The organism is Ornithinimicrobium kibberense, from assembly GCF_006519705.1.
In the GTDB taxonomy this organism is placed as follows: Bacteria; Actinomycetota; Actinomycetes; order Actinomycetales; family Dermatophilaceae; genus Ornithinicoccus; species Ornithinicoccus kibberensis.
Genome location: NZ_VFXM01000005.1, coordinates 172,581 through 227,322 on the forward strand (window position 1 = coordinate 172,581; position 54,742 = coordinate 227,322).

A 54,742-nucleotide genomic window follows, 5' to 3' on the forward strand; every position below is an offset into this window, starting at 1 on the left:
TCGGCGACCGGGCGACGTCGTGACCACCTGGTGCTCCGGCTAGGCTCGACCTCGAACCCTGTCCCCGAGCAAGGAGGATCGCCCGTGGAGGTCCGCATCGGCATCCGCAACGTGGCCCGCGAGGTCGCGTTCGAGTCCGCCCACACCCCTGAGCAGGTCCGCGGCGTCGTCAGCGACGCGCTGTCGTCCGGGCAGCAGCTCATCGAGCTCGAGGACGACAAGGGGGGCACCGTGCTGGTCCCCACGGACGCCCTCGCCTACGTCGAGATCGGCGCCCAGGACAAGGGTCGCGTCGGCTTCGGACGGTAGGCAGGCAGGTTCGGTCCCCGTCCGCCCCGCACCCCGGGGCGGGCCTGCCCCAGCCTGCCTGAGTGGACCCTGGGAGAAGGATTGACTACCGTGGTCGCCGGTCTGCACGGGTATGCCCTGTGACCACCACCGCGGGGGTATCCCCGTGGTGGACGTCTGTTGGAAGGCCTACACCATGTTCTCCACCATCATCGCCGCGCTCGTCGCGGGCCTCATCGTGGGGCCGCTGGCCCGTCTCGTCCTGCCGGGCAAGCAGAACCTGTCCGTCCCGATGACCATCCTGCTGGGTGCCGTCGGTGCCCTGCTGGGTTCCTTCCTCGGGTCGTTGATCTTCGACTACGAGGGTGGCCTGCTGAACTTCTGGGGCCTCGTCCTGGGCGTCATCGGCGCCGTCATCGTCGTGCTGGCCTACGGCGCCATCACCGGTCGCGACACCACCCACGACCGCGTGGGTCGCTGACCACGACCCTCGGGCGGACATCTCGCCCACACCCGCGGCTCCGTCCGCGGCAGACGGCGCCCCTCCTCGGAGGGGCGCCGTCCTGCGTCCGGGGCCCGGCCCGGTCCGCTACCCTGGGGACGTTGGACCGGTGACCGGTCGGCCGTGCCTGGCACGGTTGCTCTCGTCGGGCGCGTCGCCCGACCCCCAAGGACAGACCCGATCGGCTCCGTACGACCCGCCCACGGCATACCCCCGTGTCCGGACCGCACCCACCGATCGGAAGAGACCCTTGCAGGACGACCGCACCTTCGCCGACTTCGGCATCCACCCCGACATCGTGGCCGCGCTGGCCGACGGCGGGATCACCCACCCCTTCCCCATCCAGTCGATGACCCTGCCCGTGGCGCTCGCCCGGCACGACATCATCGGGCAGGCCAAGACCGGGACCGGCAAGACCCTCGGGTTCGGCCTGCCGATCCTGCACCACGTGCTCGCCCCGGGGGACCCGGGCGCGGACGAGCTCCCCGGGGCCGGTGCACCGCAGGCCCTCGTGGTCGCACCCACGCGGGAGCTGGCCGTCCAGGTCTCCGGGGACCTCGCCAAGGCCGGCCACCGACGGGGGATCCGCGTGCTGACCATCTACGGCGGTCGTGCCTACGAGCCGCAGATCGAGGCGCTCCAGAAGGGTGTCGAGGTCGTCGTCGGCACCCCGGGCCGGCTCCTCGACCTGGCCGCCAAGGGCCACCTGAACCTCGGCCACGCCCGGACGGTCGTGCTGGACGAGGCCGACGAGATGCTCGACCTGGGCTTCCTGCCGGACGTGGAGAAGCTGCTCGCCCTGACGCCGGCCGGTCGGCACACGATGCTCTTCAGCGCCACCATGCCGGGGGCCGTGGTGTCGTTGGCCCGCAGCTACATGACCCAGCCGACGCACATCCGGGCGATGAGCGACGACGGGGCGGACGACCGCCAGACCGTCGCGGCCGTGGAGCAGTTCGCCTACCGGGCGCACGCCATGGACAAGATCGAGATGGTCGCCCGCATCCTGCAGGCCGAGGGCCGCGGACGCACGATCATCTTCACGCGCACGAAGCGGACCGCCGCCAAGGTGGCCGACGAGCTCATGGACCGCGGCTTCGCCGCGGCGGCCATCCACGGCGACCTCGGGCAGGGCGCGCGTGAGCAGGCCATGCGGGCCTTCCGCAGCGACAAGGTCGACGTCCTCGTCGCGACGGACGTCGCCGCCCGAGGCATCGACGTGGAGGCGGTCACGCACGTGATCAACTACCAGTGCCCCGAGGACGAGAAGACCTACCTGCACCGGATCGGACGGACCGGCCGGGCCGGCGCCACCGGCGTGGCCATCACGTTCGTGGACTGGGACGACATGCCCCGGTGGAGCCTCATCGACAAGGCCCTGGACCTGGGCTACCCGGAGCCGGAGGAGACCTACTCCTCCAGCCCGCACCTGTTCGAGCAGCTGGGCATCCCCGAGGGGACGCGTGGCACCCTGCCGCGGTCGCAGCGGACCAGGGAGGGCCTGGGCGCCGAGAAGCTCGAAGACCTGGGTGAGCCGGGACGCGGCAGCCGCGGCGGCGGTCGGGGCGACGGTGGCCGCGGAGCCGGACGCAGCGGTGGCGGTGGTGGTCGCCGTCAGGGTGGACGCGGCCACGGTGAGGGCCGGTCCGAGGGCGGCCGCGGGCGGTCCTCCGAGGGCAGGGAGCGTCCGGCCCGGACGGGCGAGGGCGAACGCTCCGCCGGGGGTGGGGGACGCCGCCGTCGTCGGCGCACCACCCGCGTCGACGGCGGCGCGGCCGGCACCGACTGAGCCGGCCGGCCGACCGCTTCCACCGGGGGCCGCGGCCCACGCAGGTGCGCCACGGGCCCGCGCCGGTCGCGGCCGCGTCCGGTCAGATCCGGGCCCCGAGCATCGGAGTGCCGTCGGCGAGGTCCAGGATCCGGTCCAGCACGCCGGGGTCGGTGGTGTGCTCACCGAGGCGGTTCTGCTTGCCCGCCCCGTGGTAGTCGCTGGAACCGGTCCGGAGCAGCCCGAGCCGCCCGGCCAGCTCCGCCGCGTGGGCCCGCTCCTGCGGGCCGTGGTCGCGGTGGTCGACCTCCACCCCGACCATCCCGGCCTCGGCCATGTCGGCCACGACCCGGTCGTCGACGACCCGGCCCCGCCGCCCCGCGAACGGGTGCGCGACGACGGCCGCGCCACCGGCCGCCACCACGAGCTCGGTGGCCGTCACCGGGTCCGGTGCCGCGTGCGTGACGTAGTAGGGGCCCGAGGAGGACAGGATCTCCTCGAACGCCTCGTCGCGGGTCCGGACGACACCGTGCCGCACCAGCACGTCCGCCACGTGCGGGCGGCCGAGCGAACCGGCGTCGCCGGCGAGCGCCCGCACCTCCTCCTCGCGCACCGGGTACCCGTCGGCCCGGAGGCGCTCGATCATCACCTGCAGCCGGGTGTCCCGGCTGCGCCGGCTCGCCTCGAGCTCGGCGGTCAGGGCCTCGTCGTCGGGATCCGGCAGGTAGGCCAGCAGGTGCACGGAGATGCCGCGCCAGCTGCAGGACACCTCGATCCCCGGGACGACCGCGACCCCGGTCCGGCGACCCGCCTCGTCGGCCTCGGCCCAGCCGCTGACGACGTCGTGGTCGGTCAGCGCCACCACGTCGATGCCCGCCCGGCGTGCCCGCTCGACGACGGCACGGGGCGGCTCGGTGCCGTCGCTGTGGTCCGAGTGGACGTGCAGGTCGACGACGGCGTCGGGAGGGGTGCGGTGCATGCGGCCACGGTACGCCGGGCCCCGCGTCATACTGGAGGTCGACCACAGCCCGCTGCGCGGGCCGGACCCACCCCCAAGGAGCACCATGACCCTGCCGCAGCACCGCCGCGCCGCCGGCACGACGGCCGCCGCGCTGCTCGCCCTGACCCTGGTGGCCGGGTGCGCGGACGAGGCCCCCACCAACGACGAGAGGCCGACGGCCACCGAGGAGGTCACGGACGGGACCGACGAGGAGCAGGACACCTCCGCCCCCACCGACGACGCTGCGGCGACGACGGCGTCGGCCGACACCGCGACGGCCACGGGCGACGACCAGGACGGCGCAACCGCCGACGCGGCCGACACCACGGAGACACCCACCGAGGAGGAGCCGACCACGGCGGCCGCCGCGGACGAAGGCTTCGAGGTGGACGTGCCCGACGGGTGGGAGGACGCCATGGACCTCGTCGACCCGGGCGAGCTGGCCGAGGACGACGCACCCGGCATCGTCCTCGCCCTCAAGGACACCCAGCAGGTCGACGACTTCTACACCAACGTGGTCATCACGCGCGAGGAGTACATCAGCAACCTGACCTCGGCCGTGGAGCAGACCGCCGAGGACCTGGCCGGGGAGGACGGCGAGTACGAGCTGCTGGAGCCGGCCGAGGTCGACGGCAACCGGGCCCCCGGCTACGTGCTCACCCGCGAGGTGGACGGCTTGCCCGTGCGCCAGACCCAGCGGTGGGTCAGCCACGACGGCACGCTCTACGTGGTCACGCTGTCCGCGGTCCAGGCTCAGGACGAAGAGGCGGCCGCGGCGCTGGAGGACCTGCTCTCGTCCTGGACCTGGACGGACTGACCGCAGCCAGGTCGCTCGTCGCCAGGTCGCCCGCCGCCGGGCGGGCCCGCAGGAGCCCGTTCCGCGGAGGCTGGGCTCAGTCGCCGACGTAGCGGCCGCGCGAGCGCCGACGGGCACGCTGGGCGGCCCGGTCCAGGCCGAGCCGACGCCGTGCCAGGAAGCCACCGATGGACAGCCCGGCGGCCAGCGCCATGCCGGTCGAGACGGCGGTGACGAAGTGCAGCACCGCGTTGCCGACGACGGCCGCGGAGTCGCTGAGGATGAGGTAGATCGCCCGGTAGACCGCCAGGCCGGGCAGCATCGAGACGATGCCCGCCGTGCCCACCGCCAGCTCGGGCATGCGCAGCCTGCGGTGGACGGCATAGGCCGCCACGCCCACCGGTGCCGAGGCGACCGCCGTGGCCTCGGGACCTCCCAGGCCGAGCGCGAGCCCCACCTCGAAGACCACCCATCCCCCGGCCGCGACCGCCATGGACACCAGGGTCGTCCGCGGGCCGGTGTAGGTGGACAGGCAGAAGCCGAGGGCCACGAGCATCGCCCCGACGACACCGAGCAGCGGGTTGCCCCCGAGGGCCACGAACGGGGAGACCTCCATGTCGACGCCGAAGCGGTTGGCCGTGCCGATGACGACCGCGACGCCGACCGCGATGCCCGCGGTCATCAGCAGCACCTCCATCCCCCGGGCCCCGGCGGTGACGAAGTAGCCGTCGAGGGCGTCCTGGGCGGCTCCCATGACCCCCAGCCCGGCCAGCAGGACGACGATCCCGGAGATGACGACCAGGGAGGGCGAGCGCACGCCGGGGACGGGCATGTCGACGGAGGCCAGCCAGTGCAGTCCGAGGGCGATGGTCGTGGGGACCGCGGCGCTGACCGCCTGGGTGAAGAAGGCGGCCACCCCGGTGGTGTAGAGCACCCGCTGCACCCGGTCGACGAGCGCGGCCGAGAGGGCGGCCGCCACCCACATCCCGGGGGCGGCGCCGAAGAGCATGACGACCCCGACGGCGAGGAGGGCAAAACCGACCGTGACCACCCAGCGCTGGTAGGGGTGCGGGGACTCCAGCACCCGGGTCAGCCGGGCCCGGGCCACGTCGATCGGCATCGCCTCGTCCCCGTCCTCGGCGGAGGCGACGATGTCGTCCAGCAGACCCTGGACCCCCTCCAGCCTCGAGTAGTCGGGCGCCCGGCCCGGGATGACGCGCATCACCGACAGCGGGTCCTCGTGCAGGCCCCGGTGGATCGAGACCGTGATCGAGGTGAAGGTGACGTCGATGTGGGCCGACCGCACGCCGTAGGCGGTCATCAGCCGCAGGACCGAGGCCACGCAGTCGGCGGCGGAGGCACCCGTGGAGAGCATCGCCTCGCCCACGCGCAGCGCCAGGTCGATGACGGCGCGCGCCTGCCGCTGGCTGACCGCCTCGTCGCCGCCCAGCCTGGTGCCCAGGGCCAGGGTCGGGGGCGAGGCGCTGCGGACGACCTCGGAGGCCCGTTGCCGCCAGACCCGTCCGACCCGGCCGGCGGGTCGGACGGCATGGGGGTTCACCTGCTGCGGGCCGGTCACCCCGCCGACGACCTCGGGCACCACCTTCTCGCTCACGGTCCCAGGGTAGGGGCCGTGGCACGGGCGCCGGTCCACCCGCGCCTACCATGGCCGGGTGAGCGAGAAGCAGCATCAGGCCGAGCACCGCAACCGCCCCACCGGGGAGGCCTTCCGCGCCTTCATGGGCCAGGACTGGGCCCCCAGGCCCGGGGGCCTGCCGGAGCTGACCGAGGCGGCCCGGTATGCCGCCGCGCGGCGCCAGGTGGTCTCCGCCGCCTTCCCCGGGGAGCGGCTGGTCGTCCCGGCGGGCGGGCTGAAGGTGCGCAGCAACGACACCGACTACGTCTTCCGGCCGCACAGCGCCTTCGCGCACCTGACCGGGCTCGGCGCCGACCGCGAGCCCGACGCGGTCCTCGTCCTGGACCCCGTCCACGAGGAGGACGGCACGCCGGCCGGGCACGAGGCGGTTCTCTACTTCCTGCCCCTGGCCGACAGGGACAGCACCGAGTTCTTCGCCGACTCCCGGGTCGGCGAGTTCTGGGTGGGCGCTCGTCCCACCCTGGCCTCCGCCGCCGCGGAGCTGGGGGTGGGCACGCGCCCCCTGGGCGAGCTGGAGGACGCCCTGGCCAAGGACGTCGGGCCGGGCGGAGTGACCCTGCGGGTCGTGCGCGACGCGGACCGGGAGGTGGCCGAGCTGGTGGACCGGGTCCGCGGACGCAGCGGCGCGGTCACGGAGCAGGACGAGCAGGCGGTGCTGGAGGCCGACCAGGCCCTGGCCCGTTCGTTGTCCACCCAGCGTCTCGTCAAGGACGAGTGGGAGATCCGACAGATGGCCGAGGCCGTCGAGGCCACGGCCCGGGCGTTCGACGCCGTCGTCGAGCAGCTGCCCGAGGCCGTCGCGCGGGGACGCGGGGAGCGGTGGGTGGAGGGCGTCTTCGGCCTGCACGCCCGGCACGCCGGCAACGGCGTGGGCTACGACTCCATCGCCGCCGCGAGCGAGCACGCCACGACGCTGCACTGGATCCGCAACACCGGGGACCTGCACCCAGGGCAGCTGCTGCTGCTCGACGCCGGGGTGGAGACCGACTCGCTCTACACCGCCGACGTCACGCGGACGGTCCCGGTGGACGGGACCTTCACCCCCGCTCAGCGGAAGGTCTACGAGGCGGTGCTCGAGGCCCAGGAGGCCGGGCTGGCGGCCTGCCGGCCGGGCAACCGGTTCAAGGACGTCCACGCCGCCGCGATCGAGGTGATCGCCCGGCACCTGCTGGACTGGGGCCTGCTCCCCGACGGGGTCACGCTCGAGCAGACCCTCGACGCGGAGGAGGGGCAGTTCCACCGTCGGTGGATGGTGCACGGCACCAGCCACCACCTGGGCATCGACGTCCACGACTGCGCGCTGGCGCTGCGCGAGGACTACGTCGACGGGGAGCTGCGCGAGGGCATGGTCCTCACGGTCGAGCCGGGGCTGTACTTCAAGTCCGAGGACCTGCGGGTCCCGCCGGAGCTGCGGGGCATCGGGGTACGGATCGAGGACGACGTCGTCGTCACCGCCGACGGGTGCCGCAACCTCTCGGCGATGCTGCCGCGGACCGCCGACGAGGTCGAGGCGTGGGTGCGCGCCGGGGGGCGCAGGGACTGAGCGCCGGTCGACCCGGGCCCGGTCAGCCCAGGGGTGCGCCGGGGCGGGAGTCCAGCAGCTCGCGGGCACGCTCCGCGTGCTTGTGCTCGGTGAGCACCTCGTAGCGCGTGGCCACCACCTGGGTGACCGAGACGAAGTCGCGGCGGCCCCGGGTCATCGCGTAGCCGATGAGCGCCCAGACGACCCCGAAGAAGGCCCCGAACGCGACCGCCCCCAGCACGGTGACCAGGGCGTCCCCGGTCGGCGCGAAGAGCGCGAAGATCAGCCCCACGAACAGCCCGAGCCAGACGCCCGAGGCGACCCCGCCCAGCGCGACGCGCCCGGTCGTCAGCCGGCCGGTGACCCGCTCGACCTGCTTGAGGTCGGTCCCGACGATCATGCACTGGTCGACCGGGAACTCCTGGTCCGAGAGGTAGTCGACCACCGCCTGGGCCTCCTCGTAGGAGTCGTGCACCCCCAGGCTCATCGGATACTCGAGGGCCAGCACGGGGCCGGGTCGGTTCGCTGCGGCTGGTGAGGTCACCCCGCCATTGTGCCCCGCTCCCCCGCGCCCGGCGAACCCAAGGGCCGCACACCCTGGGGGTGCCGCGGGACCCGGCGGATCCGGGGCGCCGTCGCCACCGGTCGGTATCCTGCCCCGGTGAGCCTTCCCCGCGTCTTCGTCGCCCGGCTGAACGGGATGAGCGTCTTCGACCCCCTGGGCGACGAGGTGGGCCGGGTGCGCGACGTCCTCGTCACCCTGTCCGGCCGCGTCGGCGGCCAGGGTCCGCGCGTCATCGGTCTGATCGTCGAGGTGCCCGGCCGACGCCGCGTCTTCGTGCCCATCACGCGGGTGACGGCGATCGACGCGGGCCAGGTGATCACCACCGGCCTGGTCAACATGCGTCGCTTCCAGCAGCGGCCCGGGGAGACCCTCGTCGTCGGGGAGCTCTTCGACCGGCAGGTGACGCTCGTCGACGACGGGCAGCGGGTGCCGGTCGTCGTCGAGGACATCGCGATGGACCGGCAGCGGGGCGGGGACTGGCGGTTGAGCAAGATCTTCGTGCGCAAGGGGGCGCCGCAGCGCGCCGTGCGTGGGCTGCGGCTGGGGCGCCGTCGCGGCGAGACGCTGCTCGTCGACCCGGACCAGGTGGAGGGCCTGCAGGACGCCGGGCCGGCCCAGGCGGCCACCGCCCTGCTCGAGGCCTACGAGGACCTCAAGCCGCAGGACCTCGCGGAGGCGATCCACGGGCTCAGCCCCAAGCGTCGGGCCGAGGTCGCCGACGCCCTCGACGACGAGACGTTGGCCGACGTGCTCGAGGAGCTCCCGGACGACGACCGCCTCGAGATCCTCACGCACCTGGTGGCCGAGCGGGCGGCGGACGTCCTGGAGGTCATGCAGCCGGACGACGCCACCGACCTGCTGGCCGACCTGCCGGCGGCCACCCAGGAGGAGCTGCTCCAGCTCATGGAGCCCGACGAGGCCGCCGACCTGCGTCGGCTGCTGACCTACGACGAGAACACCGCCGGCGGTCTGATGACGACCGAGCCGGTCGTCCTGGGCCCGGACGCCAGCATCGCCGAGGCGCTCGCGCTGGTGCGGCGCGAGGAGCTGCACCCCGCGATCGCCTCGCTCGTCTACGTCACCCGGCCGCCCCACGAGACGCCGACGGGGCGCCTGCTGGGCAGCGTGCACATCCAGCGCCTGCTGCGCGAGGCCCCGCACCAGCCGGTCGGGTCCGTGCTCGACGACCTGGACCCCGTCACCCCCCAGGCCAGCCTCGGCGAGGTCACCCGGGCGCTGGCCACCTACAACCTGGTGGCTCTGCCGGTCGTGGACGCCGAGGGCCGGCTGGTCGGGTCGGTGACCGTCGACGACGTGCTGGACCACATCCTGCCCGACGACTGGCGCGAGGAGCGGGGAGAGGAGAACGGGCTGACGGAGGTGGCGGATGTCTGAGCCGATCCGGCGGGACCGTCCCGGAGGTCGCCCGGCCGACCGGCTCGACCAGCCGCTGGCCAAGACGAGCCGGTGGACGCTGCCCTCGCGGATGGACCCGGAGAGCTTCGGTGCCTTTGCCGAGCGGTTCGCCCGGTTCATGGGCACGGCGCGCTTCCTGGTGTGGATGACCGTCTTCGTGGCCGTCTGGGTGGTCTGGAACACCCTCGGCCCGCCGTCGGTGCGGTTCGACCCCTACGCGTTCATCTTCCTGACGCTCATGCTCAGCCTGCAGGCCTCCTACGCGGCCCCGCTCATCCTGCTGGCCACCAACCGGCAGGACGACCGGGACAAGGTCCAGATGGAGCAGGACCGCGCCCGCGACGAACGCAACCTGGCCGACACCGAGTTCCTCACCCGCGAGGTCGCCGCGCTGCGGCTGGCCATGCGGGAGGTGGCCACCCGCGACTTCGTCCGCTCCGAGCTGCGCAGCCTGCTGGAGGAGCTCGTCGAGCGGGACGGGCCCGACGAGGACGAGGGGGCCCGGAGGCGCCCCGGTGGAACGACCGGGGCGGGCCCGACGGCGGGAGCACCCCGCCGCGACACCTAGCATGGGGGGCATGTCCCACCCCAGCACCGACGCCCTCCACGCTGCCCTCGCCACCGTCGACGACCCCGAGATCCGCAAGCCGATCACCGACCTGGGGATGGTCGAGGCGGTCGACGTCGGCGACGACGGCCGGGTCCGCGTGACGGTGCTGCTCACCGTCCCGGGCTGCCCGATGAAGGACACGATCACCCGCGACGTCACCGCCGCGGTGTCCAAGGTCGAACACGTCACGGGCGTCGACGTGCAGCTGGGCGTCATGAGCGACCAGCAGCGCGGCGCCCTGCGCGACCAGCTCCGCGGCGGGGCCGCCGAGCGGGAGATCCCGTTCGCGCGGCCCGACTCCCTCACCACCGTGTATGCGGTCGCCTCCGGCAAGGGAGGGGTGGGCAAGTCCTCGGTGACGGTCAACCTCGCCGCGGCGCTGGCCGCGGAGGGCCTGCGGGTGGGCGTCGTCGACGCCGACATCTACGGCTTCTCGGTCCCCCGCATGCTGGGGGTGACCCGTCCGCCCACCCAGGTCGACGACATGATCATGCCCCCGGTCGCCGACCCGGGCGACGTCAAGGTCATCTCCATCGGCATGTTCGTCCCCGGCAACCAGCCGGTCGTCTGGCGCGGCCCGATGCTGCACCGGGCGATGCAGCAGTTCCTGGCCGACGTCTACTGGGGCGACCTCGACGTCCTGCTCCTCGACCTTCCGCCCGGGACCGGGGACATCGCGATCACCGTGGCGCAGCTGCTGCCCAGCAGCGAGCTCATCGTCGTGACCACGCCGCAGCAGGCGGCCGCCGAGGTGGCCGAGCGGGCGGGCTCGATCGCCCTGCAGACCCACCAGCGCATCGTCGGGGTCGTGGAGAACATGTCCTGGCTGGAGATGCCGGACGGCAGCCGCCAGGAGCTCTTCGGCAGCGGCGGCGGCCAGGTCGTGGCCGACTCGTTGAGCCGCTCGATCGGCGCGGAGGTGCCGCTGCTGGGGCAGGTGCCGCTCGACGTGACCCTTCGTGAGGGCGGGGACACCGGCCGTCCGGTCGTGCTCTCCCACCCGGACTCCCCCGCGGCCACGGCGCTGCGTGGCATCGCCCGACAGCTGGCCCGGCGTGGTCGCGGCCTGGCGGGGCGCAAGCTGGGGATCACCCCGACCAGCCGCTGAGGGCCCGCCGGCGAACGTCGGGGGCAGGCAGGAGCAGGACGCTCAGGTCGCGTCCGGGTCGAAGGGCACCGGCAGGGCAGGATCGAAGCGTCCACCCGTGCCGGTCCCGGCGGCCGTCCCGGTGGAGGCCGTCGCCGCCGTCCTCCTCACGTCCCCCGCGCGCCCACCGGGCACGGTCGTGCTGCCCCGTGCCGCCTGCCCACGGGCCGTCGCGCCCGCAGCCGTGGCGCCACCGGCCGCACGGGTGGAGGGGGCCGGCTCGGTGAGCGCCTCCCGCACGATGCGGCGCGGGTCGTACTGCCGGGGGTCGAGCTGGCGCCAGTCGACGTCCTCGAACGCCGGGCCCATCTCCTGCTTGATCTGCTCCTTGGCCCCCTCGGCCAGGTCACGCACCCGCCGTGCCAGGTCGGCGAGGCGGGCGGCGTAGTGGGGCAGTCGACGCGGACCGAGGACGACGACGGCCAGCAGCACGAGCAGCATGATCTCGGTGCTCGTGAGATTGAAGAACGTCACGCCTCTCCTCGTCCCGGTGCCCGGCGACCCACCCTGGGAGCCCGGTCACAGCCTACCCAGCCGCGACCGGCGCCCTAGCCCCCGGAACCGGCCAGCGTCAGCGTCACCGTGCGTTCGTCGCCGTCGGTGCCGCGCAGCCGCATGGTCACGGTGTCCCCGACGGCGTAGGAACGCAGGACGACCAGCAGGTGCTGCGGGTCACGCACCGTCGTGCCGTCCACCTGCAGGATGAGGTCGCCGGGGCGCACGCCGGCCTGCTCGGCGGGCCCCCCGGGGACGACGGGCGGGGAGCCCAGGCGTGCCTCGGTCATCACCTGCGCGCCCTCGCCGGTGTGCTGCAGGTCGATGTGCACCCCCATGACGGGATGCTCGCTCCGGCCGGTCTCGATGAGCTGGGTCGCGGTCCGTTCGGCCTGCTCCGCCGGGATCGCGAAGCCCAGACCGATGCTGCCGGCCGGCCCGCCGAAGGTGCTGGTCGGCAGCTGGGCGATGGCCGAGTTGACCCCGACCACGTGTCCGCCCAGGTCCAGCAGCGGCCCCCCGGAGTTGCCGGGGTTGATGGCGGCGTCGGTCTGGATGGCGTTGATGTAGCTGGTCTCCTCGTCGCCCCCGGCCACCACCGGCCGGTCGAGCGCGGAGACGATCCCGCTCGTCACGGTGCTGTCCAGTCCCAGGGGAGCTCCGACCGCCACCACGGTCTGGCCGACCTGCACGGCCTCGGAGTCGGCGAACGGCAGCGGGGTCAGCCCGTCCCGGTCCACCTTGAGCACGGCGATGTCGTAGACGGGGTCCGACCCCACGACCTCGGCGGGGAGGGACTCCTGCCCGGGCAGGTCGACGGTGATCTCTCCACCGTCCCCCGCAGGTGCGACCACGTGGTGGTTGGTCAGCAGGTAGCCGTCGGCACGGACGACGAACCCCGACCCCTGGCCGTCCTGGCCGTCGTCCCCGAGCGAGATCAGGGCCACGCTCGGCAGGACCGCGCGCGACAGCCCGGTCACGGTGCCGTCCACGTCCACCGGCGCCGGGACGGGGTCGCGCTGGACGGCCGGTGTGACCGGCGCGGCGGCGTCCGGCTGGTCCGGCTGCAGCTGGTGGGCCAGCACTCCCCCGCCGAGGCCGCCGACGAGACCGGCCACCAGGGCCGCCAGCACGATCGCCGGGCTGGTGCGGCGGCTGCGCGCGGGTCGGTGCATGGGACCCGATTCTGCCAACCGTCCGTCGTGCGACGGCTCGCCGGTCACCCGAGGACCGGAGCGGGCACCCCGGACGGACGGCGCGGGCGCCCGGCCGACGGCGCGGCCGGCGCGGTGCCGGGGCGACGGTGGGCCAACGACTGGCGCAGGAGGGCCCGGCCGCGGTGGATCCGCGAACGCACGGTGCCCATCTTGACGCCCAGCGTGCCGGCCACCTCCTCGTAGGAGAGACCCTCGATGTCCGCGAGGACCACGGCCGCGCGGAACTGCGGCGGCAGCGCCATCAGCGCCTCCTGCACGTCCGGCCCGAGGTGGTTCATCTCGTAGGCCTCCTCCGGCTGGCCCGCCGGTGCCCGGACCGGAAGCCGGGCGGTGAGCTCCTCGGAGAGGGCGTCGAAGCGCAGACGCTGCCGCCGCCGCACCCGGTCCAGGAAGAGGTTGGTGGTGATGCGGTGCAGCCAGCCCTCGAACGTGCCGGGCCGGTAGCGGTCCAGGGAGCGGAAGACGCGCACGAACACGTCCTGAGTCAGGTCCTCGGCCTCGTGCGGGTCGCCGGTGAGCCGGTAGGCCAGGCGGTACACCCGGGCGGAGTGCTCGCGGACGATCTCCTCCCACGGCGGGGGGACCCAGGCGGGGTCCCCGTCGGCGGACGAGGTCACGTCCGGGTCCGTGGCGGTGTCGAGGAGCTCGGTGGCGACTCCCTGCTGGCTCATGGACCCAGGCTGGCAGGGTCGGCTGGGAGAGTGCTGGACGACCACCTCGCGCGACGCCGGACGGACTGCCGGAGCATAAGGTGGGGCCATGGCAGCTGCGAAGGCGTCCTCCCTGGCCTACGCCGAGGACTTCATCACCCCCCACCCGGTCATCGAGCAGGCCCGGCGGCGGGGTGAGGAGCTCGGGGTCCCGCCGGTGAGCGACGCGACCGGCGCGGCCCTGCGGCTGCTGGCGGCGGCCGTGGGCGCCCGGCACGTCGTCGAGGTGGGCACGGGGGCCGGCAGCTCGGGGCTGTGGCTGCTGCAGGGGATGCCCCACGACGGCATCCTCACCTCGATCGACGTCGAGCCGGAGCACCAGCGCGCGGCCAGGGCGGCGTTCTCCGAGGCCGGCATCCCGCCCCAGCGCACCCGGGTCATCGGTGGGGACGCCGTGCAGGTCATGGGGCGGCTCACCGACGGCGCCTACGACCTGGTCCTCGTGGACGCCGACGAGGAGAGCTACCCGGCCTACGTGGACCAGGCCGTCCGGCTGCTGCGGGTCGGGGGCGTGCTCGCCGTGCACGGCATGCTCGGGCACGACAAGGTGGCCGACCCCGCCAGCCGGGACACGGTGACCACCCTGCTGCGCGACCTGGGCAAGGCGCTGCGCGACGACGACCGGCTGCTGCCCGCGCTGCTGCCCGTCGGCGACGGCCTGCTCGTGGCCGTCCGCCGCTGACGGACGACGAGGCCCCCGCACCGTCCGGTGCGGGGGCCTCGTGCACAGCTGGGTGCGGCCGCGTCAGCCGACGCAGTCCTTGATCGCGTCCCCGAGGGCCGTCGCCTCCTCGGCGTTCATCTCCACCACGAGTCGGCCACCGCCCTCCAGCGGCATGCGCAGGACGATGCCGCGTCCTTCCTTGGTGACCTCCAGAGGACCATCGCCGGTGCGAGGCTTCATTGCTGCCATGGGTTGCCCTTCCTTGTGGCGCGGCCAAGGACCGCTGCCCGGCGCGGGTGCCCCGGGCCTACGTGACTGGACATCATTATCTCCCGAACCACCTGACCCGCCTAATCGACCCCGCCCGTCCCCGACGGGCGATACTGGCCCGGTGCACGCTCGTTCTGCCGTCGTCGACCTCTACGGGGACCACCTCCGGGAGCACGGCTGGTGGGCCCCCGTGGCCGGCGTCGTGCGCCTGACGCAGGCCTGCGGGGTCACCCCGGCGGCCACCCGCACCGCGGTGTCCCGGCTGGTGCGGGAGGGGTGGCTGGCGCCCCGCGCCGTCGACGGCGCCCGGGGGTATGCCGCCACCGCCCTCGCGCAGGACCGGCTCCGGCGGGCGCACGGGCGCATCTACGCGACCGGGCCCCCCGCCTGGGACGGGCGGTGGCACGTGGTCGTCGTGGAGCACCACGGCGACCGACGGCGGCGGGACCAGGTGGCGGCCTCGCTCGGTTACCTGGGCTACGCCCACCTGGCCGCGGCGACCTGGGTCAGCCCGTGGTCCAGCCCCGAGCTCGGCGCCGTCCTCGAGGCCCAGGGGGCGGGGTGGACGGCGTGGCGGGGGCGGCCGGAGGGCTCCCGCTCCCCCGCCGAGCTCGCCGGACGGCTGTGGGACCTGCCCGGCCTGGCGACCGCCTACGAGGACTTCGCCCGCGCCCTGCCCCCGCCCGGGGCCGGGCTGGCCGACCTCGCCCCGGAGACGGCATACCCGTTGCGCACCCGCCTGGTGCACGAGTGGCGCAAGTTCCTCTTCCGCGACCCCGGGCTGCCCGAGGAGGTGCTGCCGTCGGGCTGGCCGGCCACGACGGTCCGCGCCCGGCTGCTGTCGGTGGCGGCCGAGCTCGCCCCCGCGGCCTCGACCTTCGTCGGTGGGGCCGTGCGCACCGCCCGGCCGAGGGTCGGACCGGCTGCGTAGATTGGTCCCATGACGACGCCGAGCCCCGCGCAGCCAGCCAGCACCTCGCCCCCCGTCACCCTGGACGTCGCCGAGGGCGTGGCCACCGTCACCTTCGCCCGCCCGGAGGCGATGAACTCCCTCGACGTCGCCACCAAGGAGCTGCTCCTGGAGACGCTGCGCCACGTGGCCGACGACACCGACGTGCGGTGCGTGGTGCTCACCGGGTCGGGGCGGTCCTTCTGCGTCGGCCAGGACCTCAAGGAGCACGTCCAGCTGCTCCAGGAGGACGCCGAGCAGCTCTGGCGCACGGTGGCCGAGCACTACAACCCGGTCGTGGAGCTGATCGTCACGATGGACAAGCCGGTCGTGGCGGCCCTCAACGGGGTCGCCGCCGGCGCCGGGGCGGCCTTCGCGCTGGCCGCCGACCTGCGCTACGCCGCCGGCTCGGCCGGGCTCAACCTCGCCTTCACCGCGATCGCGCTCTCCTGCGACTCCGGGACCTCCTGGTCGCTGCCGCGTCTGGTCGGCCCGGCCAGGGCCAAGGAGCTGCTCTACTTCCCGCGCACGATCCCGGCCGAGGAGGCCCTGGAGATGGGCCTGGTGACCGAGGTCGTGCCCGACGACGAGCTGGGCGCCCGGGTGGACGAGGTCGCGCGGCAGCTGGCCCAGGGGCCGACCCGCGCCTACGGCGCCGTGCGCCGGGCGATCGCCTTCTCCTCGTCGCACTCCCTGGCGGACTCCCTCGACCTCGAGGACGAGTTCATGCGCCGCACCGGGGTCAGCGCCGACCACCGGGCCGCGGTGCAGGCGTTCCTCGACAAGGAGCGCCCCACCTTCACCGGTCGCTGACCGCCCGGCTCACGGCGGGTCGTCCCGGGGCGGGACGAACATGAACAGCTGCCAGGCCCACCACACCTGCCAGGCGAGGAAGAGCCCGGCCAGCGCGACCGTCCGCACCACCAGCACCCAGGTCGGCCGGCGACGGGACGCGGGGTCGTGCGGGTGCCACCCGCCGCCCACGGCCACGACGAAGAGCGGGAAGAGCAGGATGAGGTAGCGGTAGATGCTCGTCCAGGGGTCGAGGGCGGCGAAGAGGTAGAGCACGTAGCCCAGGCACCACGTCCGCATCTCCACCCCCAGCCCCCGCGCCCACGGGCCCGCCACCGCGAGCACCAGCAGGCCCAGGAGGGCGGCGAGAACCACCGGTCCGGTGACCTCGCCCCAGAGCCACTGGACCCGCTCGAGCGTCGGCAGGAAGGGTCGGACCGGCTCACCGCCCCGCCAGGCCGACATCGTGACCGTGTAGGCGTCCGGCCGGCCGGTGCGCGCCCAGGCGATGGCCGGCCAGATCAGGCCGGAGAGCCCGCACCCCACGAGCGCCGCGACCATCCCGACCGCCTCGCGCGGCGGGATGGGGCGGGTATGCCGTCCGCGCCACCGCACCAGGACCGCCACCAGGCTGACCAGGCCCAGGGGCAGCGCGACCGGCCGGGCCAGCCCGGTCGCCAGGGCGAGCACGGCGGCCCAGCCCCACCGGCGACGGACGAGCAGCCACAGCACGCCGGCCACGAGCAGCACCGCCAGGGACTCGGTGTAGGCCACCTGCATCGTCGGCGCGGCGGGATAGCTGCCCAGCAGCGTGACGCCGCCCAGCGCCGCGGCCGTCCCCACGCGTTCCCGGAGCAGCCCCGCCACGACGAGCGCGGCGGCATACCCCAGCACGGTCGCCAGCACGGTGCCGGTCACCGCGAACGGCTGGCCGGTGAGCGCCGTCAGCAGCCGGGCCGCCAGCGGGAAGGCCGGGTAGAAGGCCCAGGGGTTCTGCCGGACCTGACCGTCCCGCTCGGGGAGCTCGGTGGGGTAGCCCTCGGTGGCGATCCGTTCGTACCAGGCCCCGTCCCACAGGGTGGCGAACTGCAGGTAGGGCCCGACGTCGGCGTTGTCGTACACCGAGGGGTCCTGGTGCTGCGTGGCGAGCCGGTGCAGCAGCACGGCGGTCAGGGCACGCAGGAGCGTCCAGAGCGCGACGACGACCAGGACGAACCGCAGGTCGAGGAGGCGTCGCGCGGGGGCGACGGGGGTCATGCGCTGCTGCGCACCGCCGTCAGCCGGGCGCCGGACCGGGACGCCCCGGCACGGAAGCAGCCGACCAGGTGGTCGTCGACGAGGCCGCAGGCCTGCATCGCGGCGTAGACCGTCGTGGGCCCCAGCTGCACGAAGCCGGCCTTGCGCAGCCTCTTGGCGAGCAGCTCGGACTCCGGCGTCTGCGACGGGACGTCGGTGAACCGGTGGGGGCGGGGGGTCGGCTCGGGCGCGTGGGTCCAGAGCAGCTCCTCCAGCCCGCCGCTGTCACGCAGGGCCAGGGTGGCCCGGGCGTTGGTCACCGCCGCCTCGATCTTGCGGCGGTTGCGCACGATGGAAGCGTCCGTGAGGAGACGTTCCACGTCGTCCTCGGTGAACTCCGCCAGACGCTCGGCGTCGAACCCGGCCAGCGCCGTCCGCAGCGCCTGCCGCTTGCGCAGCACGACGAGCCACGACAGCCCGGACTGGAAGCCCTCCAGGCACAGCCGTTCGAGGAGCGCAGTCTCCCCGTGCACCGGCTTGCCCCACTCCCGGTCGTGGTAGTCGCGGTAGTCGGCATGGGCCAGCCCCTGCCAGGCGCACCGGACGACCCCGTCGGGTCCGACGGTGAGGTCCGGGTGCGGCGCGGTGACGGTCATCCGTCCATCCCTCCGAGAAGATCGGCGTGCGCGTGTCGTGCCTCCGTCGCCCGGGGCACCCCTGCCTGGTCTCGGAGCCGGGCGATCTCGGCGTCGCGGGCGGCCAGCTCCTGACCCAGCCGGCGCAGCGCCTCGTCCACCTGGGCCATGCGGTAGCCCCGGACCGCCTGGTCGAAGCGCAGGTCCCGCACCTGGTCCGGACCGACCGGCCCGGCGGGCAGCGGCACCGCGGACTCGGTCGTCACCGCCGGGGGGACCCCCGGGACGTCCGTCCGCGCGACCAGCCAGGCCAGTCCCGCACCGAGCACGAGGACGGCCACGACGGCTCCGAGGATGATCACGGCACCGATCCTCGCACGGAGGTGCGCCCCCGGAGAAGACCCGGCACGCCGGTCAGCCGCCCAGGGTGGTCGACGGCCCGTCCACCGCACGCTCGGCGCGCTCGGTGACGATCCAGTCCACCGCCTCGTCGACGTCGTCCGTGAGCCGCAGCAGGTCCAGGTCCGCCGCCCCGATGGTGCCCTCCGCCGCCAGGGTGTCGCGCATCCACGACAGCAGCGGCCCCCAGAAGGCCGTGCCCAGCAGCACGATGGGGAAGCTGGTGATCTTGCCGGTCTGCACCAGCGTGAGCGCCTCGAAGAGCTCGTCGAGGGTGCCCACGCCACCGGGCAGGACGACGAACCCCTCGGCGTACTTGACGAACATCGTCTTGCGCACGAAGAAGTAGCGGAAGTTGATGCCCAGGTTGAGGTAGTCGTTCATCCCGGCCTCGAAGGGCAGCTCGATCCCCAGGCCGACGGAGGTGCCCCCCGCCTCGGTGGCGCCCAGGTTGGCCCCCTCCATGGTGCCCGGCCCACCGCCGGTGATCACGGCGTACCCGGCCTCCACGAGGGCCGAGCCGACCTGCCGGGCCAGCTCGTAGGTGGGGTGGCCGGGTCCGGTGCGGGCGGAGCCGAAGACGGCCACCGCCGGTCCCAGCTCGGCCAGGGTGCCGAAGCCCTCGACGAACTCGGCCTGGATCCGCATCACCCGCCACGGGTCGGTGTGCACCCAGTCGGCCGAACCCCGGGTGTCCAGCAGGCGCTGGTCGGTCGTGCTGCGCGGCACGCGGGTCCCGCGCAGCGTCACCGGGCCCTTGCGGTACTCGTGTCGGTTCACAGCTCCCGACCCTACGTGCTGCCGACGGGCCGGGCACGACCGGCGCGGGCCCGTCCGGGTCGTAGGATCCGGGGGTGAGACGCACCGCCGGGACCCTGGTCGTCGTGGCCGTGATGGTGGTGAGCGGCCTCGGGGCCGTGGTCGGCGCCCGCTGGCTCGTGGAGGAGGTGCGGCCCGACCGGTGCCTCGTGAAGGTCGGGGACACCACGGTGCGCCTCACGCCGGAGCAGACGGCCAACGCAGCCACGATCGCGGCCGTGTCCGTGGGGCGGGGACTGCCCCCGCGGGCCGCCACCATCGCCCTGGCCACCGCCATCCAGGAGAGCAAGCTGCGCAACCTGCGCTACGGCGACGCCGACAGCCAGGGCCTGTTCCAGCAACGACCGTCCCAGGGGTGGGGCAGCGTGGAGGAGGTCACCGACCCCGTCCACGCGACCGGGTCCTTCTACGACGCCCTGGTCGAGGTACCCGGGTGGGAGACCGGCGTGGTCACCGAGGTGGCCCAGGAGGTGCAGCGCAGCGCCTTCCCTGAGGCCTACGCCGACCACGAGCAGGAGGGCAGGGCGCTCGCCTCGGTGCTCACCGGGCAGGAGGGGGCCGGCACGCTGATGACCTGCCGCCTCGCCGACCGGGGCGCCGGCGACCCGGTCGGGCTGGTGACCGCGCTGCAGGAGCAGTTCGGCACCGCGGTGGCGGTGGCGGACCCGGGCCCGGAGACCGGCACGGTCACGGTCACGGCCGGTGACACCGCCGCCGCATGGGCGGTCGCCACCTGGGCGGTCGCCCACGCGGACGCCCGCGGGGTCCTGGGCGTGACCGTCGGGGACCGTCGGTGGGTGCGTGACCGGTCCGCCCTGGAGTGGGACGTCCTCGAGCAGGCCGGGCCCGCCACCGAGGTCGTCGTCGAGCTGGGCTGACGCGGACGGCCCCCGCAGCGGCTGCTGCGGGGGCCGTCGGCGTGCGGGTGGCCCTCCGGGCCGTTCCCCGGCGGAGGGTCGGTCAGCGCCGGTCGGTCGGCACGTACTGCCGCTCGGGCTCGCCGACGTAGACCTGCCGCGGGCGGCCGATCTTGGTGGCCGGGTCGTTGATCATCTCGCGGTACTGCGCGATCCAGCCCGGGAGCCGGCCGATCGCGAAGAGCGCGGTGAACATGCTGCTGGGGAAGCCCATCGACTCGTAGATGAGGCCTGTGTAGAAGTCGACGTTGGGGTAGAGCTTGCGCTCCACGAAGTAGTCGTCCTCCAGGGCGGCCTGCTCCAGCTGCAGGGCCAGGTCCAGGAGCGGGTTGTCGCCGGCCTTGGCGAGGATGTCGTGGGCCGTCTCCTTGACGATGGCCGCCCGCGGGTCGTAGTTCTTGTAGACCCGGTGGCCGAAGCCCATGAGCTTGACCCCGTCCTCCTTGTTCTTGACCTTGCGGACGAACTCCTTGACGTCCCCGCCGCTGTCGTGGATGTCGTTGAGCATCTGCAGGACCGCGCTGTTGGCGCCGCCGTGCAGGGGGCCGGAGAGCGCCTGGATGCCGGCGGAGATCGAGGCGAACAGGTTGGCCTCGGAGGAACCGACGAGCCGGACGGTGGAGGTCGAGCAGTTCTGCTCGTGGTCGGCGTGGAGGATGAACAGCAGGTCCAGCGCCTTGGCCAGGTCGGCGTCCATCTCGTACTCCTCCGTGGGCTGACCGAAGGTCATCCACAGGAAGTTCTCCACGAGGTCGTACTTGTTGTCCGGGTAGAGCAGCGACTTGCCCTGGCTCTTGCGGAAGGCGTAGGAGGCGATGGTGGGCAGCTTGGCCAACAGGCGGATGGTGGACATCTCGACCGACTCGGGGTCCCGGGGGTCGAGGCTGTCCTGGTAGAAGGTGCCCAGGGCCGACACCGAGGAGGCCAGGACCGACATCGGGTGCGCGTCCCGGTGGAAGCCGTCGAAGAACTGCTTCATGTCCTCCACGAGCAGCGTGTGCCGGCGCACCTTCTGGTCGAACTCCTCCAGCTCGGCGGCGGAGGGCAGCTCGCCGTAGATGAGCAGGTAGCTGGTCTCCAGGAAGGTCGACTCCTTGGCCAGCTGCTCGATCGGGTAGCCGCGGTAGCGCAGGATCCCGGCGTCGCCGTCGATGTAGGTGATGGCGGACTGGCAGGAGGCGGTGTTGACGAAGCCGACGTCCAGCGTGGTGTCGCCGGTCGTCTTCATCAGCGCGCTGATGTCCAGACCGTTGTTGCCCTCGACGGCCGGCACCACCTTCAGCTCGAGCTCGTTCTCGCCGTGACGCAGCGTGGCCGCGGGCGTGGTGGTCTGGTCGGTCATCTGTCCTCCTGGTGGGGGTAGGCCGGTCGGGGGGTGCGGTTCACTCGTCGTGCGACTGCGGGGGCAGCGCAGCGATGATCGGGTGGTCCTTGGGGATCATGCCCATCTTGGCCGCCCCGCCGGGACTGCCGAGGTCGTCGAAGAACTCGACGTTCGCCTTGTAGTACTCCGCCCACTCCTCCGGCACGTCGTCCTCGTAGTAGATCGCCTCGACCGGGCACACCGGCTCGCAGGCGCCGCAGTCGACGCACTCGTCGGGATGGATGTACAACGACCGTTCGCCCTCGTAGATGCAGTCCACCGGGCACTCCTCGATGCAGGCCTTGTCCTTGAGGTCAACACACGGCTGGGCGATCACGTACGTCATGGGGACAGAGTATGCCGTCCTCGGGGGTCCGGGCGGCACGGGGTCGTCAGTAGCCGGCCTCGGGGTGGGTGCACACGACCTCGTCGGCCGGGTGGTAGGTCGTGGTGAACTCGTCCCGGGAGACCTCCTGCCCCCCGGAGCGCAGGATCCGCACGTTGGTGATGGTGAAACCCTCTGCGGGCCCCTGGGGCACGCACTCGGGACTGTCGTCGACGTGCTCCTCCGGCTGACGCACGTCGCGCCGGGGACCGTCGATCGTCTCCACGTCGTACTGCCGGTCGCCCAGGAACACCATGTGGATCTGGTCGCCCTCGATCCAGGAGCGCACCACCACGGGGGTGTCGGTGTCGTTGGTCCAGACGTTGTCGATGATCGGGTAGGCGAGCGTCGCCTCGCGGCCCGCCGGGTAGCGGGAGATGTAGTAGGAGTGCGGCGTGTGCGCGTCCAGCTGCACGCCCGCGAACCAGGAGACGTTGAACACCACGGTCGAGATCTGCGACAGCCCGCCGCCCAGGCCCATGACCAGCCTGCCGTCGACGATGACGGGGGCCTCCCGGTAGCCGCCCTCCTCGCTGAGGTCGCCCAAGGCCACCCCGAGGCTGAACTGCCGACCGGGCATCACCACCGTGCCGTTGACGTTCTCCACCCCGACGTGCAGGTTGTGGGTGCGGGCCGCGTTGGCCTCGCCCGTGGGGAACACCGAGGTGAACTCGGCCATCGGGGAGAACGACCAGGCCTCGCTGACCTCGGTGGGGATCCCGGGCTCCACCGCCTCCAGCGTCGCCTCGACGGTGCGGTCCTCGCCCTCCGCGGTCAGCGCCTCCCGGACCGCGGCGACCAGACCCTCCTCCTGGAGGGCGGCCCCGGACCGTGCGGGCACCACGTCGACGTCGGTCCCGTCCAGCTCCACGGTGGCGTCGCGCGGACCTCGCTCCAGCTGGCCCAGGTCCTGCCGGATCCGGGCCATCAGGCCCTCCTCGTCGAGCGTCAGGCTCAGCGTGTCCCCGGTGCGCTCGGTCCCGAGCAGCTCGACGAGCTCGCGCGGGGCGATCTCGGCGGTGGCCGTCGGGGCGTCGTCGCCGGAGCCGCGGGTGGCCGTGACCCTCACGGCCTCGGACAGCGCCGGGTCGACCTCCTCCCGGGTGAACCGTTCGACCTCGTCCTGGCTCAGCGTCGGGGCGGCGACGACGGCGCGTCCCTCGACCCGCCGGTCGTCCGGCCACGCGGAGGCGACCGCGTCGACGGTCCCGTCGACGTCGAGGCTGCGGCCCAGCTCGGCCTCGACGACCCGCACGCCCTCGTCGGTGAGCGTCACCTCCCCCTCGACGACCTCGGTGTCGTAGTCCTCGGCGAGCCGCTCGACCGCGGCGGCCAGCTGCTCCCGGTCGACCGCTCCCTGGAGCGGCAGGCTGCGGGCCCCGCCCGAGACGTGCGACCACAGCACCCGGGGGTCGAAGCTCAGCCCGGTGGCCCCCTCCAGGATGGCGTCGACGTCGTAGGAGAGACCGGCCTCGGCCGGCACCAGCTCGAGGGTCTCCTCGGCGACCTCGTCGGCCCCGTCGACGCCCGCCGCCCCGTCCACGCCGCCGCTCGCCCGGACCGTGAGGACGACCGGCTCCTCGAGCCGGTCCTCCAGCTCCCGGTCCAGGTGGTCGGCAGCCTCGTCCCGCGTCATCGACCCGATGTCGACGCCGTCCACGGTCATCCCCGCGGGCGGACGGTCCTGGAAGTAGAGGGCGGCGGCGACGTAGGCACCCCCGAGCACGGCGAGCGCCACGAGCAGGCGCAGCAGCACCGCTCCCCACTCACCCCCGCCGGGCGACTCCTCCTGCAGCCTGGTGCCGTCGTCGCTCATCGTGCGGGTGGTCCCTCCGTCTGGTCCTGCGGTGCGAACAGCTGGGGCGGTCAGCGCAGCTCGCCCAGCCCACCACGGTAATGGACCAGGGCCGGTTCGTCGGTCGTCGGCGCGTCGACGGCGACCACCTCGCCCACGCACAGCTGGTGGTCGCCGGCGGGGTGGACCGCGTAGGTCCGGCACTCGAAGCTGGCCAGCGCTCCGTCGACGAGAGCCACCCCGGTCCGCTCCCCCCGTCGGTGCGACACGCGGGCGAGCTGGTTGTGCAACGGACGCCCGGGCTCGCCGAGCCAGGTCGCCAGGGCCCGGTGGCGCGCAGGCAGGACGCTGACCCCCCACGGCTCGCCGGCCCGGATCCCCTCGAGCACCCGCGCCTCGTCGTGCAGGCTCACCAGGAGCAGGACGGGGCGCAGCGACACGCTCGTGAGCGTGTCGACGGTCAGGGCGACGTCGTGGCCCCGGTGCCGCGAGGTGACGACGGTCACCCCGGAGGCGAACCGGCCCATGGCCTGCCGGAAACGCCCGGCGTCCACCTCCGTGGTCTCGTCGGACAGGCCGTGCGTGGGCTCGCTCAGGGCTCCTCGACCTCCCAGCGTGCGTAGCCCTCGCGGCCGGGCAGACGGGCCGCCAGGTCGTTGCTCAGCGTGTACCACCCCTCGTGCACGGTCACCTGGGTCGGGTGCTCGCGCAGGGCCGCCACCTGGCGGTCCAGGGCGTCGGGGTCCACCACCTCGTGGGTGACGGCCTCGTCGGCCACGACCGACGGGGGGAACGGGTCGTCGGGCCCGGGGATCCGCACCAGGCCGCCGGCCGGGCTGCGGGTGTCCGGCGGCACGTGCCGGGCCAACCACTCCCGGTCCTCCTCCGCCCAGGAGCGCGGGGTGAGGACCACGAAGAGGGCGGGACGTGTCGCTGCGGGTATGGCGCGCACGGCCGCCACCGTCACCCGGTGGGTCTGCACGTGGTCGGGGTGGCCGTAGCCACCCTCGGGGTCGTAGGTGAGGACCAGGTCTGGCCGCAGGCAGGCCAGCTGGTCGGCCAGGACACCCGCCGCCTCCTCGACGTGCGCGGCCGCGAAGGCGAGGGGGTGGGACGCCGCCGGCGAGCCCGCCATCCCGCTGTCGCGCCAGCGCGGCCGGTCCCCGCCCAGGTAGTGGTGCCGCACGCCCAGGGCGGCCGTGGCGCGGGTGACCTCCCCGTGCCGGTGCGGGCCCAGCTCGGCGCTGCCCTCGAGGGGGGCCAGCGCGGGCGGGATCACCTCGCCCTCCTCGCCGAGCGTGCACGTGACGACGTGGACCTCGTCGCCGGCCAGCGCGTGGGAGGCCAGCGCCACGCCGGTGGCAAGGGTCTCGTCGTCCGGATGGGCGTGCACCGCCACGACCCGGAGCGGTCGCCCGGCGACGCCGACGCCGTCCCGCAGGGCGGGCCGGCGCTCGGCGGACCGGCCGCGGGGGGCCGTCACGGCTTGTTGCGTGCCCGGGCCGCCGTGCGGGCACGCAGGTTGGCGTCGAGGACGACCTTGCGGACGCGGACGGCCTCGGGCGTGACCTCCACGCACTCGTCCTCGCGGCAGAACTCCAGCGACTGCTCGAGGGAGAGCAGCCGCGGAGGGACGAGCCGCTCCAGCACGTCGGCGCCGGCCGAGCGGACGTTGGTGAGCTTGCGCTCCTTGGTGATGTTGACGTCCATGTCGTCGGCCCGGGAGTTCTCCCCGACGATCATGCCCTCGTAGACCTCGGTCGTGGGCTCGACGAACAGGGTGCCCCGCTCCTGGAGGTTGAACATGGCGTAGGTCGTGGCCACGCCCGCGCGGTCGGAGACGAGGGATCCCGACTGGCGGGTGCGGATCTCGCCGAACCAGCGCTGGTAGCCGTCGAAGACGTGGTGGGCGATGCCGGTGCCGCGGGTCTCGGTGAGGAACTCGGTGCGGAAGCCGATGAGCCCGCGGGAGGGCACGACATACTCCATCCGCACCCAGCCCGTGCCGTGGTTGGTCATCTGCTCCATGCGGCCCTTGCGGGCGGCCATCAGCTGGGTGATGGTGCCCAGGTGCTCCTCGGGGGTGTCGATGGTGAGACGCTCCACCGGCTCGTGGAGCGCACCGTCGATCTCCTTGGTGACGACCTGCGGCTTGCCGACGGTCAGCTCGTAGCCCTCCCGCCGCATCTGCTCGACGAGGATCGCCAGGGCCAGCTCGCCGCGGCCCTGCACCTCCCACGTGTCGGGACGCTCGGTGGGCAGCACCCGCAGGGAGACGTTGCCGACGAGCTCCTTGTCGAGCCGGTCCTTGACGAGGCGGGCGGTCACCTTGGAGCCCTTGACCCGGCCCGCGAGCGGCGAGGTGTTGGTGCCGATCGTCATCGAGATGGCCGGCTCGTCGACGGTGATCAGCGGCAGCGGGACCGGGTGCTCGGCGTCGGCGAGGGTCTCGCCGATCGTGATCTCGGGGATGCCGGCGATGGCGATGATGTCGCCGGGGCCGGCCTCGTCGGCGGGCTTGCGCTCCAGCCCCTCGGTCAGCAGCAGCTCGGTGATCTTGACCCGCTCGACCGACCCGTCGCGGCGGCACCACGCCACCTGCTGGCCCTTGCGGATCGTGCCCTCCCGCACACGGCACAGGGCCAGGCGGCCCAGGAACGGGCTGGAGTCGAGGTTGGTCACGTGGGCCTGCAGCGGCGCGCCCTCGGTGTAGGTCGGCGCCGGCACGGTGTCCAGGATGGTGGCGAACAACGGCTCCAGGTCGGGGCTGTCCGGGAGCTCCCCGTCCTGGGGGGCGGTCAGGGAGGCGCGTCCCGCCTTGGCCGAGGCGTAGACCACCGGGAAGTCCAGCGCCCGCTCGACGACCTCGGGGTCGTGGTCGTCGAGGAGGTCCATGAACAGGGAGTAGACCTCGTCGACGACGTCGGCGATCCGGCTGTCGGGGCGGTCGACCTTGTTGATGCACAGCACGACGGGCAGGTGCGCCGCCAGGGCCTTGCGCAGCACGAACCGGGTCTGGGGCAGCGGGCCCTCCGACGCGTCGACGAGCAGGACGACCCCGTCCACCATGGACAGCCCCCGCTCGACCTCGCCGCCGAAGTCGGCGTGCCCGGGGGTGTCGATGATGTTGATCGTCATGCCGCCCTCGGGCGCGTGCGCGCCCGCGTAGTGGATGGCGGTGTTCTTGGCGAGGATCGTGATCCCCTTCTCCCGCTCGAGGTCGCCGGAGTCCATCACCCGCTCCACGTCCTCGCCGGGCGAGCGGTGCTCGGCGAAGGCACCGCCCTGCGTCAGCATCGCGTCGACCAGCGTGGTCTTCCCGTGGTCGACGTGGGCCACGATGGCCACGTTGCGGATGTCGAGGCGGTCGGCGCGCACGCCGGAACCGGTGTCGTCAGAAGGCATGCCCACCATTGTCGCAGCCGTCGGGCACCAGGTGCGCCGCCACGAAGGCGACCACCGGCAGGTCGTTCTCCAGCCAGGGCACCTCGTGCAGGGTCCCGCGCGTCAGCCACCGCAGCGCGTCGTGGTCCTCCAGCGGACGGGGCTCCCCCTCTCCCGAGGCGGTGACCGCCCACCACAGGTGCATCTCGTGGGACCGCCCCAGCGGCCACGGACCACCGGCGGGGTCCCCGAGCTCGACCCGCACGCCCAGCTCCTCGGCCGCCTCCCGCACGGCCGCGGCCGCGGGCTCCTCGCCGGGCTCCACCTTCCCGCCCGGGAACTCCCACCCGCCGGCCAGGGCGGGCGGCCCGCTGCGCCGCGCGGCGAGCAGCCGGCGGGGCCTGCGCAGGTCGTCCACGAGGGCCACGGCGGCCACCGCCACCCGTCCGGGCTCGAGCGTCATACCCCCATCCTGCCCGTCGCAGCTTCCCCCGCGTCGGGGCAGGTCACGGTCTCGTCACGACTTGCCGCGCGCTCTTCCCCTGGGGGCCGGGTTGTGGTGAGGTCGGCTCGACCGGCCCTGTACCGGTCGGAACCACGTCCATGCCTAGGAGGCACGATGAAGAACCGCATGGTGGGGGCCCTGGCGACCAGCGCAGCGCTGGCCCTGGTGCTCACGTCCTGTGCCGAGTCGGAGCGCGACTCGGACACCGGTGACGCCAACGACGACAGCGCCGCGACCGGCACCGAGGACGGCGCGGCCGGAGGTGAGGCCAGCTCGGACGCCACGTTCATCTTCGGCGCGGCCGGCGCCCCGGCGACCTTCGACCCGTTCTACGCCAGCGACGGCGAGAGCTTCCGGATCAGCCGGCAGATCTACCAGAACCTCATCGGCATCGAGGAGGGCGGCACCGAGGGTGTCCCCGAGCTGGCCACCTCCTGGGAGGGCAGCGAGGACGGCCTGACCTGGACCTTCGAGCTCCAGGACGGCGTGACCTTCCACGACGGGACGCCGTTCGACGCCGAGGCCGTCTGCTACAACTTCGAGCGCTGGGCCGACCAGAACGAGGTCGGCCAGTCCCCCGCGATGGCCTACTACTACGGCAACGACTTCGGCTTCGGCGAGGACTCGTTGTACGAGTCCTGCGAGGCGGTCGACGACCTCACCGCCGAGGTGACGGTCAGCCGCGTGACCGGCAAGTTCCCCATGGTGCTGTCGCAGTCGTCCTACGCCATCCAGTCGCCCACCGCGCTGGAGGAGTACAACGCCAACGACGTACAGGCCGAGGGCGACGCGTTCGTCTTCCCCGAGTACGACGAGCACCCGACCGGCACCGGACCGTTCATGTTCGAGTCCTACGACAACGCGGGCGGCACCGTGACCCTCACGCGCAACGAGGACTACTGGGGCGAGCCGGCCGGCGTGGCCGAGCTGGTCTTCAAGATCGTGCCGGACGAGAACGCCCGTCGCCAGGAGCTGCAGGCTGGCACCATCCACGGCTACGACCTGCCGAACCCGGTCGACTGGCAGGGCCTGGAGGACGACGGCAACCAGGTCCTCATCCGCGACCCGTTCAACATCCTCTACCTGGGCCTGAACCCGATCGCCGACCCGCAGCTGGCCGACCCGCTGGTCCGCCAGGCGCTCTATCACGCGATCAACCGTGAGCAGCTGGTGTCCTCCCAGCTCCCCGAGGGTGCGACCGTGGCGACGCAGTTCATGCCCGACACGGTGAGCGGCTACGACGGCTCGCTGGAGGCCTACGAGTACGACGTGGAGAAGGCCCAGCAGCTGCTGGAGGAGGCCGGCAAGTCCGACCTGGAGATCGACCTGTGGTACCCGACCGAGGTCACCCGCCCCTACCTGCCGGACCCGCAGCGCGTCTACGACGCGGTCAAGTCCGACTGGGAGGCCGCCGGCATCACGGTCAACCCGATCTCCAAGCCCTGGGCGGGCGGCTACATCGACGGCGCCCAGACCTCCCAGGCCCCGGCCTACTTCCTGGGCTGGACCGGTGACCTGAACTCGGCCGACAACTTCCTGTGCGCCTTCTTCTGCGGCGACGAGAACGCGTTCGGCACGAGCGAGTACGACTGGCACGACGAGCTGCAGGAGTCGCTGACGGCCGCCGACGCCGAGCCGGACGAGGACACCCGCACCGGGATGTACGAGGAGCTCAACGCCCAGATCATGAGCGAGGACTGGCTCCCGGGCCTGCCGATCTCCCACAGCCCGCCGGCCATCGTGGTCGCCGAGAACGTGGAAGGTCTGGTGCCCAGCCCGCTGACGGCGGAGGACTTCTCCACCGTCACCATCTCCGAGTGACCGTCCACCCTCCGGGGTGACCGTCCTCACCGACGGACGCAGCGGCGGACCGGGCCCCGTGCCCGGTCCGCCGCACGCGGTCCCGCTGCCCTGACCGACTCCACCCCTCCCACGCGGCGGCCGACGCCGCTCTCCCCCTCCGGAGGACCCCCGTGCTGAGGTTCATCGTCCGACGGATGCTGCAGGCCGTCCTGGCCCTCTTCGTGCTGAGCATCCTGCTGTTCGCCTGGTTGCGGTCGCTGCCCGGCGGCGTGGTCAGTGCCCTGCTCGGCGAGCGGGGCACGCCGGAGTCGACGGCCGCCCTGCGGGCCCAGCTGGGCCTGGACCAGCCGTTGCCGGTGCAGTACTGGAAGTTCCTGCAGCGCGCGCTGCAGGGGGACTTCGGCACCTCCAACGGGGTCTACCGCGGCGAGCCCGCCCTCGACGTCTTCCTGCAGCGGCTGCCCGCCACGGTCGAGCTGAGCATCTTCGCCATGCTCATCGCCCTCACCCTGGCGATCCCGCTGGGGTACGTCGCCGCCCGACGGCGCGGCGGACCGCTGGACACCGGTTCGATCATGTTCTCCCTCGTCGGCGTGGCGGTCCCCGTCTTCTTCCTGGCCTACGTGCTCAAGTACATCTTCGCCGTGCAGCTCGGCTGGCTGCCCCCCTCCGGACGCCAGAGCGTGGGGATCAACGCCACCCACATCACCAACATGTACGTCCTCGACGGGATCCTCACCCGGGAGTGGGACGCCGCCTGGGACGCGCTCAAGCACCTCGTCCTGCCGGCGTTCGCGCTGGCCTCGATCCCGTTCGCGATCATCTTCCGGATCACCCGGGCCGCGGTCATCGACGTCATGGACGAGGACTACGTGCGCACCGCCCGGGCCAAGGGCCTGACCCCCGGGGTGGTCCGCGTGCGGCACATCATGCGCAACGCGCTGATCCCCGTGGTGACCATCGTCGGCCTGCAGATCGGTGCGCTGCTGGCCGGCGCGGTGCTGACCGAGAAGGTGTTCGCCTTCCAGGGGATCGGCCAGGCGCTGGCCATCGGCTTCGAGCGGCGCGACTACCCCGTGCTGCAGGTGCTCATCATGATGGCGGCCCTCATCTACATCGTCGTCAACCTCGTCGTCGACATCCTCTACGCCGTGATCGACCCGCGCGTGCGGACCAAGTGAGGAGTACACCGTGACCTCCATGACCTCACCCGGTCAGCGCAAGAAGGACCGGATCGACGCCCTGGCCGAGGCCGGCACCCTCTCCGACGAGGAGGGCGTGAGCCTGTGGCGCAGCGCGTGGCGCCGGCTGCGGCGCGACCCGGTCTTCCTCGTCGGGGCGGTCATCATCGCCCTCTTCCTCGTGCTGGCGCTCATCGCCCCCTGGATCGCCCCGCACGACCCGGCGGCGCGCCTGCTCATCGAGCAGCGCACCCCGAACAACCCCATCCCCGAGCCGCAGCCGGGCCACCCGCTGGGAGCCGACGACGCCGGCCGGGACATGCTGTCCCGGCTCATCGTCGGGTCCCGGCAGACCCTCGTCGTGGGGGTCATGGCCACGCTGGGCGGCCTGGTCGGCGGACTGACGCTCGGCACGCTGGCCGGCGGCCTGGGCGGCTGGGTCGACGGCGCCGTCATGCGCGTCGTCGACGTCATGCTGTCCATCCCCTCCCTGCTCATGGCCTTCTCCATCGCGGCCATGTTCGCCCGGCCGAGCCAGTGGACGGTGATCCTGGCCATCGCGATCATCCAGATCCCCATCTTCGCCCGCCTCCTGCGCGGCTCGATGATGGCCCAGCGGCACAGCGACCACGTGCTGGCCGCCCGCGCCCTGGGCGTGCGCCCGACCGCGATCGTCTTCCGGCACATGCTGCCCAACTCGGTCGGACCGGTCATCGTCCAGGGCACCCTCGTGCTGGCCGTGGCCATCATCGACGCGGCCGCCCTGTCCTTCCTCGGCCTGGGCAGCCCCGACGACACCGTCCCCGAGTGGGGCCAGATGCTGGGCAAGGCCCAGCAGTACTTCAACACCCACCCCGAGGTCGCGGTCTACCCGGCGCTGTGCATCATCGTCGTCGCCCTGGGCTTCACCCTCATGGGCGAGTCGCTGCGCGAGGCCCTCGACCCCAAGTCCCGCCGATGAGGAGCCTGCCATGAGCGTTCCCACCACGACGTCGTCCGCCGGTCGCCCCTCGGGCCGCGGTGCGGCCGAGCCGCTGCTGTCGGTCCGGGACCTGTCCGTGACCTTCGGCCGGGGCCGCAAGGCCTTCACCGCCGTCGACGGCGTCAGCTTCGACGTCGCCCCCGGTCAGACCGTGGGGCTCGTCGGAGAGTCCGGCTGCGGGAAGTCCGTCACCTCGCTGGCCATCATGGGGCTGCTGCCGGCCCGGGGCAACACGGTGACGGGCAGCGTGCGCTTCGACGGCGACGAGCTGCTCGACCTGCCCGGCGACCAGCTGCGCGACCGGCGGGGCCGGGACGTGGCCATGATCTTCCAGGACCCCCTGTCCTCGCTGAACCCCGTCGTCTCGTTGGGCGTGCAGGTCGCCGAGGTGCTCCAGCGCCACCGGGGGATGAACAAGGACGCCGCCATGCGGCGGGCCACCGAGCTGCTCGACAAGGTCGGCATCCCCGACCCGACGCGCAGGCTCAAGGAGTATCCCCACCAGCTCTCCGGCGGGATGCGGCAGCGGGCACTCATCGCCATGGCCCTGGCGTGCGAGCCGCGGCTGCTCATCGCCGACGAGCCCACCACCGCGCTCGACGTGACGATCCAGGCCCAGATCCTGGCGCTGCTCAAGGAGCTCGTGCAGGACTCCGGGACCGCCCTGATCATGATCACCCACGACCTGGGCGTCGTGGCGGGCCTGTGCGACGAGGTCAACGTGCTCTACGGCGGACGCATCGTCGAACGGGCGCAGCGGCACGACCTGTTCGCCAAGCCCCGCCACCCCTACACGGGCGGGCTGCTGGCCTCCATCCCCCGGCTCCACGAGGAGCGGGGCCGACGGCTCACGCCGGTGCCCGGGTCGGTCGCCGACAACATCCCCTGGTCCTCGGGCTGCGCCTTCGCACCCCGGTGCGCCTCGGCGATCGAGGTCTGCCGGGAACGGACGCCCGAGCTCGTGCAGGACCGGCCCGAGCTGGGGCCGGACCGTCTGCTGCGCTGCCACAACCCGCTGGAGTCCAACCCGATGGACGAGGACCGCGACGCCCCTCGCGGTGAGGAGACCGACCGATGAGCACCGCCGCCCAGCCGTCCGAGCCCGGCCGCCGCCAGGAGACGCCCTCCGGGGCCGGCCGCCGCACCCCCGACCCGGACGCCGACATCCTGCTCGACGTCCGCGACCTCAAGGTCCACTTCCCCATCAAGAGCGGGGTGATCTTCGACCGCACCGTCGGCCACGTCTACGCCGTCGACGGGGTCGACCTGCAGATCCGCCGGGGCGAGACCTACGGGCTGGTCGGCGAGTCGGGCTGCGGGAAGTCGACCCTGGGCCGGGCGATCCTCCGGCTGGAGGACCTCACCGCCGGCAACGTCCTGTTCGAGGGGACCGACCTGGCCTCGCTCAAGGGCGAGGAGCTGCGCCGGCAGCGACGGCACATGCAGATGGTCTTCCAGGACCCGCTGGGCAGCCTCGACCCCCGCCAGACCGTGGAGCAGCTGCTCCTGGAGGGGATGCGCGCGCACGGCCTCACCAAGGACGTGGACGCCCGGCAACGCCTCAAGGACCTGCTCACCGCGGTCGGTCTGCCGCGCACCGCCCTGAGCAAGTACCCCCACGAGTTCTCCGGCGGCCAGCGCCAGCGCGTGGGCATCGCCCGGGCCCTGTCCGTCGACCCGCAGCTCATCGTGGCCGACGAACCGGTCAGCGCGCTCGACGTCTCCGTCCAGGCCCAGGTCATCAACCTGCTGGCCGACCTGCAGGAGGAGTTCAACCTCACCTACCTGGTCATCGCGCACGACCTGGCCGTGGTCCGCCACATCAGCGACCGGGTCGGGGTGATGTACCTCGGTGCCCTCGTCGAGGAGGCCGACGCCGACGACCTCTACGGCCAGCCCCTGCACCCCTACACCCGGGCGCTGCTGTCGGCCGTGCCGGTGCCGGACCCGACCGTCGAGGACGACCGGGAGCAGATCCTGCTCGTGGGGGACCTGCCCTCCCCCGCCAACCCGCCCTCCGGCTGCCGCTTCCACACCCGTTGCCCGTGGCGCCAGCAGACCCGCTGCCACGACGAACGCCCCGTGCTGCGCGTGCCGGACCTTCCCGGCACCCCCGCCGGGCACCGGGTCGCCTGCCACTGGGCCGAGCAGATCGCCACCGGCGAGCTGCAGCCGCACACCGTGGACCCGGCCGCGACCGGCCGGGAGGGGTCCGCCCCCCACGACCCGGAGGACAGGGTGGATCCGATGGAGCTGACCGAGCAGGTCCAGCAGTAGTCCCATGACCCCAGGTCCCAGGGTTCTCGTCGTCCAGCACGAGGACGACTGCCCGGTCGCCATGATCGAGCCCTGGCTCGCCGAGGTGGGGCTGCGGTGCGACGTGCTCCCCGCCCACGAGGGCCGCGCCGTGCCCGCCCACCTCGTCGACCACGTGGCCCTGGTCGTCCTCGGCGGCCGGATGGGGGCCCAGGACGACGCGGAGCACCGGTGGCTGACCCCGACCAGGGCGTTGATCGCCACGACCGTGTCCGCGGGTATGCCGTTCCTCGGGGTGTGCCTGGGCCACCAGCTGGGCGCGGTCGCCCTCGGCGGACAGGTCCACCGGCACGTGCGCCCGACCCGCGCCCTGCACCCGCTCGGCCTCACCGCGGAGGGCCGTGCCGACGAGCTGCTGGGCGGCCTCGGCCCGGTGCCGGCCGTGCTGCACTGGAACGACGACGTGGTCACCCGGACCCCGACCGCCTCGACGGTCCTGGCCCGGTCCCCGGACGGGGCTGTCCAGGCCCTGCGGCTGGGCCCCCGCGCCTGGGGCGTGCAGTTCCACCCCGAGGTCACGGCCGGGACCGTCCGCGGCTGGACCTCGGGCCGGAGCACGACCCCGCAGGAGGAGCAGGTCCTCGACGAGCTCGCCCGGCGCACCCCGGAGCTGCACCGCAGCTGGGCCCGGCTGGTCCACGCCTTCGGCCGCCTCGTCCGGCAGGAACCGCACGAGGGCGGGATGCGAGAATCGTCCTGACCCGGCCAGCGCCGTGACCGGAAGGGGTGCCCGTGACCGACATCGCCTTCTTCCTGGCCGCGACCTTCGGCGCCGGCCTGGTCATGTCGCTGGTCAAGCTCCCGGCCCTGCTCGGCTTCCTGCTGGCCGGCTTCCTGCTGGAGGGCGCGGGCGTGCGCGAGCTGCCCTACCTGGACTTCATCGCCGAGCTCGGGGTGACCCTGCTGCTGTTCGGCATCGGTCTCAAGCTCGACGTGCGCAGCCTGCTGGGCCGTGAGGTATGGGTGACCACTGGCGGCCACATGGCCCTGTCCGTGGCCGTCGGCACCGGGTTCCTCTGGCTGCTCGCGCTGCTCGGCTTCCCCCTCCTCGGGGACGCCGACGTCGGGACGATGGCGCTCATCGCGTTCGCGCTGTCCTTCTCCTCGACCGTCTTCGTCGTCAAGGTGCTCGAGGACAAGGCCGAGCTGCAGTCCTTCTACGGGCGGGTGGCCATCGGCATCCTCGTCATGCAGGACCTGGCCGCGGTCATCTTCATGACCGCCTCCGAGGGGGACCTGCCCAGCCTCTGGGCCGTGCCACTCCTGCTGGGCCTCTGGCCCCTGGGCTGGGTCGCGCGGCGGGTCTGGCGGCTGGTCCCGCCCGGCGAGATGCAGGCGCTCTTCGGCCTCGCGATGGCGCTGGGTCCGGGGTACGCCGCCTTCGACGCCGTCGGCCTCAAGGGCGACCTGGGGGCGCTGGTGGTGGGCATGCTGCTGGCCGGGGACACCGCGGCCAGCGAGCTGTCGCACCGCCTGTTCGGACTCAAGGACCTGCTGCTCGTCGGCTTCTTCATCTCCATCGGGTTCGGCGGGACCGCGAGCGGCCACACCGTGCTGCTCGGTCTGACGCTCCTGCTCCTGCTTCCCGCGCAGGTGCTGCTCTACGTGTGGCTGCTGGACCGGCACCGGCTGCGACGACGCACCTCGGTCAAGGCCGGGCTGCTCCTCGGCAACTTCTCCGAGTTCGGCCTCATCGTCACGGCGGTGGCGGTCTCCTCCGGGATGCTCGAGGAGGACTGGCTCGTCGTCATGTCGATCGCCGTGGCCGCCAGCTTCGTCGTGGCCACGGTCCTCAACGCGCGGTCCGACGGCTGGCTGCGGCTGGCCCGCCGCCTCATGCCGATGCACCCGCCGCACGAGGTCCATCCGCACGAGCGTCCCATCTCCTTCGGGTCCGCCCGGGCCGTGGTCATGGGGATGGGCCGGGTCGGTCGGGCCGCCTACGCCGAACTGACCCGCCACTACGGCCTGGAGGTGCTGGGGGTGGAGAACCTGCCCACCCGGGTGGCGGACCTGCGGGCCGACGGGTTCACCATCGTGGAGGCCGACGCCGCCGACGGCGACTTCTGGGCCCGGCTGGAGTCCACCGGCCAGGTGGACATCGTCGTGCTGGCGATGCCCTTCCACGGGGCCGGCAAGCTCGCCCTGCGGGAGCTGACCGCGAGCGACTACACCGGCATCGTCGCGGTCGTGGCGCAGTACGACACCGAGGTGGCCGAGTACGAGGAGCTGGGCGCGGACGTGGTGGTCCAGCTGTACGAGGGTGCGGGGACGACGCTGGCCGAGCGGGCCGCCGACGCCCTGGCCGAACGGGGCTGACCGGGAGGTCCCGCCTCAGCCGTGGCGATCTCAGCCCTGGCGGCGGTCCTGCGGCCGGGTGACGACCATGACCGGCACCTGCGCGGTCCGCATGAGCCGCTGGCTGACCGAGCCGAGGAGCCGACCGCGGACGCTGCCCATGCCCCTGCTTCCCATCACCATGAGGTCCAGCCCCTCGCTGGCCTCCAGGAGCGTGCTGAGGACCGGGCCCCGGCGGACGGACAGCTCGAGCGGCACGTGCGCGTGGGAACGGCGCAGCCCGGCGAAGGTGTCCTCCAGCATCGCCATCCGGTCCTCCTCGACCCGGCGCCACTCCGGACTGTCCGGCTCGGTGACGACGTAGCCGTCGACGACCTCGAGGTACCAGGTCGTGATGGCCACGACCCTGGACCCCGTGCCGCCCGCGTAGTCCATCGCCACGCGGGCCGCCGCACGGCTGTCGGCGCTGCCGTCGACGGCCACCCCGATCACCCCGTGGTCCAGGCCGTCCACGTCGACCTCGGGGTTGATCACGACGACGGGGCAGGTGGCGTGCGCCGCGACCCCGATCGAGGTGGTGCCGAGGACGAACTCCTCCAGCACCCCCTTGCGGCCGGTGCCGACGACGATGGCGCACGCCTCGTCCTCGTGCTCCAGCAGCGCCCGGAGGGGGGAGGCCCGCTGCACGTCGAGCCGGACCGGGACGCCCACGCTCTCGCCGAGCCGGGCGGCCTCCTCACGGACCTGGTCGGCCCGCTCCTCCTCGGCCTCGAGCAGCGCGGTCACGTCCGGGGCCCCCGCCCCGGCCGCACGCGCGGCCAGGGCCTCCGGCTCGCTGGCGTGCACGACGACGAGCTCACGCCCCAGGCGCTGGGCCAGGCCGGCCGCCCACCGCACGGCCGCGGAGTCCGTGCCGCCCCCGTCGGCACCCACCACGACCGGACGTCCTCGCTCCGACACCGCCACCACCTCCATGTGCGTGGACCCGGGTCCCCTGACGTCGGGTCCCGGTCAAGCCGACCGCCACGACGGGGCCGACCACCTCCACCCTACCGAGCACCTCCCGTCCCCATGAGGGCACCTCCCGGCCGGCAGCGTGCCGGCCCTCGCGCGTCGAGTAGCCTCGTACCGACGACAGCACCCGTGTTCCCGCCCGTAGGAGGCCCTCAGCCGATGTCCACGATCATCTACACGCGCACCGACGAGGCCCCCCTGCTGGCGACCTACTCGCTCAAGCCGATCCTCGAGGCCTTCGCGGGCGCCGCGGGCATCGAGGTCGAGACGCGCGACATCTCCCTCGCCGGCCGCATCCTGGCCCAGTTCCCCGACCGGCTCACCGAGGAGCAGCGACAGCCCGACGCCCTCGCCGAGCTGGGCCAGCTGGCGACCACGCCGGAGGCCAACATCATCAAGCTGCCGAACATCTCGGCCTCCGTGCCGCAGCTGAAGGCCGCGGTGGCCGAGCTGCAGTCGCAGGGCTACGACCTGCCCGACTACCCCGAGTCGCCGCAGACCGACGAGGAGCGCGAGGTGCGCGCCCGCTACGCCAAGGTCATGGGGTCGGCCGTCAACCCGGTGCTGCGTGAGGGAAACTCCGACCGCCGGGCGCCCGACGCCGTCAAGAACTACGCCCGCTCCCGCCCGCACTCGATGGGTGAGTGGAGCAGCGACTCCCGGACCCGGGTGGCCACCATGGGCGAGGACGACTTCGCCACCAACGAGAAGTCGGTCGTGGTGGAGTCCGAGGACACGCTGCGGATCGTGCACGTCGGCGAGGACGGCACCGAGACGGTCCTCAAGGAGTCCCTGCCGGTGACCGCCGGGGAGGTCGTGGACGCCACGTTCATGGACGTCCAGGCCCTGCGGACCTTCCTGGCCGAGCAGGTGCGCACGGCCGCGGACGAGGACGTCCTGTTCTCGCTGCACCTGAAGGCCACCATGATGAAGGTGTCCGACCCGATCATCTTCGGGCACGCCGTCGAGACCTTCTTCACCGACGTCTTCGAGCGCTACGGGGAGGCGCTGGCCGCGGCCGGGCTGTCCGCCAAGGACGGGCTCGGCGGCATCCTGGCCGGGCTGGACGCCCTGGGCGAGCAGGCCCCCGAGGTGCGGGCCGCGGTGCAGGAGCGGCTGGAGCGGCTCCCGCGCCTGTCGATGGTCAACAGCGACAAGGGCATCACCAACCTGCACGTGCCCAGCGACGTCATCATCGACGCCTCGATGCCGGCGATGATCCGCAACGGCGGCAAGCTGTGGGGCCCCACGGGCGAGGAGGACGACACGCTCGCGGTCATCCCCGACTCCTCCTACGCCGGCGTCTACCAGGCCGTCATCGAGGACTGCCAGGCCAACGGCGCGTTCGACCCGACGACGATGGGATCGGTCCCCAACGTCGGGCTGATGGCCAAGAAGGCCGAGGAGTACGGCTCGCACGACAAGACCTTCGAGATCGCCGCCCCCGGCACCGTCCGGGTCGTCGACGGCTCGGGCACCGTGCTGATGGAGCACGCCGTGGCCGCCGGCGACATCTGGCGCGCCTGCCAGACCCAGGACGAGCCGATCCGCGACTGGGTCAAGCTCGCCGTCTCCCGCGCGCGGGCCACGGGCGACCCGGCCGTCTTCTGGCTGGACGAGGCACGCGCCCACGACGCCAACCTCATCGCCAAGGTCACCGAGTACCTGCAGGAGCACGACACCGACGGGCTGGACATCCGCATCCTGTCCCCCGTGGAGGCCACCAAGCTGTCCGTCGAGCGGCTGCGCGCCGGCCAGAACACCATCTCGGTCACCGGCAACGTGCTGCGCGACTACAACACCGACCTCTTCCCCATCCTCGAGGTGGGCACGAGCGCCAAGATGCTCTCGGTGGTCCCGCTCATGAACGGCGGCGGCCTGTTCGAGACCGGCGCCGGGGGCTCGGCCCCCAAGCACGTCCAGCAGCTGCAGAGCGAGAACTACCTGCGGTGGGACAGCCTGGGTGAGTTCCTCGCGATCGCGGAGTCGCTGCGGCACCTGGCCGACCGGGACGACAACCCCCGGGCACGCGTGCTGGGGAACGCCCTCGACGCGGCCACCGAGAAGGTGCTGACCGAGGACCGCTCGCCCGCCCGTCGGCTGGGGCAGATCGACAACCGCGGCAGCCACTTCTACCTCGCCCTCTACTGGGCGCAGGCGCTGGCGGCCCAGGACGAGGACGCCGAGCTCGCCCAGCGGTTCGCGCCCGTGGCCGAGGAGCTGTCCGCCAAGGAGCAGGAGATCGCCGCCGAGCTGCTCGACGTGCAGGGCTCACCCGTCGACCTGGGCGGCTACTACCACCCCGACGAGGACAAGGCCTTCGCGGCGATGCGCCCGTCGGCCACCCTCAACGCCGTCATCGACGGGCTGCGCGGCTGAGGTCGAAGGGCCCGGGCCCTGGCCCGGGCCCCGCGGCCGCTACTCCTGCGGCAGCAGCTTCAGCCCGATCACGCACCCGATGATCCCGGCGATGAGCAGGACCCGGGCGAGCGTGAACGGCTCGGCCCCGGTGACCATCGCCCAGGCCACCGTGGCGCTGGCGCCCACCGCGACCCAGACGGCGTAGGCCGTGCCGGTGGGCAGGTCACGCATGGCCCAGCCCAGACCACCCATCGAGACGACCAGGGCCACGACGAACACGACGACCGGCCCGGGCCGCAGGCCGTCCATGCGGCCCAGGGCCGTGGCCCACACCGCCTCGAACAGGCCGGAGACGACAAGGACGAACCAGGACATGAACCCTCCACGTGGTCGTCTTGTCGCACTCCGGGTACGACCACCCTCGTCCGGGAGCCGGTCGGGCTCGACCCCCAGGCTAGCAACCTCGCCCGGCGGTCCCCCGTGACCGCGCAGCTGCCGGGCGGCCGCCCCCGGCCCGCCAGGAGCCACGTCGGCGCCGGGCTCATCCTCGCCGCCGTCGTGCTCGTCTCGGTCAACCTGCGGCCCGGGGCCTCCTCGGTCGGGCCCGTCCTGGCCGAGCTCACCGACGACCTGGGCATGAGTCAGGCCGCGGCCGGCGTGCTCACCGCGCTGCCGGGCCTGTGCTTCGGCGCCGTCGGGGCCCTCGCGGTCACCCTGGCCCGCCGGTTCGGCCTGAGCGCGGTCGTGGCCGGAGGCGTCGCCGCGGTGGCGGTCGGCCTCGGCGCCCGGGCGTTCACCGGCTCGGCCTGGGTGTTCCTGCTCGCCTCGACGGTCGCCCTCGGCGGGATGGCGGTCGGCAACGTCCTCGTCCCCGCGTGGATCAAGCGCCACTCCGGCGACGGCGGCGTCCGGCTGATGACCTTCTACAGCACCGGGCTCACGCTCGGCGGGGCCCTGGGTGCGGCCCTGGCCGCCCCGGTGGGCGGGACCACCGGCGCCGGGTGGCGGGCCGGGCTGGGGGTATGGGGCGTGCTCGCCGTCGCCGCCCTCGTGCCCTGGGCGCTGCTCGCGGCGGGGGAACGGCATACCCTCCGCCTGGGCCGGACCGCGCCCCGTCCCTCGGTGGGACGGATCTCCTCCTCCCCCACCGCCGTCGCCCTGACGGCGCTCTTCGGCATCCAGTCGATGAACGCCTAGGTCCAGTTCGGCTGGCTCCCGCAGATGTACCGCGACGCGGGGCTGAGCGCCACCAGCGCCGGGCTGCTGATGTCGCTGCTGACCGCCCTCGGCATCGTCGGAGGCCTGACGATGCCCACGGTGATCGCGCGCTCCGCCACCCTGGCCCCGTGGATGGTGGCCTTCGGCGTCCTGCAGATCTCCGGCTGGGCCGGGATGCTCCTGGCCCCGGGCACCGTGCCCTGGCTCTGGGCCGTCTCCCTGGGGCTGTCCGGCTTCGCCTTCCCGACGGCGATCGCCCTGCTGACCGCGCGCTCCCGCAGCCCCCAGGTGACCGCCCGACTGTCCGGCTTCGTGCAGCCGGTGGGATACGCCCTCGCGGCGACCGGACCGCTGGCCGTGGGCCTGATCCACGAGGCCACCGGAGGCTGGACCCTCGTGCTCGTCCTGCTCATGGGGTCGGGCGTGCTGATGACCCTGGCCGGGCTGCGGGTCTCGCTCCCCGTCCACGTCGACGACGAGCTCGCGCATCCTTGAGCAGCCGCCCCGGGACGGCGCGCGGATCTGGGGGTCGACCGTCCTGCCTGTGGACGACGGACCGTCCGCCGGGCGCCGACGTGCCACGGTGGGTGCCTGCGCACGCGACGAGGGAGGACGCTGTCAATGAAGGGGAAGACCGCACCAGCAGGCCCGCGGGTGGTGGGGCGGCTGCCGGGACGCGGGGCGGCACGCCCGCACCGGAGGATGTCATGAGCCTGCGCCTCGTCCCGTCCTCGGAGGGCACCGCCTCCCCGGGGCCTGCCCGGACCGGGCAGCCGTGGACCGATGCCGACTACGAGGCGCTGCTGGACGGGTGCCGCCGCGGGACGGACCTGACGAGCCTGTCGGAGGAGCTGGGACGCTCGGTCGTCGCCGTCCTGGACCGGGCGCGCAGGATGCTCCCGGTGGAGGAACGGGGGCTGCCCCGGGACCGCGCGCTCCCCCGGCTCCGTGAGCTGCTCCAGCAGGACCCCGACTACGACTGGGACGCAGCGATGCGGGCGTCCCCGCCCCCGCGACCCGTGGAGCACCCGGTCTACGTGCGGCGGGGCCTGGCCGGCCTGCAGCCCGAGGAGCTGCTGGCGATCGCCGAGGTGCTCGTGCTCGAACCGAGGGGAGGTGCGGACGTGCGCAGGAAGGTGCTGGACGCGGTCCGCGCGGAGGGTCTCACCACGGCCCTGGCCCGACGGGTGGGAGACCTGCTCGTCCGGGACGCGCAGGGCCCGGAGCCCTACGACGACCCCTGGCCCCCCTGGGCGGACCACGGACCGTCCGACCCGCCCTGGGCGTGGGACGACCCGGGCCTGGACGAGGAGCTGCCGCCTACACGTTGAAGCGGAACTCCACGACGTCGCCGTCGGCCATGACGTAGTCCTTGCCCTCGATCCGCACCCGGCCGGACTCCTTGGCCCTGGCCATCGAGCCGGCCGCGTCGAGGTCCTCGAAGGAGACGACCTCGGCCTTGATGAAGCCCCGCTCGAAGTCGGTGTGGATGACGCCGGCGGCCTGGGGCGCGGTCCAGCCCTTGCGGATCGTCCAGGCCCGCGTCTCCTTGGGTCCGGCGGTCAGGTAGGTCTGCAGGCCCAGATTGGCGAAGCCCACCCGGGCGAGCTGGTCGAGGCCGGGCTCGTCCACGCCGACGGACTCCAGCAGCTCGCGCGCCTCCTCGTCGTCGAGCTCGGCCAGGTCGGCCTCGAGCTTGGCGTTGAGGTAGATCGCCTCGGCCGGGGCGACGAGGGCGGCCAGCTCCTCGTGCAGCGCCTCGTCGGTGAGGCCGTCCTCGTCGAGGTTGAAGACGTAGAGGAACGGCTTGGTCGTCAGCAGCCCCAGCTGGCGGGCCAGCTCCATGTCGACCCCGGCCGGCGGGCCGGCGGCGAAGAGGGTGTCCCCCCGCTCCAGCACCGTGCGGGCCGCCAGCGCGGTGTCGAGGACCTCCTTGTCCGTGCGCTTGCCCTTGACCTCCTTCTCAAGCCGCGGGACCGCGTTCTCCAGGGTCTGCAGGTCGGCCAGGACCAGCTCGGTGTTGATCGTCTCGATGTCGTCGCGCGGGGAGATCCTGCCGTCGACGTGCACGACGTCGTCGTCCCGGAAGGCCCGCACCACCTGGCAGATCGCGTCCGCCTCCCGGATGTTGGCCAGGAACTTGTTGCCCAGCCCCTCCCCCTCGCTGGCGCCGCGGACGATCCCGGCGATGTCCACGAAGCTGACCGTGGCCGGCAGGATCCGGGCGCTGCCGTGGATCTGCGCGAGCCGCGCCAGCCGGTCGTCCTTGAGCGGCACCACCCCCACGTTGGGCTCGATGGTGGCGAACGGGTAGTTCGCCGCGAGCACGGAGTTCTTGGTCAGCGCGTTGAAGAGGGTCGACTTGCCGACGTTGGGCAGGCCGACGATTCCGATGGTGAGTGCCACGGGGTCAGCAGTCTAGCCGCCGACGGAGCGGCTCCCGTCACCGCGCGTCCCCGCCACCGCCTCCTCGACCCGGTCGGCCACGCAGGCGGCCCCGGCCCGGGACAGCACGATCGAGTAGTGGTTGACGTCCGGGACCTCCACCACCTCCAGGGCGGGGTATGCCGCCACCCACCTCTCCCGCACCTCGTCCGGGTAGAGCGGCGGCACCTCGTCCATGAGCCCCCGCGGCGCCAGCAGCCACGGGGTGGGCGAGGGCAGGTGCTCCAGGGCCTGCAGGACGTCGCCGCCGTCGACCAGCTCGCGGATGTCCCCGTGGAGGGCCTCCACACGGGTGGCGGCGCGCAGCTGCGGCTCGTCCCCGACCAGGTCGTAGTCCGCGTAGGCCTCGACCAGGTCCGACCACTCCCGGGCGAACGCCGGATGGGCGCGCCAGGTGGCCCGGTAGGCCTCGGGGCTGGCGAAGGTCTGCTCGAGCCGGGCGGCCGCCGGTCCCAGGGTGGCGTCGGCGAGCTGGTCCGGGGTGACCCCGGCCGGCGGCGTGAGCGGCAGCCCCCCGTCGACGAGCACGAGCGAGGCGACCATGTCCGGGTGCCGGTGGGCGAGCACGACGCCGACGAAGCCGCCCATGGAGTGTCCGACGACCACCGCCGGGCCGCCGGTGCCCAGCTGCCGGACCGCGGCCGCCACGTCGTCGGCGTGCCGGGCCATCCCGTAGGGGCCGGGCAGGTCCCGCGACCGGCCCCGGCCCCGCAGGTCCGGCGCGACCACGCGCACGGACGGGAGCAGGTCGGCCGTGGCCGCCCAGGCCAGGTGGGAGGAGGTGATGCCGTGCACGAGCACCACGGTGGGCACGGCCGACCCGTCGGCGGGCGCCTCCGTCGGCTCCCACACGCCGCAGAGGAGCTCGCCCCCGTCCACCGGCACCCGCTCGGTCCGGTGACGGGGCCCGGTGACGCTGGTCACCGACGTCGGCAGGGTGGGCGTGCTCATTCCTCGGTCCTCCTGGGGGTCCGGTCCTCGGTGGTGGGGGCGACGATGAGGGCCACGATGTCCATGAGCGCCTCGAAGACGTGGGGCGGCACCCCGTCGGGGTGGGCCGCCCGGGTGGCGGCCTCCCCCTCCCAGAGCACCCACCGCATACCGATCAGCTCCCCGGCGCCCATGAGGACCCACGCGGCCACGGTCGGGTCGACCCGACCCAGCTGTCCCTCGTCCCGGGCCCGGGTCAGCGCCTGCTCGTAGCCGGAGAGGATCGTGCCGTAGTGCTCCTTCATCGCCTCGGGCGAGACGAACTCGGCCTGCCGCACGATCCGGTAGAGGGCGGGGTGCTCGGCGGTGAAGCGGAAGAAGGCGCTGAACCCGGCCCGTTCGGCCGCGAGCCGGTCGGGCGCGGCGTCGGCGGCGGCGGTCATCGCCGCGCGCACGCGCCGGTTGAGGTCGTGGACGACCTCGTCGAAGATCTCCTTCTTGCCGGGGAAGTGGACGTAGAAGGTGCCCAGCCCGACACCGGCCTTCTCGGTGATCCGCACGATGGAGGCGTCCGGGTAGCCGACGTCGGCGAAGACGTCCTCGGCGGCCTGCAGCAGCCGCGCGCGGGTGCGCGCACCCCGTGCGGTCCGTGGGGCGGTCGCCCCGCCGGCGCTCACGGGGTCGCCCCCGCCGGTCCGCCGGCGGCCGGACGTCCAGGCCCTCGGTCGGTGCCGGCCCCGGCGCCGGCCTCGGCCCCGAGCCGTGCCACGAGCCGCCGGACCTCCTGCCGGTCGACCTTGCCGACCGCCACGAGGGGCACCTCGCGCACGAGGTGGATCCGCACGGGTACCTTGAAGGCGGCCAGCTCGCGCCGGCAGTGCGCCAGCAGCTCGGTCTCGTCGGTGGGCACGCCCGGGCGCGGCTGCACGACGGCCACCCCGACCTCCCCCCACCGGTCGTCGGCGACCCCGGTGACCGCGGCCTCGTGCACGGCCGGGTGCCGTCGCAGCGCGCCCTCGACCTCGGCGGGGGCGACGTTCTCGCCGCCGGAGATGTAGATGTTCTTGAGCCGGTCCACGATGCGCAGGTAGCCGTCGTCGTCGCGCTCGGCCACGTCGCCGGTGGCCAGCCAGCCGTCCCGCAGGGCACGGGCCGAGGCCTCCGGGTCGCCGAGATAGCCGCTGAACAGCCCCGGGCCCCGCACGACCAGCTCGCCCGTCCCGGCCCCGCGGAGCCGGGCGCCGGTGGCCAGGTCGACGAGGTCGACGTCGACGTGGGGGTAGGGCACCCCGGCCCAGCCGGCACGGTCCGCCGCCTCGTGCGGCGGCAGGCACAGGACGTTGGGGCCGGCCTCGGTGAGGCCGTAGCCCTGGGTCAGCGCGACGCCCCGCTCGTGGTAGGTCCGCAGCAGCGGGGCCGGCATCGGGGCGCCCCCCACCACGGCGCTGCGCAGGCTGCTCAGGTCGGCGGTGGCGAAGCTGCGGTGCTCGGCCATGAGCAGGTAGTGCGTCGGCACCCCCATCATCGTGGTGACCCGGTGCTCCGCGACGAGGGCCAGGACCCGGCCCGCGTCGAAGGAGCGCTCGAGCACGACGGTGGCGCCGGTCCACCAGGCCAGCAGGGGCTGCACGTTCCAGGCGCCGACGTGGAACTGCGGCAGGACGGCCAGGACGACGTCGCCGGCGGTCAGCTCGACGGTGCGGGACAGCGACAGGTTGGTCCAGAAGCAGGCCCGGTGCGACAGCACGGCCGCCCGGGGCGCGCTCCCGCTGCCGCTGGTGAGGACGACCAGGAGCGGGTCCTCGTCCTCGACCGGCCCGTCCGGCCCTGGTCCGGGGCGCACCTGGGGCACGTGGCCCTCCCCGTCCAGGCTGCCCAGGTATGCCGTGGGCACGGGGGTGCGGGCCCCGTCGCCTGCGGCGCGGGCCAGGTCGGCGGTCTCGTCCTCGGCGACGAGCAGCACGGGGTCGACGGTGTCCAGCTGGGAGGCGAGCTCGGGGGCGGTGGAGCGCCAGGACAGCGGCGCGAGCGCGGCCCCGAGCCGGGCGCAGGCGAAGAGCAGCACGACGTGGCCGGCGCTGTTGCCGACGAGGGTGGCGACCCGGTCTCCCCTGCCCAGCCCCGCGGTGCGGAGCCGGTCCACCATGCTCTCCACGCGGTGGTGCAGCCCGGCGTAGTCCAGGGGGACTCCCCGGTCGACGAGGGCGACGTGGCGGGGGTCGATGCGGGCCCGGTCGGCCGGCCAGCGGCCCAGCGTGTGCATCCCGTCCCGGTCCGGCGTCGGCCCCATGGTCACCTCACCCCCAGACGTTCGGGATCGTCGGCCCCCGCGTCCTCGGTCCGGTCGTCCGGCCGGGGCTGCGGCGGGGCGTCGTCCCGCCGCGCACGCTCCCTGCGCGGGGCGGCGATCCGGGCCACGGTACCGGCGAGACCGCCGGGGAGGAAGAGCACGACGAGGACGAACAGGGTGCCGAGGATGAACAGCGGCTCCGAGAGCGGGATCCTCAGCACGACGGGCAGGTCGTCGACCCACCCGGCCTGGGACAGCACCGTGAGGCGCTGGTTGAGCAGGACGTAGAGGATCGCCCCGGCGACGGCCCCCCACCGGGACCCGACGCCGCCCAGGACCACCATGAGCAGCAGCGAGATCGTGAACTCGGCGCTGAGGACGGTCGGCACGGCGCCGGAGTTGAGCAGCAGGTGGACCATGCCCACCATCGAGGCGATCACCGAGGCGGACACGAAGATTGCGAACTTGACCATGAAGGGCCTCATGCCGAGGACCCGCACCCGCAGCTCGTTCTCCCGGACCGCCTCGGCCACGTGGCCCGCCCGGCTGTTCTGGACCCAGGCGGTCAGCAGGTACGCGAGGACGAGGACCGCGAGCGCCAGCCAGTAGAGGTTGCGCGTGTCGGCGACCCCGACGAGGGCGTCGGGGACGTGCTCGGTCGGCAGCCGCAGGCCCTCCTCGCCGCCGGTGACCCGCTCGGGGTCACGGCGGACCCAGACGTACCCGGCCTGGGCGAAGGCCAGCGTCACCATGGCGAAGGGGATCCCCGTCACCCGGAGGCTGACCGCTCCCAGGACGGCGGACATGACCGCGGCCACCAGCAGGGTGACCAGGGCGGCGGGCACCAGGCCCAGCTCGAGCTCGCGCATGACGATGCCCAGGCCGTAGGCGCCGAGCCCGAAGTAGAGGGCGTGGCCGAAGGAGAGCAGCCCGGCCACCCCGAACAGCAGGTGGTAGGACAGGGCCACCGCGGCCATCACCCATGCCAGCGCGAGCAGGTGCAGGGTGCCGGGCGTGTAGGTGGCGCCGGGCAGGACGCCGGGGACGGAGATGTCCAGCAGGGGCAGGCAGGCCAGCAGCACGACCAGGCCGAGGGGCAGGAGCAGCCGGGTCAGCGCGGGGCGGTGCCGGGTCGAGGGGGTCGGGCCGGTCATGCCGCCACCTTCTTCCCGAGGAGTCCGGAGGGGCGGGTCAGCACGACCACCGCGAGCAGCACCACGACCGCGAAGTCGCCGTAGCCCCAGTAGTAGTTGGCGAACTGCTGGAGCACCGCCACGAGCACGGAGGCGATCGCCGCCCCGGTGAGGGAGCCGAGTCCGCCGATCACGGTGACGATGAAGGCGAAGATGAGCAGGGTCTGGCCCAGCACCGGGGACACGTAGCCGAAGTAGTGCGAGGCCAGCACTCCGCCCATCCCGGCGACGGCGCCGCCGATGGTGAAGATCAGCGTGAAGGCCGTCCGCACGTCGATGCCCAGGGCGGTGACCATCGACCGGTTCTCCACCCCCGCCCGGATGATCATCCCGTAGCGGGTCCGCTGCAGGAACAGCACGAGCGCGACGAGCACGACGGCGGCGACGGCGATGGCGACGAAGCGGTCGTTGGGCACGTTCGCGCCGGCGATGGTCGTGGTCCGGGCCATCCAGGCCGGGCCGCTGATGAACCGGGGGTCGGTGCCCCAGATCCCGTCGAAGAGGGCCACGACCGCCAGGGCCAGACCGACGGTGATGAGGACCTGCTCGATGTGCCGCTCGTAGAGCCGCTGGACCAGGAACCGCTCGGTGAGGGCGGCGAAGACGGCGCCGGCCAGGGCCCCGACCAGCAGGGAGAGGACGAAGCCCGGCCAGGAGGTGGCGCCCATCCGGGCGGCGACCTCCCAGCCCATGAAGGCCCCGAAGGTGAGGAAGACGCCGTGGGCGAAGTTGAGCACGCCCATGAGGCCGTAGATCAGGGACAGGCCCGAGCTGACGAGGAAGTAGATCGCGCCGAGCCCGACGCCGGTGACGAGCAGGAGGACGACGGTGCTCATGCTGCTCCGGCCGCCGGGCCGCCGTGCACGCCCAGGAGGCGCTGCGTGGCGACGGGGTCGTCCAGGAAGGCGGCGGCGTCGCCGTGATGGACGCTGCGGCCGTCGGTGAGGACGACGACGTGGTGGGCGAGGTCACGCACCACGTGCAGGTTCTGCTCGACCAGGAGCACGGGAGCGACCTCGGCGGCCCGGGCCAGGGCGTGCGCGACGTCGGTCACCAGACGGGGGGCCAGGCCCTTGGTGGGCTCGTCGATGAGCAGCACCCGGTTCTCGTTGAGCAGCGCCCTGGCGAGGGAGACCATCTGCTGCTGGCCGCCCGAAAGGGTGCCGGCGGCCTGGTTGCCGCGCTCCCGCAGCTCGGGGAAGAGCTCGTAGACGAGGTCGTAGCGGTGGGGTCCGCCACGACGCTCGGCGAGCCGGAGGTTCTCGGCGACGGTGAGCCCGGAGAAGACCTCGCGGTCCTCGGGCACGTAGGCCACGCCGCGGGAGGCCACCTTGAAGGTCGGCAGGGTGCTGATGTCCTCGCCGTCGAGCTCGATCGTGCCGGACCGGCCGATCAGCCCCATGACGGCCTTGATGGTCGAGGTCTTGCCCACGCCGTTGCGGCCGAGGAGGGCGGTGACGCCCGTCGCCGCCACCTCGAGGTCGACGTGCTCGACCACCTGCTGGCCGGCCACGTGGGCGGCCAGGTCGCGCACGACGAGGACGGGGGCGGGGGCGGTCGACCCGTCGGCCGGGGACGACGCCTCCGCCGCGGAGGAGGAGAAGGTGCGCGACGTCATACCGTCTCCCCCAGGTAGGCGCTCTGCACCGTGGGGTCTGCCATCACGGCCTCCGGGGTGTCGATGGTGAGCAGGTTGCCGAAGTGGAGGACCGCCACCCGCTCGACCAGGCCGAGGAGCACCTCCATGTGGTGCTCGACCATGAGCACGGTGCGGCCGTGGTCGCGGTGCAGGCTGCGGATGACCTCGGTGAGGCCGTCGACGTCGCCGGAGGCCACGCCGGCCATCGGCTCGTCCAGCAGGACGACCGAGGGGTCGGTGGCCAGCAGCATGGCGATCTCCAGCTTGCGCTTGTCGCCGTGGGGCAGGTCCCCGGCCATCCGTCCCAGCCGGTGGCCGAGGCCGACCTCCTCCAGCAGCTCGAGGGCACGGCGTGAGGCCGTGTCCCCCCGTCGGGGGAAGGCGGCCAGGGACAGGGCCCGGCCCTCCTTGACCTGGGCGGCGAGGCGGACGTTCTCCTCCACCGGCAGGCGGGGGAAGAGCGAGGAGGTCTGGAAGGTCCGCCCGAGTCCGGCGGTGGCCCGCTGGGTGACGCTGCGACCGGTGATGTCGACGCCGTCGAGCAGGATCCTGCCGGTGGTCGGTGCCATCACCCCGGAGACGAGGTTGAACAGCGTGGTCTTGCCGGCCCCGTTGGGCCCGATCACCCCGACGATCTGGCCGGCGGGGACGGCGAAGCTGACGTCCTGGAGGATCTGGGCACCGCCGATCCGCAGCGACAGGTCGCGCACCTCGAGCGCGGGGGCGGCGGAACCGGCCGCCCCCGCGTCGAGGCCCGAGGCGTGGTCGGTCACCGGCCGGACGCCTCCGGCGGCGCGACCTGGTCGGCGGGCACGGTCTCGCCCAGCTCGGGCACCCACCCGTCGCCGTCCTGCACGAGGGTCGCGGTGAACATCGGCTGGATGAGCGCGTGGTCGCTCTCGCGGATCGAGGTGGTCCCCTTCGGACCCTCGAACTCCCAGCCCTCGAGCGCGTCGATCATGGCGTTCACGTCGTCGCCGCCCTCGGCGACGGCCTGCACGATCATCTGGCCCGCGACGAACCCGTCCGGGGTGAACAGGTCGGGGGTGCCACCGGCCTCGTTGACGTGGTCGACGAGGGCCTGGTTGACCTCGTTGTCGGCGGCCTCGGGGAAGTAGTGCGACAGGAAGCTGATGCGCTCCCCGATCGGGCCGTAGGCGGAGAAGGTGGCGCTGTCGGCCAGGCCGGTGACGACCGGGGCGGCGTCGAAGACGTCCTGCTGGTCGAGGGACTGCCACATGTTGCCGGCGGTCGCCCCGGCCCACGCGACGAAGATGAGGTCGGGGTCGGCGTCGATGACCTGACGGGCGAAGCCGGTGAACTCGGTGGCGTCCTCGGGCACGAGCACGCTGTCGACCTCGGCCCCCTCCCCGCCGAGGACGGCCTCGACGGCGGCCAGGTTGCCCTGGCCGAAGGCGTTGTCCTGGGCGAGCACGACGACCTTGCCGCCCTCGTCCTCGAGCATGGCCCCGGCGGTGGCCACGTCCTGCAGGGACTGACGGCCGGAGCGGAAGGTGAACTCGTTGATGCCGGTGACCGCGTCGGCGGCGGCCGGCCCGGAGATGTAGAGGACCTCGTTCTGTGCGGCCTGCTCGGCCATCGCGAGCGCGATGCCGGAGACCACGGTGCCGCCCAGGATCTTGAAGTCCTGGCCGATGAGGTCCTTCGCGGCCGCGACCGCGGTGTCCGGGTTGCCCGCGTCGTCGCGGTACACGAGCTCGACCGGTCGGCCGTCGACCTCTCCGGTGCCGTCCGTGGCGTAGTCGAGGCCTGCCTCCAGGCCTTCCTTGTACTGCTTGCCGTAGGCGGCCAGGGGACCGGTCTCGGAGTAGATGATGCCCACCTGCACGGGGTCTCCCCCCGACTCGTCGGCCGCGGCCTCCTCGGTGGTGGCACCCCCCTCCGGCTCGTCGCCGGACCCGGAGGACCCGGAGTCCGACGGGGCGCAGCCGGCCACGGTCAGGACCGCTGCGGTGGACATGAGGGCGAACAGTCGGGTGCGGATCACCGGGAACACTCCTTCGTGCACGGACGAACCTGAAAGGTGATTCAGGTTTCGTCGGCACGCTAGCCACCACTGATCGACACTGTCAACGGCTCCGGGGTCACGATCCGGTCACGGCCGGGGCGGAGTGGACCGAGGAGGACAGCGCCAGGTCTGTCCGAGCCTGCTGGCACAGTGCTCGGCATGGAACTGCAGTGGTGGCACGTGCTCCTCGTCGTCCTGGGCGCGCTCGGTGCGGGGCTGGTCCTGGGACGCGCCCTGGGGCTGGCGGCCGGTGCACCCGACCGGGCTCGCCTCGAGGCCGAGCGCGACGGCTTGCGCGACCGCGTCGGCACCCTGACCAGAGCGGTCGAGCAGGACCGTGAGGCGGCCGCCGAGCTCGGGCCGCTGCGGGCCTCGCTGGACCGGGTCGAGGCGCAGGTCCGGACGCTGGAGCGCGACCGGGTCGAGCACTACGGGCAGGTCGGGGAGCACCTGGCGCAGGTGGCCCACCAGACCCGGGCGCTGCACGAGCAGACGAGTGCGCTCTCCGGGGCGTTGTCCTCCTCCGCCGTCAGGGGCACGTGGGGCGAGGTCCAGCTGCGCCGCGTGCTGGAGCACGCCGGGATGCTGGCCCGGTGCGACTTCGACGAGCAGGTGTCGGCCACGACCCGCCACGACGTGCGGGTCCGCCCCGACGTCGTCGTGCACCTCCCGGGCGGCAAGAACCTCGTCGTCGACAGCAAGGCCCCGCTGGGGGCGTTCCTCCGGGCCCAGGGGGACGGGGTCGCCCCCGACGAGGCCGACCGGCAGCTGGCCGAGCACGCCCGCGCGCTGCGGCGGCACGTCGACCAGCTGGCGGCCAAGGACTACTGGAGCGCGTTCGACTCCTCCCCCGAGCTCGTCATCTGCTTCGTCCCCAGCGACGCGGTGCTGGCCGCCGCCCTGCGCGCCGCGCCGGACCTCTACGACCACGCACAGGGCCAGCGTGTCGTCCTGGCCTCCCCCGGCACCCTGCTGGCGATGCTGCGGGCCACCGCTCTGGCCTGGCAGCAGGATGCGCTGACCACGCACGCCCGCGAGCTGCTGCGGCTGGGTGCGGACCTGCACCGACGGTTGTCGACCCTCGGCCGGCACACGGCGGCGATGGGGTCGGCCCTGCGGCGCTCGGTGGAGACCTACAACCAGCTGGTCGGCACCCTGGAGACGCGGGTCATGGTCACGGCCCGGCGGATGCACGAGCTCGACCTCGCCGAGGAGGCGCCGCCCGCCCTCGAGCCGGTGACCGCGGCTCCCCGGCCGCTGACCAGCCCCGAGCTGCTGGCCGCCGAGCTGGACGAGCTCACCCCCGCGCGACCCGTCGACGAGAAGGATCTGTCAGGAGCCAGCGGATCGTTCCCGGAGGAGGCGTCGGGCCCCGTCCGCCACCGGGACAGCGCTTGACGCGAGGGTTAACCTGAGGTCTTCAGCACTCGGGGGCCCACGAAAGGAACGACGCAACGATGCGTATGCGCACACTCATCGCCGGGGCCGCCGGCCTGGCCGCTGTCGCCGCCACCGCCGCCCCCGCCGCCGCGATTAAGTACGGCGAGCCCGACGGCGACGACCACCCTTATGTCGGGCTCATGGTGGCCTACGTCTGGGACGACGTGAACGAGGACGAGATCCAGACGGACGACGAGCTGTTCGCCGGCTGGCGGTGCACCGGCACCCAGATGGACGCCGACACCTTCCTCACCGCCGGCCACTGCACCTCGGGGGCCGACGCGGTCGCGATCTGGTTCGACGAGGACCTCCAGGACGAGCGTGCCTCCGGGCAAATCGCGGTCTTCGCCGAGGCGATCGACCAGGACGACCCGTCGGACGCCGACGTCTGGAGCTACGACGCACTCACGCGCGACAACTACACCGACGCCGCGTTCTATCTGCACGACGTCGGGATCGTCGACGGCATCACCCTCGCCGACGGCGTCTCCTTCGACAAGTACGGAGCCCTGCCCACCCTCGGCTACTGGGACGAGCAGCACGAGACACGCAAGAAGGACCGTGACTCCTACACCACCGTCGGCTACGGCCTGCAGTGGGCGGCTCCGCCGAGCCAGGGCATCGGACGCGGTGACCAGGACGACTGGACCAGGCTGCAGGCCGGCGGGGAGCTCATCGGCTACCGCCAGTTCGGCGGTGGCAAGACCAACGACGCCTATGTGGTGCTGACCAACAACGCCAACACCGGAGGAACGTGCTTCGGCGACTCCGGCGGACCGACCTTCATCGAGGGGACGAACACGGTCGTGGCGGTGACGTCCTTCGGCGTCAACAGCACCTGCGCCGGCACGAGCGGGGTCTACCGGATCGACACCGCGGACGACCTGAGCTGGCTCGGTCAGTTCGTCAGCGACTGAGCCCAGGCCGACCCACTGCGGGACGCACGACGAAGGCCCGACCTCCACATGGAGGTCGGGCCTTGGTCCTGCCTGGGCCTGTCCTGCGGTCGGAGCGGTCCAGGGCCCAGCGGCGTCAGTGCAGCTCGGTCCCCCGGCCGCTGGGGATGCTGCTCGGGTCGTGCTTGACCTTGGCCGCCTCCTGGCCGGCCGCCTTCAGGTCCCGGCGCAGCTCGGTCGGCAGGGCGAACAGCAGCGACTCCTCGGCGGCGGTGACCGCGCTGACGTCGGCGTACCCGCGTTCGGCGAGCCAGTCGAGCACGTCGCGCACGAGCACCTCCGGGACGCTCGCGCCGCTGGTCACCCCCACGGTCGAGACGCCGTCGAGCCAGGCCTCGTCGATCTCGTCGGCGTAGTCGACCAGGTGGCCGTCGCGCGACCCGTGCTCCAGGGCCACCTCGACGAGCCGCTTGGAGTTGGAGCTGTTCTGAGAGCCGACGACGATCATGAGGTCGCACTCGGCGGCCATCTGCTTCACCGCGACCTGGCGGTTCTGCGTGGCGTAGCAGATGTCGTCGCTCGGGGGGTCCTGCAGGTGCGGGAAGCGCTCCCGCAGGATGGCCACGGTCTGCATGGTCTCGTCGACCGACAGGGTGGTTTGCGAGAGCCAGGCGAGCTTTTCCGGGTTCGGCACCTCCACCACGGCGGCGTGCTCGGGGTTCTCCACGACGATGGTGTTCTCCGGGGCCTCCCCCGCCGTGCCTTCCACCTCCTCGTGGCCGGTGTGCCCGACGAGGAGGATCGTGTAGTCCTCGCCGGCGAACCGGATGGCCTCGCGGTGCACCTTGGTGACCAGGGGGCAGGTCGCGTCGATGGTCCGCAACGACAACGCACGCGCCTC

Annotated in this window: 56 protein-coding genes and 1 riboswitch (2 of these 57 only partly in view); of the genes, 26 read left to right on the forward strand and 30 right to left on the reverse strand. The window is 73.3% G+C overall.

Annotated elements, in window-relative coordinates; translation table 11 throughout:
* From FJR00_RS05770 to FJR00_RS05785, 4 genes are all read left to right on the forward strand, one after another.
* A protein-coding gene (locus tag FJR00_RS05770; RefSeq protein ID WP_141337854.1) for a TetR/AcrR family transcriptional regulator crosses the window boundary here: on the forward strand, nt 1-23 show its end. The gene continues 613 nt to the left of window position 1, outside the view; the window shows 23 of its 636 coding nt (coding positions 614-636); its start codon lies beyond the left edge, outside the window; its stop codon occupies nt 21-23.
* A gap of 61 nt (nt 24-84) precedes the next feature.
* A complete protein-coding gene (locus FJR00_RS05775) occupies nt 85-309 on the forward strand; it encodes a DUF3107 domain-containing protein (protein ID WP_075959125.1) in 225 nt (74 codons plus the stop codon).
* Between the two features lie 175 nt (nt 310-484).
* The gene (locus FJR00_RS05780) at nt 485-769 is read left to right on the forward strand and encodes a GlsB/YeaQ/YmgE family stress response membrane protein (RefSeq protein ID WP_075959126.1); all 285 of its coding nucleotides are present in this window, start codon (nt 485-487) and stop codon (nt 767-769) included.
* A 271-nt stretch (nt 770-1,040) separates the two neighbouring features.
* Nucleotides 1,041-2,579, forward strand: coding sequence for a DEAD/DEAH box helicase (locus tag FJR00_RS05785; protein WP_075959127.1), 1,539 nt, complete (start codon nt 1,041-1,043; stop codon nt 2,577-2,579).
* Between the two features lie 82 nt (nt 2,580-2,661).
* Here the strand turns inward: FJR00_RS05785 and FJR00_RS05790 are convergent, their stop codons facing one another.
* The gene (locus FJR00_RS05790) at nt 2,662-3,537 is read right to left on the reverse strand and encodes a PHP domain-containing protein (protein ID WP_141337855.1); all 876 of its coding nucleotides are present in this window, start codon (nt 3,535-3,537) and stop codon (nt 2,662-2,664) included.
* 85 nt (nt 3,538-3,622) lie between these two features.
* On the opposite strand from FJR00_RS05790, the gene FJR00_RS05795 reads away from it, so the two are divergent.
* On the forward strand, nt 3,623-4,375 hold the full coding sequence (locus tag FJR00_RS05795) for a DcrB-related protein (RefSeq protein ID WP_075959128.1): 753 nt from the start codon (nt 3,623-3,625) through the stop codon (nt 4,373-4,375).
* 76 nt (nt 4,376-4,451) lie between these two features.
* Here FJR00_RS05795 and FJR00_RS05800 read toward each other — a convergent pair whose 3' ends face one another.
* Entirely contained in the window at nt 4,452-5,969 is a 1,518-nt protein-coding gene (locus tag FJR00_RS05800; RefSeq protein WP_141337856.1) for a threonine/serine exporter family protein, read from the reverse strand.
* Between the two features lie 58 nt (nt 5,970-6,027).
* On the opposite strand from FJR00_RS05800, the gene FJR00_RS05805 reads away from it, so the two are divergent.
* The gene (locus FJR00_RS05805; RefSeq protein ID WP_141337857.1) at nt 6,028-7,554 is read left to right on the forward strand and encodes an aminopeptidase P family protein; all 1,527 of its coding nucleotides are present in this window, start codon (nt 6,028-6,030) and stop codon (nt 7,552-7,554) included.
* Between the two features lie 22 nt (nt 7,555-7,576).
* Here the strand turns inward: FJR00_RS05805 and FJR00_RS05810 are convergent, their stop codons facing one another.
* Nucleotides 7,577-8,077: a YflT domain-containing protein gene (locus FJR00_RS05810; protein WP_075959132.1), complete on the reverse strand. Its 501-nt coding sequence runs from the start codon at nt 8,075-8,077 to the stop codon at nt 7,577-7,579.
* Nucleotides 8,078-8,194: 117 nt separating this feature from the next.
* Between FJR00_RS05810 and FJR00_RS05815 the strand changes: the two genes are divergently transcribed.
* Genes FJR00_RS05815 through FJR00_RS05825 form a run of 3 tightly spaced genes read left to right on the forward strand, consistent with a single transcriptional unit; the run spans nt 8,195 to nt 11,232 of the window.
* Nucleotides 8,195-9,493: a magnesium transporter MgtE N-terminal domain-containing protein gene (locus tag FJR00_RS05815; RefSeq protein ID WP_141337858.1), complete on the forward strand. Its 1,299-nt coding sequence runs from the start codon at nt 8,195-8,197 to the stop codon at nt 9,491-9,493.
* Entirely contained in the window at nt 9,486-10,082 is a 597-nt protein-coding gene (locus tag FJR00_RS05820; RefSeq protein WP_141337859.1) for a DUF1003 domain-containing protein, read from the forward strand. The genes FJR00_RS05815 and FJR00_RS05820 overlap by 8 nt, the downstream gene beginning before the upstream one ends.
* A gap of 10 nt (nt 10,083-10,092) precedes the next feature.
* Complete coding sequence (locus FJR00_RS05825; protein WP_141337860.1) at nt 10,093-11,232, forward strand: Mrp/NBP35 family ATP-binding protein; 1,140 nt, start codon at nt 10,093-10,095, stop codon at nt 11,230-11,232.
* A 42-nt stretch (nt 11,233-11,274) separates the two neighbouring features.
* Here the strand turns inward: FJR00_RS05825 and FJR00_RS05830 are convergent, their stop codons facing one another.
* From FJR00_RS05830 to sigE, 3 genes are all read right to left on the reverse strand, one after another.
* On the reverse strand, nt 11,275-11,745 hold the full coding sequence (locus FJR00_RS05830) for a twin-arginine translocase TatA/TatE family subunit (RefSeq protein WP_238330334.1): 471 nt from the start codon (nt 11,743-11,745) through the stop codon (nt 11,275-11,277).
* A gap of 74 nt (nt 11,746-11,819) precedes the next feature.
* Nucleotides 11,820-12,941, reverse strand: a complete 1,122-nt coding sequence (locus FJR00_RS05835; RefSeq protein WP_075959133.1) for a S1C family serine protease — start codon at nt 12,939-12,941, stop codon at nt 11,820-11,822.
* A 44-nt stretch (nt 12,942-12,985) separates the two neighbouring features.
* Nucleotides 12,986-13,654, reverse strand: a complete 669-nt coding sequence (gene sigE / locus FJR00_RS05840) for an RNA polymerase sigma factor SigE (protein WP_141337861.1) — start codon at nt 13,652-13,654, stop codon at nt 12,986-12,988.
* A gap of 88 nt (nt 13,655-13,742) precedes the next feature.
* Here sigE and FJR00_RS05845 point away from each other — a divergent pair, with 88 nt between their 5' ends.
* On the forward strand, nt 13,743-14,375 hold the full coding sequence (locus FJR00_RS05845; RefSeq protein ID WP_141337862.1) for an O-methyltransferase: 633 nt from the start codon (nt 13,743-13,745) through the stop codon (nt 14,373-14,375).
* A gap of 63 nt (nt 14,376-14,438) precedes the next feature.
* On the opposite strand, the gene FJR00_RS05850 is transcribed toward FJR00_RS05845, so the two are convergent.
* Nucleotides 14,439-14,606: a DUF3117 domain-containing protein gene (locus FJR00_RS05850; protein WP_075959135.1), complete on the reverse strand. Its 168-nt coding sequence runs from the start codon at nt 14,604-14,606 to the stop codon at nt 14,439-14,441.
* A gap of 142 nt (nt 14,607-14,748) precedes the next feature.
* On the opposite strand from FJR00_RS05850, the gene FJR00_RS16500 reads away from it, so the two are divergent.
* Both FJR00_RS16500 and FJR00_RS05860 read left to right on the forward strand, forming a co-directional pair.
* Nucleotides 14,749-15,558 (forward strand): PaaX family transcriptional regulator, encoded by an 810-nt coding sequence (locus tag FJR00_RS16500; protein WP_181409513.1) that lies wholly within the window; start codon nt 14,749-14,751, stop codon nt 15,556-15,558.
* A 9-nt stretch (nt 15,559-15,567) separates the two neighbouring features.
* Nucleotides 15,568-16,389, forward strand: coding sequence for an enoyl-CoA hydratase-related protein (locus FJR00_RS05860; protein ID WP_141337864.1), 822 nt, complete (start codon nt 15,568-15,570; stop codon nt 16,387-16,389).
* Nucleotides 16,390-16,398: 9 nt separating this feature from the next.
* Here the strand turns inward: FJR00_RS05860 and FJR00_RS05865 are convergent, their stop codons facing one another.
* The 4 genes from FJR00_RS05865 to FJR00_RS05880 are packed head-to-tail and all read right to left on the reverse strand — an operon-like array spanning nt 16,399 to nt 19,418.
* On the reverse strand, nt 16,399-17,625 hold the full coding sequence (locus tag FJR00_RS05865) for a hypothetical protein (protein ID WP_141337865.1): 1,227 nt from the start codon (nt 17,623-17,625) through the stop codon (nt 16,399-16,401).
* Nucleotides 17,622-18,260, reverse strand: coding sequence for a DNA-3-methyladenine glycosylase I (locus FJR00_RS05870; RefSeq protein ID WP_141337866.1), 639 nt, complete (start codon nt 18,258-18,260; stop codon nt 17,622-17,624). Before FJR00_RS05870 ends, FJR00_RS05865 begins: the two co-directional genes overlap by 4 nt.
* Nucleotides 18,257-18,601, reverse strand: coding sequence for a DivIVA domain-containing protein (locus FJR00_RS05875; protein ID WP_141337867.1), 345 nt, complete (start codon nt 18,599-18,601; stop codon nt 18,257-18,259). Before FJR00_RS05875 ends, FJR00_RS05870 begins: the two co-directional genes overlap by 4 nt.
* A gap of 52 nt (nt 18,602-18,653) precedes the next feature.
* Nucleotides 18,654-19,418 (reverse strand): LOG family protein, encoded by a 765-nt coding sequence (locus FJR00_RS05880; RefSeq protein ID WP_181409514.1) that lies wholly within the window; start codon nt 19,416-19,418, stop codon nt 18,654-18,656.
* A 74-nt stretch (nt 19,419-19,492) separates the two neighbouring features.
* On the opposite strand from FJR00_RS05880, the gene FJR00_RS05885 reads away from it, so the two are divergent.
* Nucleotides 19,493-20,335, forward strand: coding sequence for a hypothetical protein (locus FJR00_RS05885; protein WP_181409515.1), 843 nt, complete (start codon nt 19,493-19,495; stop codon nt 20,333-20,335).
* A gap of 82 nt (nt 20,336-20,417) precedes the next feature.
* Here the strand turns inward: FJR00_RS05885 and FJR00_RS05890 are convergent, their stop codons facing one another.
* The 7 genes from FJR00_RS05890 to FJR00_RS05920 are packed head-to-tail and all read right to left on the reverse strand — an operon-like array spanning nt 20,418 to nt 27,764.
* Nucleotides 20,418-21,716 (reverse strand): citrate synthase, encoded by a 1,299-nt coding sequence (locus tag FJR00_RS05890; protein ID WP_075959140.1) that lies wholly within the window; start codon nt 21,714-21,716, stop codon nt 20,418-20,420.
* Nucleotides 21,717-21,756: 40 nt separating this feature from the next.
* Nucleotides 21,757-22,083 carry a ferredoxin gene (fdxA, locus tag FJR00_RS05895; RefSeq protein ID WP_075959141.1) on the reverse strand — a complete coding sequence of 109 codons (327 nt, stop codon included), beginning with the start codon at nt 22,081-22,083 and terminating at the stop codon, nt 21,757-21,759.
* 46 nt (nt 22,084-22,129) lie between these two features.
* Complete coding sequence (locus FJR00_RS05900) at nt 22,130-23,938, reverse strand: VanW family protein (RefSeq protein WP_141337868.1); 1,809 nt, start codon at nt 23,936-23,938, stop codon at nt 22,130-22,132.
* A 50-nt stretch (nt 23,939-23,988) separates the two neighbouring features.
* Nucleotides 23,989-24,471 (reverse strand): flavin reductase family protein, encoded by a 483-nt coding sequence (locus FJR00_RS05905; RefSeq protein ID WP_238330336.1) that lies wholly within the window; start codon nt 24,469-24,471, stop codon nt 23,989-23,991.
* 38 nt (nt 24,472-24,509) lie between these two features.
* Nucleotides 24,510-25,400 (reverse strand): N-acetyl-1-D-myo-inositol-2-amino-2-deoxy-alpha-D-glucopyranoside deacetylase, encoded by an 891-nt coding sequence (mshB, locus tag FJR00_RS05910; protein ID WP_141337869.1) that lies wholly within the window; start codon nt 25,398-25,400, stop codon nt 24,510-24,512.
* Complete coding sequence (gene typA, locus FJR00_RS05915; protein ID WP_141337870.1) at nt 25,397-27,322, reverse strand: translational GTPase TypA; 1,926 nt, start codon at nt 27,320-27,322, stop codon at nt 25,397-25,399. The genes mshB and typA overlap by 4 nt, the downstream gene beginning before the upstream one ends.
* The gene (locus tag FJR00_RS05920; RefSeq protein WP_141337871.1) at nt 27,312-27,764 is read right to left on the reverse strand and encodes an NUDIX domain-containing protein; all 453 of its coding nucleotides are present in this window, start codon (nt 27,762-27,764) and stop codon (nt 27,312-27,314) included. The genes typA and FJR00_RS05920 overlap by 11 nt, the downstream gene beginning before the upstream one ends.
* Nucleotides 27,765-27,920: 156 nt before the next feature.
* On the opposite strand from FJR00_RS05920, the gene FJR00_RS05925 reads away from it, so the two are divergent.
* From FJR00_RS05925 to FJR00_RS05955, 7 genes are all read left to right on the forward strand, one after another.
* Nucleotides 27,921-29,627 (forward strand): ABC transporter substrate-binding protein, encoded by a 1,707-nt coding sequence (locus FJR00_RS05925; protein WP_141337872.1) that lies wholly within the window; start codon nt 27,921-27,923, stop codon nt 29,625-29,627.
* Nucleotides 29,628-29,779: 152 nt separating this feature from the next.
* A complete protein-coding gene (locus FJR00_RS05930; RefSeq protein ID WP_075959146.1) occupies nt 29,780-30,790 on the forward strand; it encodes an ABC transporter permease in 1,011 nt (336 codons plus the stop codon).
* 19 nt (nt 30,791-30,809) lie between these two features.
* Nucleotides 30,810-31,751 carry an ABC transporter permease gene (locus FJR00_RS05935; protein ID WP_075959175.1) on the forward strand — a complete coding sequence of 314 codons (942 nt, stop codon included), beginning with the start codon at nt 30,810-30,812 and terminating at the stop codon, nt 31,749-31,751.
* Between the two features lie 10 nt (nt 31,752-31,761).
* Nucleotides 31,762-32,850: an ABC transporter ATP-binding protein gene (locus FJR00_RS05940; RefSeq protein ID WP_141337873.1), complete on the forward strand. Its 1,089-nt coding sequence runs from the start codon at nt 31,762-31,764 to the stop codon at nt 32,848-32,850.
* Nucleotides 32,847-34,049, forward strand: a complete 1,203-nt coding sequence (locus tag FJR00_RS05945; RefSeq protein ID WP_141337874.1) for an ABC transporter ATP-binding protein — start codon at nt 32,847-32,849, stop codon at nt 34,047-34,049. The genes FJR00_RS05940 and FJR00_RS05945 overlap by 4 nt, the downstream gene beginning before the upstream one ends.
* A gap of 4 nt (nt 34,050-34,053) precedes the next feature.
* Nucleotides 34,054-34,788, forward strand: coding sequence for a type 1 glutamine amidotransferase (locus FJR00_RS05950; protein ID WP_141337875.1), 735 nt, complete (start codon nt 34,054-34,056; stop codon nt 34,786-34,788).
* Nucleotides 34,789-34,820: 32 nt separating this feature from the next.
* Nucleotides 34,821-36,407, forward strand: coding sequence for a cation:proton antiporter domain-containing protein (locus FJR00_RS05955; RefSeq protein WP_141337876.1), 1,587 nt, complete (start codon nt 34,821-34,823; stop codon nt 36,405-36,407).
* A 30-nt stretch (nt 36,408-36,437) separates the two neighbouring features.
* On the opposite strand, the gene FJR00_RS05960 is transcribed toward FJR00_RS05955, so the two are convergent.
* Entirely contained in the window at nt 36,438-37,346 is a 909-nt protein-coding gene (locus FJR00_RS05960; RefSeq protein WP_181409516.1) for a universal stress protein, read from the reverse strand.
* 213 nt (nt 37,347-37,559) lie between these two features.
* On the opposite strand from FJR00_RS05960, the gene FJR00_RS05965 reads away from it, so the two are divergent.
* Entirely contained in the window at nt 37,560-39,779 is a 2,220-nt protein-coding gene (locus tag FJR00_RS05965) for an NADP-dependent isocitrate dehydrogenase (RefSeq protein ID WP_141337878.1), read from the forward strand.
* A 39-nt stretch (nt 39,780-39,818) separates the two neighbouring features.
* Here the strand turns inward: FJR00_RS05965 and FJR00_RS05970 are convergent, their stop codons facing one another.
* Nucleotides 39,819-40,136, reverse strand: a complete 318-nt coding sequence (locus tag FJR00_RS05970; RefSeq protein ID WP_141337879.1) for a DMT family transporter — start codon at nt 40,134-40,136, stop codon at nt 39,819-39,821.
* A gap of 9 nt (nt 40,137-40,145) precedes the next feature.
* Nucleotides 40,146-40,210, reverse strand: a riboswitch (guanidine-III (ykkC-III) riboswitch).
* A 31-nt stretch (nt 40,211-40,241) separates the two neighbouring features.
* Between FJR00_RS05970 and FJR00_RS16265 the strand changes: the two genes are divergently transcribed.
* The 3 genes from FJR00_RS16265 to FJR00_RS05980 all read left to right on the forward strand — a co-directional run bounded on the left by FJR00_RS16265 (nt 40,242) and on the right by FJR00_RS05980 (nt 42,310).
* Nucleotides 40,242-40,958: an MFS transporter gene (locus FJR00_RS16265; RefSeq protein ID WP_238330337.1), complete on the forward strand. Its 717-nt coding sequence runs from the start codon at nt 40,242-40,244 to the stop codon at nt 40,956-40,958.
* 24 nt (nt 40,959-40,982) lie between these two features.
* On the forward strand, nt 40,983-41,474 hold the full coding sequence (locus tag FJR00_RS16270; protein WP_238330338.1) for an MFS transporter: 492 nt from the start codon (nt 40,983-40,985) through the stop codon (nt 41,472-41,474).
* A gap of 212 nt (nt 41,475-41,686) precedes the next feature.
* The gene (locus tag FJR00_RS05980; RefSeq protein ID WP_141337880.1) at nt 41,687-42,310 is read left to right on the forward strand and encodes a hypothetical protein; all 624 of its coding nucleotides are present in this window, start codon (nt 41,687-41,689) and stop codon (nt 42,308-42,310) included.
* Here FJR00_RS05980 and ychF read toward each other — a convergent pair.
* The 9 genes from ychF to FJR00_RS06025 are packed head-to-tail and all read right to left on the reverse strand — an operon-like array spanning nt 42,300 to nt 51,457.
* Nucleotides 42,300-43,385, reverse strand: coding sequence for a redox-regulated ATPase YchF (gene ychF, locus FJR00_RS05985; protein WP_141337881.1), 1,086 nt, complete (start codon nt 43,383-43,385; stop codon nt 42,300-42,302). The two genes, FJR00_RS05980 and ychF, sit on opposite strands and share 11 nt — an antisense overlap.
* A gap of 12 nt (nt 43,386-43,397) precedes the next feature.
* Complete coding sequence (locus FJR00_RS05990) at nt 43,398-44,375, reverse strand: alpha/beta fold hydrolase (RefSeq protein WP_141337882.1); 978 nt, start codon at nt 44,373-44,375, stop codon at nt 43,398-43,400.
* Nucleotides 44,372-45,031 (reverse strand): TetR/AcrR family transcriptional regulator, encoded by a 660-nt coding sequence (locus FJR00_RS05995; protein WP_141337883.1) that lies wholly within the window; start codon nt 45,029-45,031, stop codon nt 44,372-44,374. Before FJR00_RS05995 ends, FJR00_RS05990 begins: the two co-directional genes overlap by 4 nt.
* Nucleotides 45,028-46,644, reverse strand: coding sequence for a class I adenylate-forming enzyme family protein (locus FJR00_RS06000; RefSeq protein WP_141337884.1), 1,617 nt, complete (start codon nt 46,642-46,644; stop codon nt 45,028-45,030). Before FJR00_RS06000 ends, FJR00_RS05995 begins: the two co-directional genes overlap by 4 nt.
* Nucleotides 46,645-46,646: 2 nt before the next feature.
* Entirely contained in the window at nt 46,647-47,798 is a 1,152-nt protein-coding gene (locus FJR00_RS06005; RefSeq protein WP_141337885.1) for a branched-chain amino acid ABC transporter permease, read from the reverse strand.
* Entirely contained in the window at nt 47,795-48,673 is an 879-nt protein-coding gene (locus tag FJR00_RS06010; RefSeq protein WP_141337886.1) for a branched-chain amino acid ABC transporter permease, read from the reverse strand. Before FJR00_RS06010 ends, FJR00_RS06005 begins: the two co-directional genes overlap by 4 nt.
* The gene (locus FJR00_RS06015; protein ID WP_141337887.1) at nt 48,670-49,455 is read right to left on the reverse strand and encodes an ABC transporter ATP-binding protein; all 786 of its coding nucleotides are present in this window, start codon (nt 49,453-49,455) and stop codon (nt 48,670-48,672) included. Before FJR00_RS06015 ends, FJR00_RS06010 begins: the two co-directional genes overlap by 4 nt.
* Complete coding sequence (locus tag FJR00_RS06020; protein ID WP_181409517.1) at nt 49,452-50,249, reverse strand: ABC transporter ATP-binding protein; 798 nt, start codon at nt 50,247-50,249, stop codon at nt 49,452-49,454. The genes FJR00_RS06015 and FJR00_RS06020 overlap by 4 nt, the downstream gene beginning before the upstream one ends.
* The gene (locus FJR00_RS06025; protein ID WP_141337916.1) at nt 50,246-51,457 is read right to left on the reverse strand and encodes a substrate-binding domain-containing protein; all 1,212 of its coding nucleotides are present in this window, start codon (nt 51,455-51,457) and stop codon (nt 50,246-50,248) included. Before FJR00_RS06025 ends, FJR00_RS06020 begins: the two co-directional genes overlap by 4 nt.
* A gap of 207 nt (nt 51,458-51,664) precedes the next feature.
* On the opposite strand from FJR00_RS06025, the gene FJR00_RS06030 reads away from it, so the two are divergent.
* The gene (locus tag FJR00_RS06030; protein WP_141337888.1) at nt 51,665-52,903 is read left to right on the forward strand and encodes a DNA recombination protein RmuC; all 1,239 of its coding nucleotides are present in this window, start codon (nt 51,665-51,667) and stop codon (nt 52,901-52,903) included.
* Between the two features lie 59 nt (nt 52,904-52,962).
* The gene (locus FJR00_RS06035; protein ID WP_141337889.1) at nt 52,963-53,862 is read left to right on the forward strand and encodes a trypsin-like serine protease; all 900 of its coding nucleotides are present in this window, start codon (nt 52,963-52,965) and stop codon (nt 53,860-53,862) included.
* 115 nt (nt 53,863-53,977) lie between these two features.
* Here the strand turns inward: FJR00_RS06035 and FJR00_RS06040 are convergent, their stop codons facing one another.
* Nucleotides 53,978-54,742: the 3' portion of a 4-hydroxy-3-methylbut-2-enyl diphosphate reductase gene (locus FJR00_RS06040; protein WP_141337917.1), read on the reverse strand. It continues 276 nt past the right edge of the window; only the last 765 of its 1,041 coding nucleotides appear in the window; its start codon lies off the right edge, out of view — the gene reads right to left on this strand; the stop codon is at nt 53,978-53,980.

What these genes read in the sequence shown, in the direction of transcription:
- FJR00_RS05935 (WP_075959175.1), top strand. Translation starts at nt 30,810, where the DNA reads ATGACCTCACCCGGTCAGCGCAAGAAGGACCGGATCGACGCCCTGGCC.
- FJR00_RS06015 (WP_141337887.1), bottom strand. Translation starts at nt 49,455, where the DNA reads ATGACGTCGCGCACCTTCTCCTCCTCCGCGGCGGAGGCGTCGTCCCCG.
- FJR00_RS05835 (WP_075959133.1), bottom strand. Translation starts at nt 12,941, where the DNA reads ATGCACCGACCCGCGCGCAGCCGCCGCACCAGCCCGGCGATCGTGCTG.
- typA (WP_141337870.1), bottom strand. Translation starts at nt 27,322, where the DNA reads ATGCCTTCTGACGACACCGGTTCCGGCGTGCGCGCCGACCGCCTCGAC.
- FJR00_RS06010 (WP_141337886.1), bottom strand. Translation starts at nt 48,673, where the DNA reads ATGAGCACCGTCGTCCTCCTGCTCGTCACCGGCGTCGGGCTCGGCGCG.
- FJR00_RS06035 (WP_141337889.1), top strand. Translation starts at nt 52,963, where the DNA reads ATGCGTATGCGCACACTCATCGCCGGGGCCGCCGGCCTGGCCGCTGTC.
- FJR00_RS06000 (WP_141337884.1), bottom strand. Translation starts at nt 46,644, where the DNA reads ATGGGGCCGACGCCGGACCGGGACGGGATGCACACGCTGGGCCGCTGG.
- FJR00_RS05990 (WP_141337882.1), bottom strand. Translation starts at nt 44,375, where the DNA reads ATGAGCACGCCCACCCTGCCGACGTCGGTGACCAGCGTCACCGGGCCC.
- FJR00_RS05920 (WP_141337871.1), bottom strand. Translation starts at nt 27,764, where the DNA reads ATGACGCTCGAGCCCGGACGGGTGGCGGTGGCCGCCGTGGCCCTCGTG.
- sigE (WP_141337861.1), bottom strand. Translation starts at nt 13,654, where the DNA reads ATGAGCCAGCAGGGAGTCGCCACCGAGCTCCTCGACACCGCCACGGAC.
- FJR00_RS05890 (WP_075959140.1), bottom strand. Translation starts at nt 21,716, where the DNA reads ATGACCGACCAGACCACCACGCCCGCGGCCACGCTGCGTCACGGCGAG.
- FJR00_RS05940 (WP_141337873.1), top strand. Translation starts at nt 31,762, where the DNA reads ATGAGCGTTCCCACCACGACGTCGTCCGCCGGTCGCCCCTCGGGCCGC.
- FJR00_RS05950 (WP_141337875.1), top strand. Translation starts at nt 34,054, where the DNA reads ATGACCCCAGGTCCCAGGGTTCTCGTCGTCCAGCACGAGGACGACTGC.
- FJR00_RS05900 (WP_141337868.1), bottom strand. Translation starts at nt 23,938, where the DNA reads ATGAGCGACGACGGCACCAGGCTGCAGGAGGAGTCGCCCGGCGGGGGT.
- FJR00_RS05865 (WP_141337865.1), bottom strand. Translation starts at nt 17,625, where the DNA reads ATGACCCCCGTCGCCCCCGCGCGACGCCTCCTCGACCTGCGGTTCGTC.
- FJR00_RS06025 (WP_141337916.1), bottom strand. Translation starts at nt 51,457, where the DNA reads ATGTCCACCGCAGCGGTCCTGACCGTGGCCGGCTGCGCCCCGTCGGAC.
- FJR00_RS05820 (WP_141337859.1), top strand. Translation starts at nt 9,486, where the DNA reads ATGTCTGAGCCGATCCGGCGGGACCGTCCCGGAGGTCGCCCGGCCGAC.
- FJR00_RS05870 (WP_141337866.1), bottom strand. Translation starts at nt 18,260, where the DNA reads ATGACCGTCACCGCGCCGCACCCGGACCTCACCGTCGGACCCGACGGG.
- FJR00_RS05825 (WP_141337860.1), top strand. Translation starts at nt 10,093, where the DNA reads ATGTCCCACCCCAGCACCGACGCCCTCCACGCTGCCCTCGCCACCGTC.
- FJR00_RS05860 (WP_141337864.1), top strand. Translation starts at nt 15,568, where the DNA reads ATGACGACGCCGAGCCCCGCGCAGCCAGCCAGCACCTCGCCCCCCGTC.
- FJR00_RS05980 (WP_141337880.1), top strand. Translation starts at nt 41,687, where the DNA reads ATGAGCCTGCGCCTCGTCCCGTCCTCGGAGGGCACCGCCTCCCCGGGG.
- FJR00_RS05845 (WP_141337862.1), top strand. Translation starts at nt 13,743, where the DNA reads ATGGCAGCTGCGAAGGCGTCCTCCCTGGCCTACGCCGAGGACTTCATC.
- FJR00_RS06005 (WP_141337885.1), bottom strand. Translation starts at nt 47,798, where the DNA reads ATGACCGGCCCGACCCCCTCGACCCGGCACCGCCCCGCGCTGACCCGG.
- FJR00_RS05790 (WP_141337855.1), bottom strand. Translation starts at nt 3,537, where the DNA reads ATGCACCGCACCCCTCCCGACGCCGTCGTCGACCTGCACGTCCACTCG.
- FJR00_RS05850 (WP_075959135.1), bottom strand. Translation starts at nt 14,606, where the DNA reads ATGGCAGCAATGAAGCCTCGCACCGGCGATGGTCCTCTGGAGGTCACC.
- FJR00_RS16270 (WP_238330338.1), top strand. Translation starts at nt 40,983, where the DNA reads ATGTACCGCGACGCGGGGCTGAGCGCCACCAGCGCCGGGCTGCTGATG.
- FJR00_RS05780 (WP_075959126.1), top strand. Translation starts at nt 485, where the DNA reads ATGTTCTCCACCATCATCGCCGCGCTCGTCGCGGGCCTCATCGTGGGG.
- FJR00_RS05965 (WP_141337878.1), top strand. Translation starts at nt 37,560, where the DNA reads ATGTCCACGATCATCTACACGCGCACCGACGAGGCCCCCCTGCTGGCG.
- FJR00_RS05970 (WP_141337879.1), bottom strand. Translation starts at nt 40,136, where the DNA reads ATGTCCTGGTTCGTCCTTGTCGTCTCCGGCCTGTTCGAGGCGGTGTGG.
- FJR00_RS06030 (WP_141337888.1), top strand. Translation starts at nt 51,665, where the DNA reads ATGGAACTGCAGTGGTGGCACGTGCTCCTCGTCGTCCTGGGCGCGCTC.
- FJR00_RS05795 (WP_075959128.1), top strand. Translation starts at nt 3,623, where the DNA reads ATGACCCTGCCGCAGCACCGCCGCGCCGCCGGCACGACGGCCGCCGCG.
- fdxA (WP_075959141.1), bottom strand. Translation starts at nt 22,083, where the DNA reads ATGACGTACGTGATCGCCCAGCCGTGTGTTGACCTCAAGGACAAGGCC.
- FJR00_RS05945 (WP_141337874.1), top strand. Translation starts at nt 32,847, where the DNA reads ATGAGCACCGCCGCCCAGCCGTCCGAGCCCGGCCGCCGCCAGGAGACG.
- FJR00_RS05925 (WP_141337872.1), top strand. Translation starts at nt 27,921, where the DNA reads ATGAAGAACCGCATGGTGGGGGCCCTGGCGACCAGCGCAGCGCTGGCC.